41 protein-coding genes and 1 pseudogene are annotated in these 49,612 nt (G+C 69.7%); 15 read left to right on the forward strand and 27 right to left on the reverse strand.

The window, feature by feature from the left end:
• From D7V88_RS05390 to D7V88_RS05400, 3 genes and pseudogenes are all read left to right on the forward strand, one after another.
• A pseudogene (locus tag D7V88_RS05390) lies at positions 1-620 on the forward strand (molecular chaperone DnaJ); the annotation flags it as partial.
• Positions 621-635: 15 nt separating this feature from the next.
• Positions 636-2,480 carry a molecular chaperone DnaK gene (dnaK, locus tag D7V88_RS05395; protein WP_120539522.1) on the forward strand — a complete coding sequence of 615 codons (1,845 nt, stop codon included), beginning with the start codon at positions 636-638 and terminating at the stop codon, positions 2,478-2,480.
• A gap of 92 nt (positions 2,481-2,572) precedes the next feature.
• Positions 2,573-3,361 (forward strand): tetratricopeptide repeat protein, encoded by a 789-nt coding sequence (locus tag D7V88_RS05400; RefSeq protein ID WP_120539523.1) that lies wholly within the window; start codon positions 2,573-2,575, stop codon positions 3,359-3,361.
• On the opposite strand, the gene D7V88_RS05405 is transcribed toward D7V88_RS05400, so the two are convergent.
• From D7V88_RS05405 to D7V88_RS05430, 6 genes are all read right to left on the reverse strand, one after another.
• Positions 3,345-3,827 carry an FAS1-like dehydratase domain-containing protein gene (locus D7V88_RS05405; RefSeq protein ID WP_120539524.1) on the reverse strand — a complete coding sequence of 161 codons (483 nt, stop codon included), beginning with the start codon at positions 3,825-3,827 and terminating at the stop codon, positions 3,345-3,347. The two genes, D7V88_RS05400 and D7V88_RS05405, sit on opposite strands and share 17 nt — an antisense overlap.
• A gap of 2 nt (positions 3,828-3,829) precedes the next feature.
• Complete coding sequence (locus D7V88_RS05410; protein WP_120539525.1) at positions 3,830-4,225, reverse strand: MaoC family dehydratase; 396 nt, start codon at positions 4,223-4,225, stop codon at positions 3,830-3,832.
• Between the two features lie 124 nt (positions 4,226-4,349).
• Positions 4,350-10,070: a myxosortase-dependent M36 family metallopeptidase gene (locus D7V88_RS05415; RefSeq protein ID WP_120539526.1), complete on the reverse strand. Its 5,721-nt coding sequence runs from the start codon at positions 10,068-10,070 to the stop codon at positions 4,350-4,352.
• A 555-nt stretch (positions 10,071-10,625) separates the two neighbouring features.
• The gene (locus D7V88_RS05420) at positions 10,626-11,792 is read right to left on the reverse strand and encodes an SDR family oxidoreductase (protein WP_208726130.1); all 1,167 of its coding nucleotides are present in this window, start codon (positions 11,790-11,792) and stop codon (positions 10,626-10,628) included.
• Positions 11,793-11,818: 26 nt separating this feature from the next.
• The gene (coaE, locus tag D7V88_RS05425) at positions 11,819-12,415 is read right to left on the reverse strand and encodes a dephospho-CoA kinase (RefSeq protein ID WP_120539528.1); all 597 of its coding nucleotides are present in this window, start codon (positions 12,413-12,415) and stop codon (positions 11,819-11,821) included.
• Between the two features lie 3 nt (positions 12,416-12,418).
• The gene (locus D7V88_RS05430; protein WP_120539529.1) at positions 12,419-12,901 is read right to left on the reverse strand and encodes a hypothetical protein; all 483 of its coding nucleotides are present in this window, start codon (positions 12,899-12,901) and stop codon (positions 12,419-12,421) included.
• Positions 12,902-13,037: 136 nt separating this feature from the next.
• Between D7V88_RS05430 and D7V88_RS05435 the strand changes: the two genes are divergently transcribed.
• From D7V88_RS05435 to D7V88_RS05455, 5 genes are all read left to right on the forward strand, one after another.
• Positions 13,038-13,550, forward strand: a complete 513-nt coding sequence (locus tag D7V88_RS05435) for a multiheme c-type cytochrome (protein WP_120539530.1) — start codon at positions 13,038-13,040, stop codon at positions 13,548-13,550.
• 7 nt (positions 13,551-13,557) lie between these two features.
• On the forward strand, positions 13,558-14,178 hold the full coding sequence (gene yihA / locus D7V88_RS05440) for a ribosome biogenesis GTP-binding protein YihA/YsxC (RefSeq protein WP_120539531.1): 621 nt from the start codon (positions 13,558-13,560) through the stop codon (positions 14,176-14,178).
• 39 nt (positions 14,179-14,217) lie between these two features.
• Complete coding sequence (locus tag D7V88_RS05445) at positions 14,218-15,876, forward strand: DUF6178 family protein (protein ID WP_120539532.1); 1,659 nt, start codon at positions 14,218-14,220, stop codon at positions 15,874-15,876.
• Between the two features lie 244 nt (positions 15,877-16,120).
• Positions 16,121-17,404 carry an O-antigen ligase family protein gene (locus tag D7V88_RS05450; protein WP_120539558.1) on the forward strand — a complete coding sequence of 428 codons (1,284 nt, stop codon included), beginning with the start codon at positions 16,121-16,123 and terminating at the stop codon, positions 17,402-17,404.
• Positions 17,394-18,542 carry a glycosyltransferase gene (locus tag D7V88_RS05455; protein ID WP_120539533.1) on the forward strand — a complete coding sequence of 383 codons (1,149 nt, stop codon included), beginning with the start codon at positions 17,394-17,396 and terminating at the stop codon, positions 18,540-18,542. The genes D7V88_RS05450 and D7V88_RS05455 overlap by 11 nt, the downstream gene beginning before the upstream one ends.
• A 683-nt stretch (positions 18,543-19,225) precedes the next feature.
• On the opposite strand, the gene D7V88_RS05460 is transcribed toward D7V88_RS05455, so the two are convergent.
• Positions 19,226-19,444 carry a hypothetical protein gene (locus D7V88_RS05460; protein ID WP_120539534.1) on the reverse strand — a complete coding sequence of 73 codons (219 nt, stop codon included), beginning with the start codon at positions 19,442-19,444 and terminating at the stop codon, positions 19,226-19,228.
• A gap of 117 nt (positions 19,445-19,561) precedes the next feature.
• The gene (locus tag D7V88_RS05465; RefSeq protein ID WP_120539535.1) at positions 19,562-20,524 is read right to left on the reverse strand and encodes an ornithine cyclodeaminase family protein; all 963 of its coding nucleotides are present in this window, start codon (positions 20,522-20,524) and stop codon (positions 19,562-19,564) included.
• Positions 20,525-20,772: 248 nt separating this feature from the next.
• Between D7V88_RS05465 and D7V88_RS05470 the strand changes: the two genes are divergently transcribed.
• A complete protein-coding gene (locus D7V88_RS05470; RefSeq protein ID WP_120539536.1) occupies positions 20,773-23,685 on the forward strand; it encodes a serine/threonine-protein kinase in 2,913 nt (970 codons plus the stop codon).
• A gap of 78 nt (positions 23,686-23,763) precedes the next feature.
• On the opposite strand, the gene D7V88_RS05475 is transcribed toward D7V88_RS05470, so the two are convergent.
• The 4 genes from D7V88_RS05475 to D7V88_RS05490 all read right to left on the reverse strand — a co-directional run bounded on the left by D7V88_RS05475 (position 23,764) and on the right by D7V88_RS05490 (position 26,798).
• Positions 23,764-24,027: a hypothetical protein gene (locus D7V88_RS05475; protein ID WP_120539537.1), complete on the reverse strand. Its 264-nt coding sequence runs from the start codon at positions 24,025-24,027 to the stop codon at positions 23,764-23,766.
• Positions 24,028-24,187: 160 nt separating this feature from the next.
• Positions 24,188-24,892 carry a class I SAM-dependent methyltransferase gene (locus D7V88_RS05480; protein WP_120539559.1) on the reverse strand — a complete coding sequence of 235 codons (705 nt, stop codon included), beginning with the start codon at positions 24,890-24,892 and terminating at the stop codon, positions 24,188-24,190.
• Positions 24,893-25,044: 152 nt separating this feature from the next.
• A complete protein-coding gene (locus tag D7V88_RS05485) occupies positions 25,045-25,899 on the reverse strand; it encodes an AraC family transcriptional regulator (RefSeq protein ID WP_120539538.1) in 855 nt (284 codons plus the stop codon).
• Positions 25,899-26,798, reverse strand: a complete 900-nt coding sequence (locus tag D7V88_RS05490) for an NAD(P)/FAD-dependent oxidoreductase (protein ID WP_244237993.1) — start codon at positions 26,796-26,798, stop codon at positions 25,899-25,901. Before D7V88_RS05490 ends, D7V88_RS05485 begins: the two co-directional genes overlap by 1 nt.
• Before the next feature lie 342 nt (positions 26,799-27,140).
• Here D7V88_RS05490 and D7V88_RS05495 point away from each other — a divergent pair, with 342 nt between their 5' ends.
• A complete protein-coding gene (locus D7V88_RS05495) occupies positions 27,141-27,908 on the forward strand; it encodes an SDR family NAD(P)-dependent oxidoreductase (protein ID WP_120539540.1) in 768 nt (255 codons plus the stop codon).
• 110 nt (positions 27,909-28,018) lie between these two features.
• Here D7V88_RS05495 and D7V88_RS05500 read toward each other — a convergent pair whose 3' ends face one another.
• The 7 genes from D7V88_RS05500 to D7V88_RS05530 all read right to left on the reverse strand — a co-directional run bounded on the left by D7V88_RS05500 (position 28,019) and on the right by D7V88_RS05530 (position 35,428).
• Entirely contained in the window at positions 28,019-29,185 is a 1,167-nt protein-coding gene (locus tag D7V88_RS05500; protein ID WP_120539541.1) for a serine/threonine protein kinase, read from the reverse strand.
• A gap of 62 nt (positions 29,186-29,247) precedes the next feature.
• Positions 29,248-29,889: a hypothetical protein gene (locus D7V88_RS05505; RefSeq protein ID WP_120539542.1), complete on the reverse strand. Its 642-nt coding sequence runs from the start codon at positions 29,887-29,889 to the stop codon at positions 29,248-29,250.
• Between the two features lie 196 nt (positions 29,890-30,085).
• On the reverse strand, positions 30,086-31,573 hold the full coding sequence (locus D7V88_RS05510; RefSeq protein WP_244237994.1) for a hypothetical protein: 1,488 nt from the start codon (positions 31,571-31,573) through the stop codon (positions 30,086-30,088).
• Between the two features lie 181 nt (positions 31,574-31,754).
• Positions 31,755-32,855, reverse strand: coding sequence for a quinone-dependent dihydroorotate dehydrogenase (locus D7V88_RS05515; protein ID WP_120539544.1), 1,101 nt, complete (start codon positions 32,853-32,855; stop codon positions 31,755-31,757).
• A gap of 3 nt (positions 32,856-32,858) precedes the next feature.
• A complete protein-coding gene (gene add / locus D7V88_RS05520; protein WP_120539545.1) occupies positions 32,859-33,851 on the reverse strand; it encodes an adenosine deaminase in 993 nt (330 codons plus the stop codon).
• A gap of 36 nt (positions 33,852-33,887) precedes the next feature.
• Positions 33,888-34,589, reverse strand: coding sequence for a Smr/MutS family protein (locus tag D7V88_RS05525; RefSeq protein ID WP_120539546.1), 702 nt, complete (start codon positions 34,587-34,589; stop codon positions 33,888-33,890).
• Positions 34,590-34,612: 23 nt separating this feature from the next.
• The gene (locus D7V88_RS05530) at positions 34,613-35,428 is read right to left on the reverse strand and encodes a TerB family tellurite resistance protein (protein ID WP_244237995.1); all 816 of its coding nucleotides are present in this window, start codon (positions 35,426-35,428) and stop codon (positions 34,613-34,615) included.
• A gap of 78 nt (positions 35,429-35,506) precedes the next feature.
• On the opposite strand from D7V88_RS05530, the gene folD reads away from it, so the two are divergent.
• Positions 35,507-36,358 carry a bifunctional methylenetetrahydrofolate dehydrogenase/methenyltetrahydrofolate cyclohydrolase FolD gene (gene folD / locus D7V88_RS05535; protein ID WP_120539548.1) on the forward strand — a complete coding sequence of 284 codons (852 nt, stop codon included), beginning with the start codon at positions 35,507-35,509 and terminating at the stop codon, positions 36,356-36,358.
• 55 nt (positions 36,359-36,413) lie between these two features.
• Here the strand turns inward: folD and D7V88_RS42905 are convergent, their stop codons facing one another.
• Both D7V88_RS42905 and D7V88_RS05540 read right to left on the reverse strand, forming a co-directional pair.
• Positions 36,414-36,590: a hypothetical protein gene (locus D7V88_RS42905; protein WP_158625007.1), complete on the reverse strand. Its 177-nt coding sequence runs from the start codon at positions 36,588-36,590 to the stop codon at positions 36,414-36,416.
• A gap of 180 nt (positions 36,591-36,770) precedes the next feature.
• On the reverse strand, positions 36,771-37,082 hold the full coding sequence (locus tag D7V88_RS05540) for a hypothetical protein (protein WP_120539549.1): 312 nt from the start codon (positions 37,080-37,082) through the stop codon (positions 36,771-36,773).
• 162 nt (positions 37,083-37,244) lie between these two features.
• Between D7V88_RS05540 and D7V88_RS05545 the strand changes: the two genes are divergently transcribed.
• Complete coding sequence (locus D7V88_RS05545) at positions 37,245-38,180, forward strand: ADP-ribosylglycohydrolase family protein (RefSeq protein ID WP_120539550.1); 936 nt, start codon at positions 37,245-37,247, stop codon at positions 38,178-38,180.
• Between the two features lie 9 nt (positions 38,181-38,189).
• On the opposite strand, the gene D7V88_RS05550 is transcribed toward D7V88_RS05545, so the two are convergent.
• From D7V88_RS05550 to metF, 3 genes are read right to left on the reverse strand one after another with little or no spacing between them, the layout of a single operon-like run.
• Positions 38,190-39,245 (reverse strand): hypothetical protein, encoded by a 1,056-nt coding sequence (locus D7V88_RS05550; protein ID WP_208726132.1) that lies wholly within the window; start codon positions 39,243-39,245, stop codon positions 38,190-38,192.
• Positions 39,242-39,607 carry a hypothetical protein gene (locus D7V88_RS05555; protein WP_341870654.1) on the reverse strand — a complete coding sequence of 122 codons (366 nt, stop codon included), beginning with the start codon at positions 39,605-39,607 and terminating at the stop codon, positions 39,242-39,244. Before D7V88_RS05555 ends, D7V88_RS05550 begins: the two co-directional genes overlap by 4 nt.
• A gap of 53 nt (positions 39,608-39,660) precedes the next feature.
• The gene (gene metF / locus D7V88_RS05560; RefSeq protein WP_120539552.1) at positions 39,661-40,533 is read right to left on the reverse strand and encodes a methylenetetrahydrofolate reductase [NAD(P)H]; all 873 of its coding nucleotides are present in this window, start codon (positions 40,531-40,533) and stop codon (positions 39,661-39,663) included.
• Between the two features lie 97 nt (positions 40,534-40,630).
• On the opposite strand from metF, the gene gcvT reads away from it, so the two are divergent.
• From gcvT to gcvP, 3 genes are all read left to right on the forward strand, one after another.
• Positions 40,631-41,716 (forward strand): glycine cleavage system aminomethyltransferase GcvT, encoded by a 1,086-nt coding sequence (gene gcvT, locus D7V88_RS05565; RefSeq protein WP_120539553.1) that lies wholly within the window; start codon positions 40,631-40,633, stop codon positions 41,714-41,716.
• A 41-nt stretch (positions 41,717-41,757) separates the two neighbouring features.
• Positions 41,758-42,141, forward strand: a complete 384-nt coding sequence (gene gcvH, locus D7V88_RS05570) for a glycine cleavage system protein GcvH (RefSeq protein WP_120539554.1) — start codon at positions 41,758-41,760, stop codon at positions 42,139-42,141.
• A gap of 105 nt (positions 42,142-42,246) precedes the next feature.
• Positions 42,247-45,153: an aminomethyl-transferring glycine dehydrogenase gene (gene gcvP / locus D7V88_RS05575; RefSeq protein ID WP_120539555.1), complete on the forward strand. Its 2,907-nt coding sequence runs from the start codon at positions 42,247-42,249 to the stop codon at positions 45,151-45,153.
• A 74-nt stretch (positions 45,154-45,227) separates the two neighbouring features.
• Here gcvP and D7V88_RS05580 read toward each other — a convergent pair whose 3' ends face one another.
• The 3 genes from D7V88_RS05580 to D7V88_RS05590 form a co-directional block, all read right to left on the reverse strand.
• Positions 45,228-46,127, reverse strand: a complete 900-nt coding sequence (locus D7V88_RS05580; protein WP_120539556.1) for a cation diffusion facilitator family transporter — start codon at positions 46,125-46,127, stop codon at positions 45,228-45,230.
• A 77-nt stretch (positions 46,128-46,204) separates the two neighbouring features.
• Complete coding sequence (locus D7V88_RS05585) at positions 46,205-47,443, reverse strand: energy transducer TonB (RefSeq protein ID WP_120539557.1); 1,239 nt, start codon at positions 47,441-47,443, stop codon at positions 46,205-46,207.
• 119 nt (positions 47,444-47,562) lie between these two features.
• Positions 47,563-49,362: a SpoIID/LytB domain-containing protein gene (locus tag D7V88_RS05590; RefSeq protein ID WP_244237996.1), complete on the reverse strand. Its 1,800-nt coding sequence runs from the start codon at positions 49,360-49,362 to the stop codon at positions 47,563-47,565.
• Positions 49,363-49,612: the final 250 nt, after the last annotated feature.

Genomic DNA, 49,612 nt, shown 5'->3' on the forward strand with positions numbered 1-49,612 from the left:
CCCCCGCGGAGCCCGCCCCCGGGCCCGTTGACGCGGAATCGGAGGCCCGTCGCGCCGAGCGTCAGGCCCGGCTCGCGCGCCACCCGTACATGGCGCGCACCCACAAGCTCACGGAGCTCATCGCCCGGGGCAAGGCGGCCATCGTGAAGGGCGACTTCGAGCGGGCCTACCAGGACTTCAACCACGTGCTGGGCCTGGATCCGAAGAACCGCGAGGTCGCCTCGCTGCTCGTCGACGCGCGCCGCAAGCACGACCTGCACCGCGCGCAGACAGAAGTGGAGCGGGGCCAGGAGATGGAGATGCGCGGGGACTTCGCCGGGGCGCACGCGGCCTACAAGCTGGCCGTGTCGCTCAACGGGGACAACGCGGAGGCGGCCTTCCAGGCTGCTCGCGTGGGCCGCGAGCTGGCGCATGACGCCAACGAGGTGCGGGCGCTCGCGCAGCGCGCGGTGGAATTGAAGCCGAGCCGTGGGGATTACCAACTGCTGGTGGCGCATGTGCTGCTGGCGGCGGGGCAGAAGAAGCAGGCCAAGCATCACTACGAGGAGGTCGTGCGCCTGGATCCGGACAACGCGGAGGCCCGTGCGGCTCTCAAGAAGTTGCGTTGGACGTTCTCGTGAGGTGCATGCTTCCCCATGGCTGAGTCCGGACCGCTGATTGGCATCGACCTGGGGACGACGAACAGCCTCGTCGCGACCGTGCAGGACGGCCAGCCGCTCATCATCAAGAACCGCACCGGCGTGCCCCTCACCCCGTCCGTGGTGGCGGTGTCGAAGAACGGCAAGCGGCTGGTGGGTGGCATCGCCAAGCGACAGGCCATCACCAACCCGCAGGACACGGTGTCCGCGGCCAAGCGCCTCATCGGCCGCAAGTTCTCCTCGCACCCCGTGCAGGACGCGTTGCGCGCCCTGACGTATCAGGTGGTCTGCGGCGCCCACGACGACGTGCGCATCCGGCTGGCCGGCCGCGACCTGGCCGTGCCGGAGGTCAGCGCGATGATCCTGGCCGAGCTGAAGGCGGACGCGGAGGCGCACTTCGGCCGGCCCGTCACCCAGGCGGTCATCACCGTGCCGGCCTACTTCAACGACGGCCAGCGGCAGGCCACCAAGGACGCGGGCCGCATCGCCGGGTTGGAGGTGCTGCGCATCATCAACGAGCCCACGGCGGCGGCGCTGGCGTACGGCTTCGGGCGCACGGTGAACGGGAAGATCGCCGTGTTGGATCTGGGCGGCGGCACCTTCGACGTGTCGGTGCTGGAGATCAACAACGGCATCTTCGACGTGGTGGCCACAGGCGGCGACACCTTCCTGGGCGGCGAGGACTGGGACCACCGCATCATCGAATGGATGGTGTTCGGCTTCGCCAAGGAACACGGCATCGACCTGCGCAAGGACCGCATGGCGTTGCAGCGGCTGAAGGACGCCGCGGAGAAGGCCAAGGTGGAGCTGTCGTCGGTGAAGGAGACGCAGGTGCACCTGCCCTTCATCTGCACGCCGCCGGGCGGAGGCGCCGCGCTGCACCTTCAGTCCACGCTCACCCGCGAGAAGCTGGAGGACCTGACGGCGGACCTGGGCGAGCGCCTGGTGGGCATCACCTCAGAGGTGCTGGGCGAGGCGAAGGTGCGCCCCTCGGACCTCAAGGAGGTCATCCTCGTGGGGGGCATGTCGCGCATGCCCCGCATCGTGGAACAGGTGCGCCAGTACTTCCGCCGCGAGCCCTGCAAGGGCGTGCACGCCGAGGAGGTGGTGGCCCTGGGCGCCGCCATCCAGGCGCACGCGCTGGTGGCGCAGGAGGGAGAGCTGCTGCTCCTGGACGTCACGCCGCAGAGCATGGGCGTGGCCATCGCGGGCGGCTACGTGCGCCGGCTGATTCCGCGCAACACCACCGTGCCCACGTCCGCGACGGAGGTGTTCGCCACGTCCAAGGACTTCCAGCGCACGGTGAAGATCATGGTGCTCCAGGGTGAGCACGAACTGGCGCACCACAACGAACTGCTGGGCGAGTTCCTCCTCACCGGCCTGCGGGAAGCGCCGCGCGGTCAGGTGGAGATTGAAGTGACGTTCGACATCAACGCGGAAGGCATCGTGTCCGTGTCCGCGAGGGACCGTGACACCGGCCTGCGCCAGTCCATCACCGTCACCGCGTCCAGCGGCCTCACGGAGGATGAGCTGCGCCGCATCATGGACGAGCAGCGCGACTGGCTCGTCACCGCGCGAGCCTCGGAGGAGCTGAAGACCCGGCGCGTGGAGCTGGACATCCTGGCCCGCGACCTGGTGGACGCGCTCTCCCGCGTGCGGCTCCTGCCCGGTGCCGGAGGGCTGTCGCCCGACGTCGTCACCCGCGCCGAACAGGCCCTGGACCAGGCGCGGCAGGTGCGCGGCGGCGAGGACGTGGGCGCGCTCACGCGGGCCTGCGAGGCGCTCTCCCAGAGCCTGCCGCTCTTGCGCTCAGCGAGTCCTCGCGGGACGCCGGGAAGGTAGCCGCGCATGCCCGGCCTTCACGCCCCGCACCGGCGATGTCACCCCCTGCTCCAGGGCATGGAGCCGCGTCACGCTCCGCGACGGAGTCCCCCATGAACACGCTCCGGGCCAGGCAACTGGTCGAAGCCGGGTTGCTGTTGCGACTGAGTGGCGATACGCCGGGCGCGGAGAAGCTCTTCGTCCGGGCGCTGGAGCTGGATCCCGCCAACGCGCGCGCGCGCCAGTTGCTGACGCTGGGGGGCAGCGCTTCCGCTGCCCCGGCGAACGCGGCGGCGCCCGACCTGGAAGGGGACTGGGGGGCCTGGGCGGATGCCGCGAGCCCCGGCCCCGCGGAGCCGCTGCCGGAGTCGGTGAACCTCCCGGAGGGGACGGGGACGCCGGGCGACGCGTTGGATCTCATCGCGGAGGCTCACCGCACCCAGGAGTTCGGCCTCCCGGAGAGCTTCTCCGGGACGGGGCCGCTGCCCCAGGGCTCGGAGGTGGAGACCCTGCTGCAGGGCGCGGAGGATCTGCTGACGCTGGATGACCATTCCGGCGCGGTGGACCTCTTGCGTCGGGCCCAGTCGCTGGCGCCGGAGGACCCGCGCGTGGAGGCGCTGCGCGACCGCAGCGAGCGCATCCTGGTGGGCATGCTGGAGGCCCGCCTGGGGGACCTGAACCGCATGCCCCGCGTGCGGTTGCAGCCGGATGACATCATCTGGCTCAACCTGGATCACCGAGCGGGCTTCGTGCTCGCGCAGATCGACGGCGCGGTGAGCTTCGACGACCTCTTCGCGCTGTCCGGGATGTCGCGGCTGGACACCGCGCGCATCCTCGCGCAGTTGCTCGACGAGGGCATCATCGCCCCCGGCGAGTCGCCCGTGTCTACGCGGGGCGGATGACGGCCGTCCACACGCCGCGCACCATGGGGTCCCCGTACGCGTTGCGCGACTCGGTGGTGACGACGAGGAAGTCCATCCCGGCCTTGCGGTACAGCTCGCTGATGTGGCCGGTGGTGGTGAGCACGTCGCCCATCCGCAGCGCGCCCAGGAACTCCAGCTCCTGCTCGCCGTGCACCAGCCGCACGCGGTCCACGCCCAGCTCCGGATCCGCGATGGCGGCGCTGAAGGGGCGGATGGCGAACACCACCGCGAAGCTGGGAAAGGCGATGAGGTCGCCGTAGGGCCCCGCCTTCGCCGCGCCCTCGTCGTAGAGCAGGGGACTGACGTGGGCCGGCGGCGCTCCGAAGGTGCCCGCGGAGGGCACGGAGCCGCCCAGGATGAGGGAGAACTCGCGCGACTTCTCCCGGCCGATTTCGTAGGTGAAGGGGCCGTACGTACGGCCGATGAACTTCGGGTCCAGGGCCATGGCTATCCGAGCGAGGTTTCAACGACGGCGCCCCGGAGGACGGGCTCGCCGCGTTGGTTGGTGGCGGTGACTTCCGTGCTCAGCCGGCCATCCGCGATGGCGGTGACACGGCCCTGGAAGGTGACGGTGTCCTCGGGCAGTACCGGCCGGGAGAAGCGCACCCGGACGCGGCGCACGAGGCCCGGATCCCCCACGAAGACGGCCACGGCCTCCACGGCCCAGCCCAGCGTGCAGAGGCCCTGGAGGATGACGCCGTCGAAGCCGGCGAGCTTCCCCACCTCCGGGTCGATGTGGATGGGGTTGTAGTCCCCGGAAGCGCCCGCGTAATACACCGGCCGCAGCCGGTCGCACTGACGGACGTGCGTGAAGGTGTCTCCCACCTGGAACGTGCGTGCCATGAGGCGGGCAAGCCTACCGCCCCCCGCGCACGGGTGTCCGGTGGAAAGAAGAGAGGGGCGGCTCCCGTGTCGGGAACCGCCCCTCGTTCACTTCAGGGCTTCAGGAGTCCGAAGCCTGGGTGCCTTACGCCGACTTGCGACGGCGCAGCATGCCCATGGCCGCGAACAGCGCCATCAGCGGAGCCATCCCGCCCACGGAGCCGCCGGCGGACGAGCAACCGCCGCCGTCCTCTTCCTCGAACTTCGGCACGTTGACCTTCACTTCGGCGGTGCTGGTGGCACCGGCCGCGTCCGTCGCCGTCACGGTGAAGGTGTAGGTCTCCGCGGTGTTCTTCTTCGCCGGCGTGAAGCTGGCTTCGGCCGTGTTGGCACCCGTGAGGCTCGCCGAGGAGCCACCCGTCTGCGTCCAGGCGTACGTCAGCGTCTCGTTGTCCGGGTCGGTGGACGTCGAGGCGTCCAGCTTCACCAGCTCACCGCCACGCACACCCGAGATGACCCGGGCCTTGGCGACCGGCGCCTGGTTCACCTGCTTCACCGTCACCGTGTAGACGAACGGACCGGCCGCCGCGCCGTCCGCGTCCTTCGCCACCAGGCTGAAGGCCAGGGCCGTGTCGGCCTGGACCTGCGGCGCGGTGAACGTCAGCTTGGAGGTGCCGGCGCCCGTGGTGGCCACCGTGCTGCCGCCGACCTGGGTCCAGGTGAAGGTGAGCGCGTCACCGTCCGGATCCGTGATGCCGGAAGCGTCCAGCTCCACCGCGTCACCCTCGTTCACCGTGATGGTGGCCGGAGCCTCGCCCACCGGGTGACGGTTCGACTTGCGCACCGTGACGTTGACCAGGTCCGTGGAGGACTGGCCACCCGCCGTCACCGTGAGGCGGAAGGTGAGCTCCGTGGGGGCCGCCACGTCCGGCGCCGTGAAGCTCGCCGAAGCCGTGTCCGCACCCGTCAGGGTCACCGCCGGCTCGCCCGCGGTCTGCTCCCAGAGGTAGGACAGCGCGTCGCCGTCAACGTCCGCACCGGACCCGTTGAGCGTCGCCGAGGCGCGAGAGGCCACCTCGAAGTCCGCGCCGGCGTTGGCCGTCGGAGCGCGGTCCACGTTCTTCACCGTGACGTTGACCGTATCCGTGGCGGACTTGCCGGCCGCCGTCACCGTGAGCTTGAAGCTGAGCGTCGTGGTCCCGCTGACGTCCGGCGCCGTGAAGCTCGGCGCGGCCGTCGTGGCACCCGTCAGCGTCACTTCCGTGCCCGCCAACTGCTCCCACTGGTACGTCAGCGCGTCGCCGTCCGCATCGTCGCCGGAACCGGCCAGCGTGACTTCCGTGCGCTCATCCGCCGTGATGTCGACGCCCGCGTTGGCCGTCGGAGCGCGGTCCACGCCCTTCACCGTCACGATGACCGTGTCCGTGGAGGACTGGCCGTTCGCCGAGGCGGTGAGCGTGAAGGTGAGCGCCGTGCTGGTGGCGACGTCCGGGGCCGTGAAGGTCGGCTTGGCCGCCGAGGTGCTCGACAGGGTCACCGTCGGGCCCGCGGTCTGCGCCCAGAGCAGCGACACCGCGTCGCCGTCCGCATCCGTGCCCGCGCCATCCAGCGCGGCCTGGGTGCGCGTGTCCACCGTGAAGTCCGCGCCGGCGTTGGCCACCGGAGCGCGGTCCACGCTCTTCACCGTCACGGAGACGGCCTTCGACACCGTCGCGGTGCCGTCCGACACGCTCACCGTGAAGGTCAACTGCGTGTCCGCGGCCACGTCGGGGGCCGTGAAGGTGGCCTTGGCCGTCGCGGCACCGGCCAGCGTCACCTTGGGCGTGCCGCCCGTCTGCGTCCAGGCGAACGTCAGGTAGCCCTGGTCCACGCGATCCGCGTCGGTGGAGGCGGAGGCATCCAGCGTCACCCCGGTGTCACGCTCGTTCACCGTGGCCGGCGCGGTGATCGCGATGACCGGCGCCTGGTTCACGTCGATGATCTCGATCTCCACCGTCTTCGGGACGCTCGTCTTGCCGGTCCCGTCGGTGACGACGAGCTGGAAGGCGAGGGTGTCCGAGTAGTCCACGTCCGCCTTGAAGCTGGGCGTCGCGGTGTCCGCACCCGTCAGCGTCACGGGCGTGGCGCCGCCGGTCTGCGTCCAGGCGTAGGTGAGGGCGTCACCCGCGGCGGCGTCCGGGTCGAAGCTGCCCGTGCCGTTCAGGATGATGTTCGTGCGGGTGAAGACGCCCCCGACGATGGTGCCCTCGGCGACCGCCAGGGTGCCCGTCCGGGACGGACCCGGGTTGGCGACCGGGCGGAGGTTGCAGGCGCCCGCGGCGTCCGGCTGCCCCGCCTGCGACGGGAACACGGGCGTCGCGCCCGTGAACGTCACGTCATCCACGTCCAGGCCGTACGCGCCCACCGCCAGGTCCGCACCCACGCGGAAGCGGAAGCGGACGTTGTACAGCTCCAGGTCCGGGAAGAACGTGCCGAAGTTGATGCTCGCGGACGTGAAGGCCGGGAAGCCCGCGCTCGTCAGGCCCATGGCCGCGCGACCCTCGATGGGGTTGCCGCCGCCTTCGGAGATGTAGTGCGTGTAGCCCGGATCCGCGTCCACCACCGGGTACAGATCCCAGGGGTCGATCCAGTCGATGCCGTCGACCGTGAACTCCAGCACCGCGCCGTCGTAGGCCGCGGGCACGGCGGAGTAATCCTGCTCGAACGAGTGGCGGTACTTGTAGCTGATGGTGAAGTCTTCCGCCTGCGCCACCGTCATCCAGGGGCTGGTGAGGGTGAGCTCCGAGGCCACCTCCGGGTTGTAGCCGTGCGCGAAGCGGTTGGTCACCGTGCCGCCGAGGGTGAAGTCACCCGAGGACGACAGGTTCTCCGACAGCGTCCACGCCGACAGGCCGGACTCGAAGGACTCCGTGTTGCTGATCGACGGCACGTCGTCGTAGTTGACGCGGCCATCGAACGTCACCGTCTTCGCCGAGGCGGGGATCTCCGAGGAGTCGAAGACGATCTTCAGGCCCGCGCGGGCGTCGGCGTTGGACACCGCGCTGAGGTTCACCGGCAGGGACACGGTGGCCTGCGCGCCGCGCGACAGCGCGGGGACGGAGATCGTCGTGCCGTTCGGGAAGGCCAGGGTGGCCGTGGTGCTGGAGGTGCTGACCGCGCCCGTGAAGGCGCTCAGTCCGCCGCCGCCCACGTTGCGCACGGTGACCTTGAGGCTGCCCTGCTCGCCGACGTCGAGGACGCCGTCATGGTCGCAGCCCGTCACGCTGTCATCCAGCTTGATGCTGGTGATCTCGATGTTGCCACCCGAGGCGAAGCTCTCCACCACGCCGATGTGGTCGGAGGAGTTGCGGTCCGGCGCCTTGGCACCGAAGCCCGCGCCGCGCTTGGCGAACGCCGCCACGAAGCGGCTGTAGTCCGCCGGATCCGACGCCAGGGCCACGGCCCACAGCGCGTCACGCGCCTCGAGGTACGTGGGCGCGTTCGGGGTCGCCTTGTAGGCGGCGACCAGGTAGCGCTTCATGCGGTCCTGGGCCTCCTGGAAGGGGTGTGCGTTCAGGAGGCTGGCGTAGCTCTCCCACAGCATGGTCGCCCACACTTCACCGCTGTTGTGGACCTGGCTGTTGGAGGCGCCCGTCGCCGCGCCCGCGATCTGGGCGGCCGGCAGCGGCTCCCAGTTGGCGATGTGCTTGAACGTCAGGCTGTTCTTGGCGAAGTCCGTCGAATAGGGGATGCGACGGATGCCGAAGTAGTAGCCGTTGTTCCGGCCACCGCTGGAGGTGTAGCCGGCGTTGGTGTAGACGCCCTGGAAGTTGGCGTTGCCCGGCTTGGTCCGGTCGCTCTCACGCACCTGCATGATCTGCGCGTGGAAGTCGCCCCAGCCCTCGCCCATCGCGCGGCCCTGGTTGTTGACGAGGCCCGCCGCGTTACCGATGAGGCGGTTGCTGATGTAGTGGCCCCACTCGTGGGCGATGATTCCGTTGTCGAGCGTACCGTCGCGATCCAGGTCCGCCGAGCGGCGCATCCGCACCGTGACGGGCCCGGTCTGCAGCTCGGCCCGCCACGCGGTCGCGGCGGCCTGGGTGATGGACAGCGTGGGGATGGTCACGGCGGCGTTCGTGCCGCCCAGGCCCGGAGCCTCGCCCGCCGCGTTGTTCGCGACGACCGTGGCGATGGCGCCCGCGTTCTGCGCGTTCAGCGCCTTGGCGGAGAAGTCGCAGGCTCCGCGGTCGATGAGGGCGATCTTCCCCTGGAAGGCGTTCGCCTCGAAGGGGGCGCAGCCGTTGGTGGCGGCCGAGGCGACGTCACCCGTCACCTCGAACACCTGCTTGCCGAACGACGCCGAACCGGAGTCGTAGATGCCTGCGAGCGCCGCCGGGGCCGTCACGCTCAGCTCGGGCACGCCGTTGAACACGTACATCTGCATGCGCGGCGACGCACCGTCGGCCGGCGTGCTCATGTTCGCGTTGTTGCGGCCGCCGTAGTCCTGGCCCTGGGCCTGGATGGGGTCGCCTTCAACGCCGCCACGGCCGAAGTTGAACGACTGGGCGTTGCCAGCGGCCTCGTCGAAGCCGGCGTCGTAGAACCAGTCGTGAAGGAAGTTGTTCACGTAGAACAGGTTCACCACCGCCGCCTTGATCTGCGTCGGGCTGGAGTTGGGCGCCTTGGTCTGGTCGAAGACGTGGCCGAAGGTGTTGGCCGCCGTCGTCTCCGCGCGCAGGTCCGCGCTGCCGGGCGTGAAGCCGTCCGGCCCCACGAGGTCCGCGTACGCGTCCACGTTGTTGCCGAGCGTCTGCGACGCATTGGCCGGCAGCCACGGGTCGTTCTTGGTGAACGGCGAGTTGGCGATGGTGATGTCGTGCTGCGGGCGGTTCAGGGGGATCTGGAAACCGTCGCGCAGGCCCGTGGGGTGCGGGGTCGCGTCGTTGCCCTGGGGACCGTCCTCCGGGATGTACGGCGAGGTGACGTCCGCCCAGACCTTGTAGGTGAAGGGCGTGCCCGCGACGTCCGCGGTCAGGTCGTTGCGGAAGAGCACCTTGCCGGTGGTCGCCGACACGACGTAGGCGAAGTACTGGCTGGAGCGCGCCGCCTTCGGGCCGGCGTTGACCTCCACGTACCAGGCGGGCTCGAGCGTGTCGGCCAGCGTGTAGAACACCTGACGGGCACGGGCCGGGATGGTCAGGTCCTGCGCCAGCGACGCCTTCGCGGACGGGGCCAGTTCGAAGAAGATGTACTCGCCCTGCGAGCCGGTGTTGACGAACGAGGTGGCCTGCGTGCCGGAGCCCGTCAGGTCCTTGAACGCACCGGAGATGGCGTCCGCGGCGCCCAGGCGGAACGACGAAGCGCTGCGGGCCTTCAGGCGCGCGTTGAGCGTCAGGTCGGACGGGGCCAGGTAGCCGCTGACGGCCACCAGGCGCATGTCCTGCGCCATGATGACCTTGATCTCGTTGCGGAAGACCGGGATGCCGCCCACCGTCTGGTTGAAGGTGGCGATGATCGGGCCGGTGCCCGTGTTGTGCACCGCGCGCAGCGTGGCGCCGGAGACGTCATCCCGCGACAGGCGGTAGTTGTCCGCCACCGTCTGCAGGTGCGCGCGCGCCGCGCTCTCCGCCGTCATGCCATTGCGGATGACGGACTTGGACTGCGCGCCATCCTGCGCCGCCCACGCGAACGTGGGAACGCCGAGCCGCTGCTCGGTCTGCTCGACGCGAAGCCCGCGCGATACCGCCGTGTCGGGGTCCACGGCGAGCTGGCGCGACTCCTTCTGCTCCAGGAACGCGTCGAAGTTCGACCGCTCCTTGGCCCACGCGCTGGTACCCGCGATGGGCACCAGCAGCAGGCTGGTCAAAAGCTTTTCCCTGAGACGCATGCGCCTTCCTTCTTGGGGGTGATGAACTGCCGGACGAGGGGACTGCGAGAGACGACGACGGTGGAGTGGAGCGCGCCGGGGACGGCGGGCCCCCTACGGCTGATGGACCGTGGGTGGACAGCCCAATAGAGAACGCATCCCAACGTCCGGGGTCGCACGGAGGCGACAGCGGGACGCGATGCGGGAAGTCAGGGCGGAGAGCAAGAGCGCGGAGGGCGCGATGCGCTCCTCGGGGCCGGACAGGCGGAACGCCACACCCGCGTCTGGGGTGGCTGATGCGGATTCCGTGTCAACGATTCCTGGCAAAAGCTGCTCTCCAACTCACTGTTCCGAACGCGGTGCTGTTCACCGGATCGGATTCAAGTGGGAGCGCATGCTAACCAGGACACTGGATCGTTGAAAAGAGGGGGGGCCCCTCAACTTTGCGTTAGCAACCCAGTAACAATTGTCAGTCTGGAATAAGCCGCGCCCGAGGGAGAAATCCCCCAGCGGCCGGGCGGGCGCGGTACCGGGAGCAACGCCGCGCCGTCCCTTGCTTCCGGCGCGAATCCCTGCTCATCGGCGCGTGCGGGGCGCGGGGCTGCTGTCCTCGACGGAGGGCAGGGGCGCGTTGTCGAGCGGATCATCCACCTCCGCGCCCTCGCGCCGCTGCTTGTATTGGTCACGCACGTAGGCGACGAGTTGATCCAGATAGGTGGAGAGCGGCGGGCAGCGCACGCCGGTGCCGTCGAGCAGCTCCAGCGTGTTGTGGCAGTTGTAGATGGCCAGGTGGTTCACGTAGCTGATGGCCGCGCGCTGGGGCCGGGCCAGCTTCTCCAACAAGGGCAGCCGCAGCATCACGTCCGCGGCGCGCGCGGACAGGTTGAAGCGCGGCAGCTTCTTGTGGGACTTCTCCGCGATGAGCTCGTACACGCGCCGCGCGCTCATCGGGTTGGGGTCCACCAGGTGGAACGTGCGGCCCTTGGCGCGCTCATCCCGCGCCAGCCGCCACACCGCCTCCACCACGAAGTCCACCGGCACCACGTTGAGGGGGGCGACGCCGTTGCCCGGCAGGGGCAGCGGCACCACCAGCGGCGACGTGACGAGCAGGATGCCCAGGTAGTAGGGGCCCTCGAAGCGATCAATCTCTCCCGTGCGCGAGTCGCCCACCACGCTGGAGGGCCGGAAGATGGTGACGGGGAGGGTGGCGGCCGCGCGCTGCACCAGCCGCTCCGCCTGGAACTTCGTCTCCTCATAGGCGTTGCGGAAGGACTGGCCGCGATCCAGCTCGTCCTCGGCGATGACGCCCACCCGGTCGCCGGACACGTAGCAGGTGGAGAAGTGGCTGAAGCGCGACAGGTTCTCGCAGTCGCGCGCCAGCTCCAGCAGGTTGCGGGTGCCATCCACGTTCACCCGCCACGCGGTCTCCTTGGGCACGCCCAGTTGGGACACCGCCGCCAGGTGGAAGATGTCCGTCACCCGTTCGCACAGGCGCTGGTATTCCTCACCAGACAGGCCCAGGTGCATGTCCACCGCGTCGCCGGTGAGCAGCTCCACCTTCGCGCCCTGCACCTTCGCCGCGGTCGCCTGGGCCTCCTTGAAGGCCTTGGGCTGCACCAGCGCGTAGATGTGGCCCTTCGGGTCCTCGCGCGCGATGTGCTCCACCAGCCGCTTGCCGATGAAGCCCGGGTAGCCGGTGATGAAGTAGGTGCCTGCGGGACTCTTCCTGGGCGTGGCGCTCATTCGCGGCGCAGCATACCCGCCCGGTGTCAGTCGTGGGCGAGCATCGCCCGCCACACCGCTTCCACCTGGGGACGGGTGGACTCCGGGGCACCACTGTTGTCGATGACCCACGTGGCGTGCGCGCGCTTGTCGTCCAGGGAAAGCTGCGCGGACAGCCGCGCCTCCGCCGCCTGCGCGTCCAGCCCGTCGCGCGCCATCAGCCGCGCCTTCTGCACGTCCCGGGGCACCCACACCACGGCCACGCCCTCCATCGCGGTGTGCAGCCCCGTCTCGATGAGGAGCGGGACGTCATACACGGCGTGGGTGATGCCCTCCGCCTCCAGCGCCTGGAGCTTCGTGAGGAACGCGGCGCGCACCTGGGGGTGCACGATGGCGTTGAGGGCGGCGCGTTCAGCGGGGTCCGCGAAGATGTGGGTCGCAAGCTTCACCCGGTCCAGGCGGCCGTCCGGGCCCAGCACGCCGGGGAAGCGCTCGGAGATGCGCTGGAGGCCGGGCGTGCCGGGCTCCACCACCTCCCGGGCGATGACGTCCGCGTCCAGCACGCGCGCGCCCAATTCGCGCAGCATCCGGCTCACGGTGCTCTTGCCGGAGGCGATGCCGCCCGTCAGGCCGAAGACGTGCACGGGTTACTTCGCGGCCTTGGGCGTGGTGAAGACGAAGGACTGCACCGTCTTGCCGTCCTCGTTGAAGAAGATGGCCACGCCCAGCTTCACGTAGAGGAAGTAGGTGCGGAAGTCGTCGGTGAGCTTGCGCAGGTAGCAGGGCGTGGCGGGCGCCGACCCTCCGGGGCAGGCGGGGCCGTAGCTGTTCTCGATGGTGTCCTTCTCGATGACGGGCGCGGGGAACACGTCGATGCGCTCCACCATCTGGGTGGCCGGGTCCACCTTGAACTGGGCCTGGGTGGTGCCCTTGATGGCCTCCTTGGCGAAGTAGGCCAGGATCTCCTTCCCGTCCTGGGACATGGTCCGGGACGGTTCACCGAACTTCTTCACGATGTCCTCCTTCTTGGAGGACCCGGGTTCGATGCCCTGCCACGGCTTGGCGGAAGCAGGCAGGGAGACGGCGATGGCTGCGACAACGACAAGGACGAAACTGACGGGGGTCCGCATCTCGACTCCTCCCTAGCGGATCAGGCAGGCGCGCCTCAAGGTCCGTTCCCTAGAAGCAACGCGCGTGTCCACCCGGCATTCAATCACGAATGAGACGCCTTGCCCCCTCCGGAGGGCTCTGCTACGTGCTCAGGCCATGCGTTCTCGTGCCATCCGGGTCTTTTCCGCCCTCCTGCTCGCCGCTTCAGGCGGTCTTGCCGGGGCTGCGGACTTCACGGGTCCCGATAGCTGCAAGGGGTGTCACCCGGAGGCCTACGACGCGTGGATGAAGTCCAAGCACGCCCGGGCCACGGACACGTTGGCGGACGCGCAGAAGAAGGACGCCCGCTGCCTGTCCTGCCATGCGCCGGACCAGGCGACGCAGACGCTGACGGCCGTCACCTGCGAGACGTGTCACGGGGGAGGGCAGTACTACTCTCCGTCCTACGTGATGAAGGACCCGGAGCTGGCGCGGCTGGTGGGGTTGGTGGACCCCTCCGAGAAGCAGTGCCGCACCTGCCATGACGCTTCGTCTCCCTCCCTGCGCCCGTTTGATTTCAAGGAAGCGCTGAAGGCCATCGACCACTGGTCCGCCGAACGTGCCCGCAAGCAGCAGACCCGCGCGGACGCGGCCCCCTCCACGCCGGCACCCGCCACGGCGAAGAAGTGACTTCTTCTTGATCAAGATCCTCGACTCCCGCTTCGTCACCACCGCCGTGGAATTGAAGGGCCTGCCCACGGACCATGCCGCGGAGGTCGCCTTCGTCGGCCGCTCCAACGTGGGCAAGTCGTCCATGATCAACGCCCTGACGAACCGGCGCAAGCTGGTGCGCGTGTCCAACACGCCCGGGCGCACCCGCACGCTCAACTTCTTCGACGTGGACCTGGACCGCGACGGCCAGCGCCACACGGTGCGGCTGGCGGACCTGCCCGGCTACGGCTTCGCCAAGGCGAGCAAGACGGACAAGGCCCAGTGGCAGGAGATGATCACCTCCTACCTGAAGCACCGTCACCGGCTGGAGGTGGTGGTGAGCATCATCGACGCGGAGGTGGGGCCGTCTCCGGAGGACCTGCGCACGCTCGACTACCTCCAGGAGCACAACCGCCGCATCCTCGTGGTGGCCACGAAGATCGACCGGCTGACGAAGGCCCAGCGCAAGCCCCGGCTCAGCGCCCTGTGCACGCAACTGGAGCTGCCCCGCGAGGCGTTGATTCCGTTCTCCTCCACCGAAAAGCTGGGCGTGGAAGAGGTGTGGGGCACGCTGCTGGACACCTTCGGCAAGGCCACCCGCGTCTGAGTCTCCCGGGTCCGGGCACGCTGTGGTAGCACCCCCGGCGTGTCCCAGAACAAGACGAACGGTGGTGCTTCGCCCCTCGCTCCCCGCGAGGTGCGTCAGCGGTTGATGCAGCTCTCCCCCCGCAAGCGCGTGGAGGCCCTCTTCGACGCGGAGGACACGGCCGCGCTGGTGCGCTCGCTGCCCGCGGAAGACCTGTACGTCACCATCCAGGAAGTCGGCCTCGCGGACGCCACGGAGCTGGTGCAACTGGCGTCCCCGGCGCAGTTCCGCACCTTCGTGGACCTGGGCGGGTGGGTGAAGGACTCGGTGGATCCCCACGCGGTGCTGACGTGGCTGCGCGCCGCGCGCGGAGATGAACCCGAAGACTTCATGCGCAAGCTGCACGCGGTGGATCTGGAGGTGGTGGAGACCCTCCTCAAGGAATTCACCACCGTGTACGACCTGGAGGAGGACCCGGACGCCAACCCCCAGGGCATGGCGGTGGAGACGCCCGAGGGCCGCTACCTCGTCGAAATCAAGCTCGAGGGCGTGGAGATGTCCGCGATGCGCGCCATCGTCAACGACCTCATCGCGGAGAACCCCTTCGAATCCGTGCGCCTCTTCGAAGCGGTGCGCTGGGAGATTCCCTCCGAGCTGGAGGAGACGGCCTTCCAGTTCCGCCGCGCGCGCCTGGCCGACCTGGGCTTCCCCTCGCTGGAGGACGCCCTGGCGCTCTTCAGCCGCGTGGACGTGCCGCCGCGCCCCACGGGAAATGCGGCCCCCGCGCTCACCGCCACTGGCGGGCACCTGGACTACGTGGACGCGGCCTTCCGCGACCTGTCCGACGTGGAGCGGATGAACGCGGAGGATGAGCTGCGTGAAGTGGCCAACGCGGTGCTCGTCGCGGAGCTGGGCGACCCCGGGGACCTGGACGCCGTGCGCCGCGTGGGTGAATGGGTTCGCGACTACCTGTCGCTGGGCCTGGAGCACCTGACGGGCGGGGACCCGGCCCGGTCGCCGGACGCGCTGCGCGACACGCCCCTGCGCCGTGTCTTCCAGGTGGGCTTCACGCTGACGCTCCAGCTCAAGTACCGCGCGGATCGGCTCTTCAAGCAGGAGTTCATGAAGCTGGACGACGTGCCGCTGGTGCTGCCGGAAGAGGCCGCGGCCCTGGAGGCCCTGCGCCGCAAGCGTCCCCGCCGCGCGCTTCGCGTGCCGGGTGCGGAAGCCGTGCCGTTCCGGTCGCTGCGGGAGGTGGCCGGTTCGGAGGTGCTGCTGGCGCGCGCCGAAGGCCAGGTGGCCGCGCTGGGCGCGCTCCTGGGCGGCGCGGAGGCCCCGGCGCACACCGTGCTGGCGCGCTTCGGCGTGTCGCTGGACGTGCTGGGCGTGGAGCGGCTCTGGGCGGCGGGCGTCGCCATGGCCGTCCTGGAGGAGCGCGTGGACGTGCGGCCCGTGCCGCTGGGGCGCACGGTGGAGCTGGGGCAGCGCCTGTTCGAAGGCACCCCGGAAGCGCCTCGCCTGCGCCCGAGCGCGGTGGAGCGCGCGCTGGCCGCGCTGGGCCCGGTGGTGCCGGAGGGTGCCCGGGAGGAATTGCGTCGGGTGGTGAACGTCACGCTGACGCGCCTGCTGTCGGAGCTGGGGACGCCCTGGCTTCGCGAGGGGCGGCTGGACCTGATCGCCTCCGCGGTGCTTCCGATGGAGAGCGCGCCGGTCCCGTAGCTTTTTCAGCCTTGCCCGGCCCATCTGTCCGGGGCGATCTCGCAACCGCCCGTAGATACGGGCTTCTGCCGCCCCCGGTCCCTGGCACGCCTGCTGCTTTGCCCATTGCCCGCTAGCGCACGGCTAGCACGCGGCCAGCACCTTGCTGGCCGCGTGCGCGTGGACCGCTAGCCAACGGCTTTCCAAGAGGGCCAGGGGCACGCGTGTGACGGGACGAGCGACCGACAGCGAAGGGGTGGAGTTCATGGGACCGGGCGCACAGGGACAGCGTCGCGACGTGCTGGCTTTCTTCCTGCTCGTGGGGTTCGCGGCGGTGATGTACGCGGTGCCGGGTGAGTGGATCCCCGCGCTGGCGCCGCTGCGGTTGGCGCTGCTGACGTCGGGCCTCGCGGCCGGACTGATGGTGATGCGGCGGCTGGGCAAGGCGGAGCCCGTCTATTTCGATGGCGCGCGGGGCATCGCGCTGCTGGCGTTCTCGTCGCTGGCGTTCTGTTCGGTGGCGTGGTCCGTCAATCCGGACGTGACGCGCTTCCAGGGCGTGGAGCTCTTGAAGCTCACGGCCATCTACCTGACGCTCGTGAACGTCATCACCACGCCCAAGCGGCTGGCTGCCATGTGCGCGGCCATGGTGGTGGGCGCCATCGTGACGTCCATTGGCGTCATCAACTGGTACATCGTCGGTGAGAACATGGTGGAGGGCTTCCGTTCGCGCTGGGTCGGCGTGTACGCGGACCCCAACCACATGGCCATGAACATGGTCGTCGTGGTGCCGCTCGCGGTGGCGTTCCTCGCGCGCAAGAGCACCCCGTGGTTCTTCCGCGCCCTCTGCGGCCTGGCCGCGGTGCTGTCGGTGGTGGCCATCGTGCTGTCGCACTCGCGCGGTGGTTTCATCGGCCTGTCGGTGGCGATGGCGCTGTGGGCCATCCGTGAGAAGCGCCGCATGCAGGCCATCGTGCTGGGCTCCATCTTCGTGCTGGGCCTGGTGGTGTTCGCGCCCAAGAGCTTCTGGCAGCGCAACGAGACGGTGGCGACGTTCCACGAGGACGCATCCGCCATGGGCCGTGTGTACGCGTGGCAGGTGGCCAGCCGCATGAGCCTGGACAAGCCCCTCTTGGGCGTGGGCGCGGGCGGCTTCCGCTACGCGTGGTTCGAATACGCGCCGCCGGAGGCGCACCGCGCCTATGTGGCGCACAACATCTTCCTCGACGTCATCGGGGAACTGGGCTGGATTGGCCTGCTCTTCTTCCTGGTGTTCGCGGGAGGCTCGGTGGGCGGCGCGGCGGCGGCGTCCTCGGATTCGGAGATGGGGTGGCTCGCGCGAGCGCTGTTCGCGTCGGTGGTGGGCTACCTCATCTGTGACTTGTTCTCGGGCTACATCCTGTCCGCGCATTGCTACGTGCTCTTCGGCCTGGCCGCGAGCGCGCACCGCATCGCGCAGGCACGGGAGCGAGCTTTGGCGGTGGGGAGGCAGCCGGCCCTGAATCAGACGCCGGCGGCCACGTGGGAGGGGTCTGGGCATGCGGCGTGAGGAAGCACGGATGGGGCGGGAGCCCCTCCGACTGGTGCAGTTCACCCGGTCGTTCCACATTGGTGGCACCGAAGTGCAGGTGCTGGAGTTGCTGCGCGGCTTGCCGTCCAGCTACCGGTTGCAGGTGTCGGTGTTGGAGGACGCCGGGCCGCTCATCGGTTCGGTGTGGAAGCTGGGACATGCGCCCGAGGTGTTCTCCCTCAAGGGGACGCTCGCGCAGCCCAACACGCTCGTTCAAATCTACCGGCTGTCACGCTGGCTGAAGAAGCACCGCGTGCACCTGGTGCACGTGCACGACTTCTACTCCAGCATCATCGCGGTGCCGGCGGCGAAGCTGGCGGGCGCGAAGGTCATCGTCGGCCGGCTGGATCTGTCCCACTGGCAGGGCAAGGCCCGCCGCCTGCTGCACGCGCAGGTGACGCGCATGGCGGACCACGTCATCGCCAACGCGGAGGCCATCCGCACGCTGCTCGTGGAAGAAGAGGGGCTGCCCCGAAGCCGCGTCTCCGTCATCCACAACGGCCTGGACCTGGTCCGCTTCGACGCGCGTGCCAAGGAAGGCATCAAGGACCCGCTGCCCGAAACGCACGGCATCCCCACCGTCATCCACGTGGCCAACATGAGCCACCCGGTGAAGCGGCAGGAGGACGTGCTCCTCGCGCTTGCCATGCTGCGTCATGAGGGCACGCGGCTGAACGCCTGGTTCGTGGGAGACGGCCCGCGTCGGCCTGGACTGGAGAAGATGGCGCAGGAATTGGGGGTGGCGGACGGGGTGCACTTCCTCAGGCACCGCACGGACGTTCCGGCCCTCTATGGCCAGGCCACCTTCGGCGTCCTGTGCTCCACGGCGGAGGGCATGTCCAACGCGGTGATGGAGGGCATGGCCGCCGGCCTGCCCATGGTCGTCACGAAGGTGGGCGGCAATCCGGACCTCATCGTGGACGGCGAGCGGGGGCTCCTGGTGGACCCGGAGCGGCCCGCCCAGCTCGCCCAGGCCTTCCGGCGGCTCTTGGCCAACCCCCAGGAGGCCCGGAAGATGGGCAAGGCCGCCCGGGGCTTCGTCGCCCGCGAACTGTCCCTGGAGAAGATGGTGCGCCAGCACGACGCCCTGTACCGCCAGGTCGCACACATGCCCTGAGCCTGGAACCGGCCCTCCAGGGCCGGGAAATGTCAGACCGATCCGGATAATCCGAGCCCGTCCTCAAGCAATTGGGGGCGGGCGCGTTCGTATGGAGGAAGGGTGCTCCCGACGGGGGTCGCACCTTGTGTGTTTTGGTTATAGATGGGAATAGCTCGTTTTTCGTGGAGATTGATGGAAAGTCTGTGGTAATGGCGCCACAGACGTTGCCAGCAGCAAGCGGCGTGACCACCCTGGTGGGCGTCGGATCAGGCGGGGCAGGAATCGCCGCTGACGTGAAGGGGTTTTGAAGGAAGCGGACGTCGAGCGCGGGGCCCGGAAGCACGGGACGCGGGGCGGACGCGGAACATGAAGGTGGCGCGGGGTGGGCCCAAGGCCCTCATCCGTATCCGCCGCGACTTTACGAGGCCCTGCCTGTCGGCACGCGGCCCGGGGCGCTCGCCGGTAAAACTCCAAGGTGCCGGCGAGCGCTCTCTTTTTTGTCCCCGTGAAAACACGCCCGGCGCCCTGACAGGTCGCACGCAGCGGTCGGATCCATCAGGTGGGATGTGTCAGTGGCCCGGCTCCGCGGCCCGCGAGGACCTCTGCCGAGGTGCCAGCGGGCGCTCCGCCTGACGGCCGTGACTCGGGAAGGCAGGGGACCCGCCTTCCGTGCACGTCCGCCGTCGCGTGCTTCGCGACGGCTACTTCAGGTTTCCAATCACCTGCAGGGTGGTGTCGCCCTTGAACAGATTGGAGACGAAGCTGACGGTCTCCTGCTGCTTCTGGAGCATGAGCTGGGCTTTGGCGCGTTTGAGGTCGTCGCCGGTGAGGCCCTGGAGCATTCGCTGCTCCACCGGGCTCAGGCTCTGGTGGGTCTTCAACGCGTCTATCGTCGCCGAGGCTGGAATCTTCAAGCTCATGCAAACCACCTGTTCTGGGCCGCCCGGCAGGGGACACCGCCGGGCGGAGAAGCGCGTGTAGGAGATTATCGCGAAATCCGGCGGGAGTTGCCCCCCTCCCGAAAAATCAGGTGTGGGTCAGGCGTCCCCGACGAGGTCGAAAAGCTGCCCGACGCCCCTGGCCCGGGCCACGTCGTAGAGCGCGCGGGCCAGGGCCACGTCCTGGACGGCGAGGCCGGTGGAGTCGAAGACGGTGACTTCGTTCCCCGTCCGCCCCGGCTTGCGGCCCGCGACGACCTCACCCAGGGTGCCGGCGAGCTGCTCCTCCTTGAGGAGGCCGTCATGCAGGGGCACGTTGACCTCACCGGAGTGGAGCGCCTGCTCCGCGTCGTCGATGAAGACGCGCCCTTCGACGAGCAGGCGCGGATCCAGCTCCTGCTTGCCGGGGGCATCCGCGCCCATGGCGTTGATGTGGGCTCCAGGCTGGACCCATTCGCGGCGGACCACGGGGGCGCGGGCGGGCGTGGCGGAGCAGACGATGTCCGCGCCGGAGGCCTCCTGGAGGCTCACGACCCGGCCGCCCTTCTCCTTCTGGAGGGCCTGGGCGGCGGCGTCGGACACGTCCGCCATGAGCAGCTCCAGGTTCCCGAAGAGGGCGCGGTGCGCGTCGATGAGGACCCGCGCCTGCACGCCACAGCCCACGAGGCCCAGCGTGCGGGGCTGCTTCTTCGCCAGGTACTTGGACGCGATGCCGCCCGCGGCGCCGGTGCGCCACGCGGTGAGCAGGGTGCCGTCCAGGATGGCCAGCGGTGACGCGGTGTCCGGGTCGCTGAGGATGTAGACGGCGCGCACGGTTGGCAGGCCGTGCTTCTGGGGATTGCGGGGATGGGCGTTGACCCACTTCACGCCCGCGGCTCCGTCCAGGAACGCCGGCATGGCGCGGAAGTCGCCGTCGTACTTCGGCAGGGACAGGTACACCTTGGGGGGCATGAGCGCGTCGCCACGGCCATGGGCCAGGAAGGCGCGCTCCACGGCTTCCAGTCCGAGTTCGACGGTGTAGAGGCCGCGCAGCTCTTTCGCACTGAGGAGGAGGGTGGGCATGGCGCCGCTATACCCAACCGCGAGCGCCCGCGCACGCGCGACGTCGACCGCCCCCGACGGGCCGACACTTCGCGACGTGGGGACGGGGCGATGCCACCTGGGGCGCGGATGGCTGCGATTGGCCTGCTTCGCAATCACTGCTCGCGAAGCCCCTATGTCATTGGGGTTCTCTTGGACGCCTGCCCGGACGCTGACCGTCCTGGCGGGGAAAGCGGGAAAAGACCGGATGGCACTAGGATGCCCGGCCGATGACCACCTCACGGCACCTCCCGAACACCGGGCCGTCCTCCCCACCGAACACCGGCCGCCCCACGGGCGATGGCGGAGGCCTGTCGGAGCGACCGCTGCATGCGACGCGGGTGGGGCGCTACGTGCTGCTCGCGCGGCTGGGGCGCGGCGGCATGGGCGAGGTGTTCGAAGCGTTCGATCCAGAGCTTCGGCGCACCGTCGCCATCAAGCTGCTGCACGAGCGCCGCCTCCCCGATGAGGAAGAGGACGCCCGCGCGCTGCGGCTGGTGCGCGAGGCGCAGGCCATGGCGCGCCTGTCGCATCCGAACGTGCTCACCGTGCACGACGTGGGGACGCACGACGGCCGGGTGTTCATCGCGATGGCCCGCGTGGAAGGCGGCACGTTGCGGCAGTGGTTGCGGGAAGGGCCGCACTCGCGACACCAGGTGTTGTCCGTGTGCCGGGCCATGGGTCGGGGGCTCGCGGCGGCGCACGCGGCGGGGCTGGTCCACCGCGACTTCAAGCCGGACAACGTGCTGCTCGGGCGCGAGGGTGGCGTCTGGGTGACGGACTTCGGCATCGCGTCGGATGCGAACGCGGAGGCCGGGCCCGGCGTGCCGGTGACGGCGCTGCTCGAAGGTCCCACCGATGCGCGGCTCACGGCGACCGGCGCGCTGGTGGGGACGCCCGCGTACATGGCCCCGGAGCAGTACGCGGGGCGGGGGCCGGACGCGCGCGCGGATCAGTTCAGCTATTGCGTGTCCGTCTACGAGGCCCTCACCGGCCAGCGCCCCTTCGAGGAGGGGACGCTGCGGCGCATGGCGGTGACGCTGCTGGATTCGCAGCGCGCGCCCCAGGGCGCCGTGACGCCCCGGGTGGAACTGGAGCCGCCCGCGCATCCGTCCCTTCCGGGCTGGGTGCACCGCGTGCTCGCGCAGGGGCTGGCGGTGGCGCCCGAGCAGCGCTTCGCGACGATGGAGGCCCTGCTGGAGGCGCTGGAGCGCGACCCGGAGGCCGGGCGACGGAAGCTCGCGGGCCGGTCGCTGGCGGTGGCGGCCGGGCTGATGCTGGGGGTGGGGGTGGCGTGGGTGCGTCCCACGCCGTGCAGTGGGGCGCCCGCGCTGTTCGCCCAGGTGTGGGGCCCCTCGCAGAAGGCGGCGGTGGCGGAGGCCTTCGAGCGCAGCGGCGCGACGGACGCGGAGGGCGCCTTCGACCGGGTGTCGGGGGCCATGGATGCGTACGCGACGCAGTGGAGCCGGATGCACCGGCAGGCGTGCGAGGCCACGCGCGTGACGGGGGAACAGCCGGAGGCGCATCTGGCGCTGCGCATGGCGTGCCTGGACCGGCGTCTGCGGTCGGTGGATGCGCTGGGCACGGAGCTGGCGCACGCGGACGCGGCGCTGGTGCAGCGCAGCGCGGAGGCGGTGGACGCGCTCCGGGGCGTGTCCGGGTGCGCGAACGTGGAGGCGCTCTCCGCGGCGGTACCCCCGCCGGAGGACGCGGCGGCGCGGGCTCGCGTGGAGGCGGTGCGCAAGGAGGTGACGCACGCGCAGGCGCTGCTCGACGCGGGCCGGTACGCGCAGGCGCTGCCCGTGGCCAGGGCGGCGGTCGACGCGGCGCGCGCCACGCACTACCGCCCGCTGGAGGCCGAAGCGCTGCACGTGCTGGGCTGGGCCCACCACCGCATGAGCCAGTCGCGTGAGGCGATGGCCACGTGGCATGACGCCATGGCCGCCGCCACCGCAGGCCGCCACGACGAGGTGGCGCTCCAGGTGGCCACGGAGCTGGTGCTCGGGTTGAGCGAGGCCCCCGAGTGGTTCCCGGAGGCGCACCTGTGGAGCGCGCAGGCGCACGCGCTGATTGAACGGCTGGGGTCCGCGCCCGACCTGGAAGGGCGTCTGGCCAACCACGAGGGCATCCTCGCGCTGAGCGAGGGCTCGCTCGACGCGGCGGCGGAGCACTACGCGCGGGCCCTGGCGCTGCGGGAGCGGACGCTGGGCACGCGTCACGTGGACACCGCGAAGGTCTACAACAACCTGGGCATGGTGCTGCTGCGGCAGGCAAAGCAGGCGGAGGCCACGGCCCTGTACCAGAAGGCGCTCGCCATCTACGAGGAGCGGCTGGGCCCCACGCACCCGCTGCTCGCGGGCACGCTCACCAACCTGGGCTTCGCGGAACAGGAGGCGGGACACCTGCCGCAGGCGCTCCAGTGGTTGCAGCGCGCGTACACGCTGCGTCAGCAGACGCTGGGGCCGCTCAATTCACAGACACTGCTGTTGCTCCACGACCTTGCGCTCGTACAGGAGTCGTTGGGCGCGCCGGACCGGGCGCTCGCGCTGCATCGGGAGGCACTGGAGGGCATGCGGCAGGGGTTCGGCGCGGAGAGCCGGGAGGCCATCGATTCGCTCAAGGCCCTGGCGGGCGCGGAGGAGCGGCTGGAGCGGGACGCGGATGCGCTCGCGCACTTCCAGGAGGGACTGGTGCTCCAGCGCAAGGTGCTGCCGCCGGAGGAGTTCGCGGTGGACACGCTGGGCGAGGACGTGGGGCGGCTGCTCGTGGCGCAGGGCCGGCCGAAGGAGGCGGTGCCCCTGTTGCGCGAGGCGCTGGAGTCGAAGGCGCGGTCGCTGGGAGCGGAGCACGCGCGGACGATTCACAGCCGCACGGCGCTGGGGCTGGCGTACCTCCAACTGGGGCAGGGCGAGGCCGCGCGCGAGCTGCTGGAGATGTCGGAGCGGGTGCTGGCCCCGCTGGGCTGGAATCCAACGGACGCGGCGATGACGCACTTCGCGCTCGCGCAGGCGCTCTGGAGTCAGCCGGCGGAACAGGCGCGGGCGCTGACGTTGGCGCGGAAGGCGGTCGGAGGCTTCACGCAGGGCGGAGCCATGACCCGGCGCGAGCTGGCGCAGGTGAAGCAGTGGCTCGCGAGCCGGTAGGGGAGGGGCTTGCGCGAAACAGTGAGGCACCTCGGGCAGGGCCACGAGGTGCCTCGGGACGGCTTCACCCAGACGTCTTCAGTGCAGGCACTTCCGGGTCGAGGGATCGCACTCGTAACCGGTGTTGCAGTACAGGAGTTCGCAGCACGGCTGCTTGAAGCCACCACAGCCCGGGAGAATCTCGGCGGAGGTGTCAGCGGACACGGCTTCCGCCGCGGACCCCTGGGCCCCGGTCGAGACGCCTTCCGTCTGCTCGACGTCCGTCGTCTCCGCTCCACCACAGGCCATGGCCAGGGCCAGACCCATCACAGCGAAAGCACTCTTCACGACACGCGGCAGCATGGGGAACTCCTATCGGTGAGAACTGCGCCTGACTGAATATCGGAAGTCAGGATGTGATTGCAATTCGATGCCTGGAGTTGCCTTGGACTGCCTCAACGTGTCCTGTTCGCTTGCTCATGATGGGTTCGCATGGTGCGTGATTATTTCAACCGTCAAGTAATCAAGGCGCTGCGCGCACCAGGAAGGCCTTGAACTGGAGCGAGGCGAAGAGCTGGCGCGGCTCTGTCAGTCCGGCCCCGCGCAGCAATGCGAAGAACTCTTCATCGGACGCGGGAATCTCAAGACTCGCCATCTCCTTGCGCCGTCGCGCGAGCTTTTCGGGAGAGACTCCAGACACGCGCAACTGCTCTTCCTCCGCGGCCAGGAGGACCGGGTCGTTCCCAACGGACTCTCCGATGATGAAGGGCGCCCCGGGCTTGAGCCGACGCACCACTTCACGCAGGAGTTCCAGGCGGGTTTCCGCTCCCGCCACGTGATGGAGGACTCCCACCATCTGGGCCCCGTCGAAAGGGGCGCCGGTGGGCAGGTCGCGAAGCGCCCCTTCGTGCAATCGCATCCGCTCGCCCATTCCCGTGCTGCTCAATCGCTCACGGGCCACGGCGAGCATGTGCGGTGACGTGTCCGTCCCGGTGAAGCGCCACGTGGGCCTTCCATACCGGGCATAGGGCAGCAGCTCCTGCGCGGTGCCCACTCCCACGCAGAGGATCGAGGCGGACTCGTTCCCCCCCAACACGGAGGTCATCGTCGCCGCGATGAGCTCCTGCATGGCGTGGTATCCGGGCAGCGAGGTCGCCGTGCCCGCGTCGTAGCGGGCCGCGTGCTCCGGGCCGAAATGATGCTCATGATGAGGCGCGTGTGAGTGCATGGGAACTCCGTCGGGCCGGGGGAGGAGGTGCGGCGCGTTGATGGGAAGATACGCTTCGGTTTCTTCGCCGCCAGGGCGGCCCTTCACGTCGAATCGGCGGCGCTTCCGGTGTCGTGGCGGCGTCCAGGTGACGCCCGCCGCGACATGGCTCTTCAGGCTGCTTCGCCCGCGCGCCGCCACCGCGCGGGTGTCTGTCCATGCACGCGGCGGAACTGGCGGATGAAGTGCGTGACGTCCGCGTAGCCCACCTGCCGCGCGATGGTGTCCATGGGGGCGTCGGTGCCACGGAGGCGGCGGCGGGCTTCGGCCATCCGCTGCGCGAGGATCCACTCGCCCACGGTGCGCCCCGTCTCACCGCGCACCGTGGTGGCCACGTGCGCCGGCGTGCGTGCCACGGCTCGCGCGACGTCGGACAGCGACAGGGGCTTGAGCGCGCTCTTCTCCACGAAGGCGAGTGCCTGGCGCGCGAGGCTGGAGCCTTCGGTGCCCGAGCGGAGGGTGGAGGCGCTGGCACGCACGAGCTCCACGAGCACCAGACGCAGGAGCGACGCGAGCGCCTCCTCCCGTCCCTCTTCGCTCCCCTCGCATTCCTCCTCGAGCACCTGCATCCACTGTTCGAGGCGGCGGTGCTGCGCCGGAGTGGGCCGCAGCACCGGGTGGCACCCGCCGCGCACCTGGGAGAAGAGGCGCGTGGAGGGGTCCGCCTGCTCGGGCCAGAAGGTCAGGGCCCAGCCCGTGGCCTGCTCGAAGTGCGCCTCCGCGTGTGAATCTCCCGGTGGGATGAGGTGCACGTCCCCCGGCCGCAACTCCAGCGCGCCCGCGTGCCGCACCCGCGAACGACCCCCGGTGAGCAGGACGACCACGGCATAGGGGTGGACGCGCTTGCCGCCCGGACGCGCCCTGCCGTGGAGCCCCTGGTGCGCGTGGCGCTCGATGCGGGAGACGAAGAGGGGAGCGCGGCCCTGCTGGAAGGCCACGAGGGCCGGGGGCCCGGGCGTCTGGCTCATCACGGGTGTGGGGGCTCCGCGTGGATGTTGAGGCCGTGCACCATGGTCCACCCCGTCAGCGCGCCCTGATACGCCGCCCCCATGGCGGTCTGCACGGGCGTCGTCACGTCCCCCGCGGCGAAGAGGCCCGGGATGGACGTCTCGCATTGAGGACTGACGCGAACATAACCCGCGTCATCGAGCGCGAGGCCGAGCGTCCGCACGAGCGGTGGCAGGTGCTGCTTCGGCTTGAGGAAGAGCGCGTCGAGCGGCACCACCGTCCCGTCCATGCGCTGGGCACCTCGCAGGACGCCGTCCGCTTCCACGAGGAGGCGCTCCAGCGGCCCCGTCTCCAGCCGCACGCCCGCCATGGTCAGTCGCTCCCTCGCTTCGGGAGGGAGCGCGAAGGTGCCACGGGTGAAGGCGGTGACGTTCCGGGTCCAGCCGGTGAGCATGATGGCGAAATCGACGAGGGGGACGGAGTCGAGCAGCACGCCCCAGGCCTTCCCACGGATCTCCCAGCCATGGCAGTGGGGGCACTGGAAGGCGCTGTGGCCCCAGGCTTCGCGCATGCCGGGCAGCGCGGGGGGCTCATCCACGGCGCCCAGGGCGAGCAGGACGCGCCGCGCGCGCACCTGCGTGCCGCCTTCGAGCCGCACGTGGAAGCCGTTCTCGCCGCCCAGGGGCGTCACGGTCACCACCTGCTCCTCGCGGAAGGTGATGTCGTAGGGGGCGAGCTGCTCACGCCCGATGCGACGGAACTCCTCGGGCGGCGTGCCGTCACGGGTGACGAAGCCGTGGATGTGCGTGGCCGCTGCATTCCGCCGGGCCCCCGCGTCGCACAGCCACACCCGCTTGCACGCTCGCCCCAGCACGAGCGCCGCGCTCAGGCCCGCGGGCCCGCCGCCCGCTATCAGCACGTCGACTGCTTCTGTCTCTCGCTGTTCCATGCAGGAAGGCTAAAGACGGGCCGTCGGCGTCCCCATGGCGGCGCGTGGGAAAAAATCGGCGTCTCTTTCGGGAGCACCCTCGGCCGTGCCATGTCCCGAGCGTCTTGCCCGCCGGGCCCATGGCCTTCTTGAAGCCACTGAACGGCCCCACCGCCCCTCCGGAGGATTGACTCCGACCCTGACTCGCTCAACGTCGACAATTGCGTGTTTCAGTTCCCCGACTGATTGCCATCAACGATCCCCTCGTGTTCTCGCGTGCGGACCCGCGAGAACACGAGCACCCTCCCGAACCCAGGAAGGAGGCATCCCGCCATGGCACGTATCTTCATCACCGGATCGACTGACGGCCTTGGCCGTGCCGCCGCCCGCACGCTCATGAACGAAGGCCACCAGGTCGTGTTGCATGCACGCAGCCAGGAGCGCGCATCCTCCCTCTCGGACCTGGCTTCGAATGCCGCGGGCGTCGTCATCGGGGATCTCAGCAGCGCGGTCGAGACACGTGCCCTCGCTGTCCAGGTCAACGGACTCGGTCGCATGGACGCCGTCATCCACAATGCTGGCGTCTATCTTGAGCCGGTACGGGGAATGACACCCGAAGGGCACGCACGGATCCTGGCTGTGAACGTTCTTGCGCCCTATCTGCTCACCGCCTTGATGGAACGTCCGGATCGCCTGATCTATCTCAGCAGTGGGATGCACCACGGAGGCAGCGGCTCGCTCCGCGACCTCGACTGGACGGAGCGGAGCTGGAATGCCATCCAGGCCTATTCCGAAAGCAAGCTCCACGTCACCGCGCTCGCCCTCGCGGTCGCGCGCCACTGGCCGGATGTGAAGAGCAACGCTGTTGACCCCGGCTGGGTCCCCACCAGGATGGGGGGCGCCGGGGCTCCCGATGACCTCGAAATGGGGCACCTCACCCAGACCTGGCTCGCCGTCAGCGGTGCTCCGGCGGCGACAGTCAGCGGCGGGTATTGGCATCACCGGAAACAGCAGACGCCGGCCGCGGAGGCACTCGATCCTGGCTTCCAGGATCAGCTCATTGACAGACTCGCGGACCTCACGGGCACCGCGCTCTTCTGAGTGCCAGGGGGCTCAACGCTTCGGGGGCACTGCTCAGCCAGGAGAAGTCGTCCCCGCTGGCCAGGAACTCGCTGAAGGATGCGGCGATGGGCCACACGCCCGTCCCTGAGTCAGCTCAGCCACCAGGCCGCCACCGCTGCCGCGAGCAGGCTGCCCGTCACGCCAAGGGCCATCCACTTGCGCGAGGGCTGTTCCGGCGGCCGCACCGGGAAGACCCGGGGCCCCACGAACTGGGTCGGTGATTCCGATCTCAGCGGGGGGGCCGCGCGCTCCACGGGCCGCGTGGGCAGGGCTTCCGTGCGCATCACCTCCGTGGCCGGAGGTGGAGCGGGCGCCTCCGGCACGGGCCCGGGTGGGGCCCGCCGTGGCTTGGGCGGCATGGGGACGGGCGGCTCCATCAGCCGGGAAGGGAAGTGCGGGGGCTCGCCCAACGTGGCCAGCTCCGCGCGCAGCGCCTTGGCCACTTCGGTTGCTTCCGTGGGCCTCGCCCGGCGGTCCTTCGCGAGCAGCGTCTCCACCAGCGACACCAGTGACGCAGGAATACCGGGACGCATCGGCGTGAGCGGTGGGGGCGCGTCGTACAGGACCGACTCCATCACCGCCCGACCCCGCTGGATGGGAAATGGCCGCCGCCCCGCCAGCAGCTCGTAAAGACAAACACCCAGCGAATACAGGTCCGCCCGCGCATCCAGCGGCTCGTCGCGGATCTGCTCCGGGGACATGTACGCCAGCTTCCCCATCACCACGCCCGACGTTGTCTGCGTGCCCTCGGACGTCTTCACGATGCCGAAGTCCGCGATCTTCACCGTGCCGGTGAAGGACAGCAGCAGGTTGTCTGGCGACACGTCGCGGTGGATGAGCTCCATCCACTTGCCCGACTCCGGATTGACGAAGCGGTGCACGTACGCAAGCCCATCACACGCCTGTGCGATGGCATCCAGCACTGGCGCCAGTGGCAACAGCTCCGGCCGGCTCGCCGCGTGGATGTGCGCCAGGCTGGAGCCCGCCACGTACTCCATGGACAGGTAGACCTGGTCGTCGATGACGCCCGTCTCCAACACCCGCACCACGTTGAGGTGATGCAGGCCCGCGGCCACCTCCGCCTCCCGCAACAGACGGCGGCGGAAGCGGATGTCGGCCGCGTGCTCGGAGTGGATGCGTTTGAGGACGACCGGGGCGTCCCAGCCCTCGCGCTCCGCGAGCGAGACGCGCCCCATGCCGCCTTCGCCAATCTCCCGCAGGATGCGGTACGGCCCCAGCCGCTGGACGTCATTCATTCCGGGGCAAGCCTACCGCCACTGACGCCAGGGCCGCTGGGGGAAGACCGCTGTTGCTCGCGTCAGCCGTTGGACGCCACCCGGGAGCTGTCCTGGGGCGGGACCGCGTCTTCCTCGGCGCCTTCGCGCGCCTGGGCGCCCTTCGAGTGCGTCGAGCCCGACTTCCGGCTGCTCTCACCCGTGGAGATCCGACCGCCGCGCGCCGCATCCGCGGGCACCTCCGTGGGCGGCTCGGCCTGCATCGTCTTCATCAGCTCCGCCACGGCCCGGGCGATCTTGGAACCCCACTCCGAACCCATCGGCTTCGGTGCTGCCTCTTCCGTCTTCTCGGGGGGCATCTCGCAGCTCACGCAAACGGCTCCGGAGTGTCCGCCGCCGCCGCCCCTCACGCTGGAGCCCGACGCCAACGGCTGGGCCCCCGTGTGCTCGGGGCGCGGACCGCCTTCGAAGTGGTCCGGCATCACCTGCGAGGCGCTGTCGGGCTTGAACGCGGACAGGGTCGCGTTCGAGCTGCCACGCCCGCCGACGGAGATGCTCTGGCCCGAGGCCCCCAGGGCGCGGTCGGAGGCGGCGTTGGGACGGTCGAAGAGGTCCGGCTTCACCGGCTCCAGCCGCCCCTGCGCGGGCGGGGCCACCGGAGGATCCAACCGCGGAGGGGACTGCACGGACGGCGTGGCACTCGACAGCGGGCGGAGGATCTTCACGGAGCACCTCGGACGGCGGATTTCCCTCCCCCATCATCGTCGGGGGAGTGTTCAGAGTTTCCCCTGTCTCCCAGGAAATCAAACTTCCGCGTCCTACCTCCCACGGCGGCCTGCGTCAGGGCCCGCCGGGGAGGTGGGGCGCGCGGATCCGGATCAGGGTTTCCCCCAAGACGGTCGCGCGCGGATCCGCTCGGGCCTACCGGGCTTCGGGGGCCAGCGCAGGGCAGGTGACGTTGGCGGGCATGGCCCACAGCGCGTTGCCCGGGGGCCCACCGTTGGCGACGAAGAAGATCCGATCCCCGATGCGGCGGAATGACTGGGGACTGGAGCCTCCATCCGGATGGATGTCCGCGACGCGGCCCGTGTTGGCGACCGTTCCGTCCGTCACCCAGGGCTCCTGGCCGTCGTTGGGGCCTGCCTTGCCGAAGAGGAGGGTGCCGCTGCCGGTATTGAAGAGGGGCGACCAGTTCTCATCCGACGTGCTCAGTCCGTCGCTCAGCCACAGCGTCCCCGCCGCCGTGCCATCCGTCACCCAGAGGTCCACCTTGCGAGGCGCAGGCCCCGTCGAGCCGATGGCGACCGACAGGTAGAGCTTGCTGCCCGCCGTCGTCGCGATCTGAAGGTACGGCTGCGCACCGGACTCTCCCCCGAAGGGGTTGGGCAGGGTCGTCACTGTCGCCTTGCCTCCGCCCGACAAGGACACGCGCGCCAACCTCAACCGGTCATCCGCCGTGCCGTAGGAGACGTAGGCGTGGGAGCCGAGGACGCCGAGCAGGCTCGCGACGTGGCCGAACGTCTCCAGCCGCACGGTGCCCGCCGCCGTGCCGTCCGACTTCCAGATCTCCGTGTTGCCCGCATCCCGCAGCGCGAACACGATGCCGCCAGTCGTGCCCCGGACGTCGCTCACCAGGGGCTCGCCCGCGTCCAGTGCCTTGATGACGTAGGTGCCCGTCGCCGTGCCGTCGGTCCGCCACAGCCGCGTGCCATTCACCGCGTCCTGGAGGAAGAACAACTGCACGCCTCCCGCAATCACGGTGCTTGCCTGGAGCGTGGTCTGCGTCCCGAAGTCCACCACGCGGACCGTCCCGGCGGCCGTGCCATCCGACCTCCACGACTCCAACCGTCGCCCGCCCGCGGGCGTCGTCACCGGCACGGTGCGGAAGAAGCCCAGCGCGCCGCCCAGCGCGGCGAAGCTCGACAGTTGCGAACCCTCACTCCCCGGGGTGAGGTCCACGACGAGCCGCGTGCCCGCCTCCGTGCCGTCGGTGACCCACGGCTCCCGCCCCAGCACCGCATCGCCGACGATGAAGAAGAGCTGCGAGCCCACGGCGGTGAAGCCGCTCAGCTCCCGGTAGCCGGTGGTGCCCTGGGCGGGGAACTCCTTCACCGGGACGGTGCCCGCGGTCGTCCCGTCGCTCTTCCACAACGTGGCCTGTCCGCCGACGACATCCGTCGCGAAGTAGAGCGTGCCCTGGAAGTTCGACAGGCCGTAGGGACTGGGACGCCAGGGCGGCGGAGGCGGGGTGCCCGGCGCGATGACGTCCTTCACCTTCACCGCCACCCCGGGGGCGCACGCCTGGGCCTGGACTGTAGAATCCCGAGGGGCCGCCTCCGCCTCCGCGTCGGGTTCCACTCCGCCACAGCCCACCAGCCCCACTCCGACCACGGCCCACCACGCCTTCATGCGCATGTCCGCTCCTTGGCTCTTCGCGAAAGCCGACGGACGTTGGGGAGCCTGGGGGTGGACGGACACCCGTCCTCAAGGGCATGTGGGTGATGCCTGCGCGACATTGAAGCCCGCCACCGGAGTGCACCTACAGTCCGGTGGCAGAGGTCGCAGGACAGCGTTTCCCGGCGCGGCGCGGCTAGGGGGTAGCCGCGACAGGCGCGCCCGGATGGGCGTCCACGCCAATCACATCGCGCACGGTGGCGAAGCCGTCGCGGGACAGCAGCGCACCCAGGTCCCCCAGGATGCGGCCCACCATGCCCGGGCCTTCGTAGATGAAACCCGTGTACACCTGCACCACGGTGGCGCCCGCGCGCAGCTTCTCGTAGACGTCCTGGGCGGTGAACACGCCGCCCACGCCGATGAGGGGCAGGGTGCCCCGGCTGCGCTGGTACGCGCGGCGGATGACGGCGTTGGACAGCTCGCGCACGGGGGCGCCGGAGAGCCCTCCGGCCTCCTTCGAGTGCTTGTGTTCGAAGGGGCGGGTGATGGTGGTGTTGGTTGCGATGAGGCCCGACAGCCCCCGCTCCAGCGCCACGTCCACCACCTCGTCCACGGCCTCCGGGGTGAGGTCCGGGGCGATCTTCAGGAACAGCGGCGTGCCCGGCGCCACCTGTCCCATCCGCTCCTGCACCGCGCGCAGGAGCGCGGACAACTGCTCCGGCTCCTGGAGCGTGCGCAGGCCCGGCGTGTTGGGCGAGGACGCGTTGACGACGACGTAGTCCCCCAGCGGCGCGAGCGCGTCCACGCACGCCACGTAGTCATCCACCGCGCGCTCCAGCGGCGTGTCCTTGTTCTTGCCGATGTTCACGCCCAGCGGGCCGGGCTTCCACGCGCGGCCCGTCAGGTGCGACGCGGCGGTGGCCGCGCCGTGGTTGTTGAAGCCCATGCGGTTGATGACCGCGCGGTGCTCCGGCAGGCGGAACAGGCGCGGCTTCGGGTTGCCGGGCTGGGGCTTCGGCGTGACGGTGCCAATCTCCACGGCGGAGAAGCCGCAGGCGAAGAGCCCGTCCACGGCCTCCGCGTCCTTGTCCAGCCCGGCGGCGAGCGCCACCGGATGGGCGAAGCGCAGCCCGGCCAGCTCCACGGACAGGTCCATGGGCGCCTGGCGCAGGGTGCGCTCGCGCATCGACTGGCAGAGGGACGGCATGCGCCCCAGGGCCGCGAGCCCCGACATCCCCAGCCGGTGGGCGGGCTCCGGGGGCAGCGTGAAGAGCAGCGAGCGCGTGAAGCCGTACATGCGTCAGGCCGGAATGAAGGACGCCTCGCGTGCCCACGCGAGTGCCTGGTCCACCTGCTCGGTGGTGAGCAGGTTGTTGGACTCGACGATCTCAATCTCCCGCCGCATGTCCGTCTCCAGCAGGTAGGGGCCGTCCGTGTTGATGGTGAACTTCACCTTGCGGTCCCAGAACGTCTGCATGATGTGCTTGAGCTCGGCCAGGTCCGCCACCGCCTTGGTGTGGATGTTGGACGTGGGGCACAGCTCCAGCGTGATGTTGTTCTCACGCAGGACCTTCATGGCGGACTCGTCGTAGGCGGCGCGGATGCCATGGCCGATGCGGTTCGGCTTGAGCTTCTCCACCGCCGCCATCAGGCCCTCGGAGCCCGTGCCGGCCGTCTCGCCGGTGTGCACGGTGCACTTGAGGCCGCCCTTGCGCGCGCGGGCGTACAGGTCCTCGTACTCCGCGAGCGCGGGCTTGTGCTCCATGGCGTCGCGCTCCGTGCCGGCCAGGTCGATGCCGTACACGCCGCGCGAGCGGTACTTGATGGCCTTCTCCACGATGATGCTGTTGAGCTTGTGGTCGAACTCGCGGGCCAGGCAGAAGATGAAGCCCACCTTCACGCCGTACTCCAGCACCGCGCGGTCCATGCCCCGCAGCGCCGCGTGGATGATGTGGTCCAGGTCCAGTTCGGAGGACAGGTTGCGCTTCATCGGGTTGAAGCGCAGTTCAATCTGCGTGACGCGGCTGCCCCGGTACTCCTTGCCAATCACCTCGTAGACGGAGCGCTCGATGGCGCTGGGAGAGGATTGGATCTTCTCCGTCCAGGTGTGGAGGATCTTCAGGTAGTCGTCGAGGCTGCCCACCTTGCCCGGACGGGAGGTGATGAGCTCCACGAAGTCGAAGTAGTTTTTGACCGGGAGCTTGAAGCCCTGCTGGTGGGCAATGGACCACAGGATGTGCGGGGCTACCGCGCCACCCACGTGGATATGAAGGTCGATGAGGTCGCGAACCATGGCGGCATGTATGCACAGCCACGGCCACGCGTAAAGCTATCGGCGCAGCAGCACGTACACCGCGCCCGTCCCGCCGTCCTGCGGGCGTGCGCTGGCGTACGCCAGCACCATCCGCTCCATCCGCTTCTGCGACAGCCACACCTTCATGCCCTCCTTCAACACGGGCACCTGGTCCTTGGAGTTCAAACCGCGCCCGTGGACGATGAGGACGCAGCGCTTCTTGGAGCGCTGGCTGTCGGACAGGAAGCGCTCCACGGCGCTCCGGGCCTCGGCGGCCGTCTTGCCGTGCAGGTCCAGGGTGTCCTGCACGGAGAAGTCGCCCCGGCGCAGCGAGCGCAGCAGGTTGCGGTCGACGCCGGGAGCCGCGCCCTCGATGAACTCGTTCGAGTCCGCGACGTCGAAGCCGCCTTCGCCGGCGACGAGCTCCGACAGTTGGGCCAGGGCCTCCGCGTTGTCGTCGATGAGCTCCGGCAGGCGCGGGTTCGTCTTGGGGGCTTCTCCCCGGTTGGTGATCTGGTGCACGCCGTCCATGGCGGAGAAGAAGAGGCCGACATCGTCGTCCTCCGGCCGGGCCTTGGCGGCCTTCACCGGCTTCGCGACGACCTTCTTCTTCGCGGCGGCTTCGGCGGCGGCCTTCTGCTGTTCCTGCTTCTCCTGGTCCTGGAGCGTCTTGATGGCGGACTTGAAGGGGTTGTTCTGGAAGGCCGCTTCCTTCTTCTTCGGGGGCTGCTTGCTCATGGGATTCCCTGTTTCTAACCCGGCTACAGGTCGCGCAGCTTCCGGATCGTCTCGTAGGCGTCGCGGACTTCCTGGAACCGGCGGGCGGCCTTTTCGGCGGCCTTGGGGCCCAGTTGGGTGAACTTGTCGGGGTGGTGGGCGGCGGCGAGCTTGCGGAAGGCGGCCTTCACCTCCGCGTTGGTGGCGTCCGGCTTGAGGCCCAGGGCGACGAAGTGGGGGGTGTCATCGCCCAGGTGCTGGCGGGCCAGGGCCTGGATCTGCTCGTCGGGGATGCCCAGGCCGTCCGCCGTGCGGCGCAGGACCTCCGTCTCCGAGCGCTGCATGTGACCGTCCGCGAGCGCCATCTCGTAGAGCGCGTCCAGGAGACGCAGCCGCTCGTCCGCCGGGAGGGCTTCCTGGCAGGCCTTGAGCGCGGCGGGCGCCTTGAGCGAGGCGGGCTTGGCGATGAACGCCTTCAGGTACCGGCCCACCGCCTGGATGGTGTGGGGGTCGGCGTGGAGGACCTCCTCGAAGTAGCGGCGGATCTCCCGGACCTCCTCGCGGCGCAGCTCGCCGTCCGCGCGGGCCACGTCCATGAAGAGGGCGACGATTTCACGGTCGAGCGGATCCTCCGGTGGGGCTTCGACGGCGCGGTGCTCCCCGGGCATGGGGCCGTCCCCCCGGGGGGCGGGGCGCTTGGAGGCGGCCGGGAAGTCGGAGAAGTCGGAGAACAGCTCCGGGTTGGACGGCGGAGGGGCGTTCTGCTCGTCGAAATAATGGCCGACGGCGAAGCCCGCGATGAGGGCGAGCACGATGGCCAGGGGCCCGCCAATGAGGAGGCCGACCACGAGTCCAACCATCGCCCCGAGAACTTTTCCTGCGCCCATGGCTTCGCTTCGCTCCCTTGAATCCACCCAGTTTTGCATAAGGTGCGTCGCATGACGGCCCAGTTGATCGACGGCAAGGCAGTGGCGGCGCGCGTGCGGGCGGAAATCAAGGAGGAGGTGACGCGCCTGAAGGCGGAGCGCGGCATCACCCCCGGGCTCGCGGTGGTGCGTGTAGGTGAGGATCCCGCCTCGAAAGTCTACGTGACGGGAAAGAAGAAGGCCGCCGAGGAGGTGGGCTTCAACTCCTGGGAGCACCACCCGGACGAGACCATCACCCAGGAGGAGCTCCTGGCGCTGGTGCACCGGCTCAACGAGGACCCGGCGGTGCACGGCATCCTGGTGCAACTGCCCCTGCCCAAGCACCTGGACGCGGACGCCATCATCTCCGCGGTGAAGCCGGAGAAGGACGCGGACGGCTTCCACCCGCTGAACGCGGGCAACCTGCTCCTGGGGCGGCCGGCGACGCGCGCGTGTACGCCCTGGGGCGTGATGCGGCTGTTGGAGGAGGTCGGGTGCAACCCGGCGGGCAAGCGGGCGGTGGTGGTGGGCCGCAGCAACATCGTGGGCAAGCCCCAGGCGCTGATGCTGCTCCAGAAGGACGCGACGGTGACGGTGTGTCACCGCAAGAGCGACCTGCCGGCGGAGGTGGCCCAGGCGGACATCCTGGTGGTGGCCGTGGGCGTGCCGGAGCTGGTGAAGGGCGCGTGGATCAAGCCCGGCGCGGTCGTCATCGACGTGGGCATGAACCGCAAGGCGGACGGCAAGCTGGTGGGCGACGTGGAGTTCGCCGCGGCGGCCGAGCGCGCGTCGTTCATCACCCCGGTGCCCGGCGGCGTGGGCCCGATGACCATCGCCATGCTGATGAAGAACACGCTGGAAGCGGCGCAGCGCGCCGGGAAGTAGGGCGCGCCGTGGACCTCCCTGCCCGGTGTGGGCAGGGATGCTGGAACACGAGAGGCTATTCCGGGCAGATGATGGGGCCCCGGTGGTTCTTGCAGACATCGCGAGGGATGCACCAGCCATCCGGCGTGGAGTAGGCATACATCTGGATGCCGCTGTTGCACCGGACCCTGTCGCTGGAGACGCGACACCATCCGATGTCGACGCTTTCGTCACAGCTATCGGGCGGGGCCATGGCTTGGATTCGTCCGTCTGATGTTGAAGATTCAGCCTGCGGTGTCTCCGCCGCGCCGGGTCCGCATGCAAGGAAAAGCATTCCCGCGCCAAACATCATTCCCACGGACTTCATCAGTGTCTGCCTTCGCATGGGCCTGCCTCCGTATGAGTTCAAGGAATGTCCAACAATCCCACCCGACTACCAGTTGGGGCAGATGATGGGGCCCCGGTGGTTCTTGCAGATATCGCGCTCGATGCACCAGCCGTCCGGCGTGGAGTAGGCATACATCTGGAACCCATCCGCGCACTGCACCCGGTTGCTGCGCACGAGGCACCAGTCCAGATCGACGCTCGGGTCACAACTGGTGGGCGGCGCCATGGCGCGAACCTCCTGATCGGAAGTCGCGGCTTCGGCCGGCGCTGGCTGCGCCGCTTCGGGGCCGCAAGCCAGCAACAGCATTCCCGCGCCAGACACCATTCCCATCCACTGCATCCGCGTCTGCCTTCTCATGAGGGGGCCTTCCTGGAGAAAGGAAACTGCAAACGAAGTGTAGCCTGTATTTCCATTCCGCCGCGAGGCATGCGGGCAGGCCGTCTCGGGCGAGCGTGAGATTGGAAAATTCGCGGTCAGGAGCGGTTTGCGAGGGGCGTCCCCTGGATTAAAGAGGTTGGAATGACGAGCCGCGAAGAACACCTGTCGGGAGGGCTGTATGGCCTGCTCATTGGTGATGCCCTGGGCGTCCCGTATGAGTTTCACGGTCCTGAAAGGATTCCACCGCCGGAGACCATTGAGTACACACCGCCCCCGGGGTTCGACCGTGCGCACGATGGCGTACCGCCCGGCACCTGGTCGGATGATGGCGCCCATGCACTGTGCCTGCTGGATTCGCTGACGCACCAGAAGCGGCTCGACTGCGAGGACCTGGGTCGGCGTCTGGTGAACTGGTACGACTGCGGCTACCTCGCCGTGGACGGGCATGTGTTCGACGTGGGCATCCAGACCCGCAACGCGCTGGGAAGGCTCCGGGGTGGCTCCCCCGCGCTGCTCTCCGGGCCGGATGGAGAGCGGGACAACGGCAATGGCTCACTGATGCGCGTGCTGCCCCTGGCGCTGTGGCACCGGGGCACGGATGCGGCGCTGGCCTCGGATGCGATGGCGCAGTCGCGCGTCACGCATGGGCACCTGCGCTCGCAGGTGTGCTGCGCGGTGTACTGCCTCTGGGCGCGGCGGATCTTGGAAGGCGCGGCGGACCCGTGGACGGAGGCCGTGGCCACCTTTCGCGCGCTGTACACGGAGGAGTTCCCCGCGCGGGCGGAGCTGGACGCGCACGTCCGCCCGGAGGACCTGACGCCGGGGAAGGGGAGTGGCTACGTGGTGGACTGCCTGCGCTCCGCCCGGGACTGCGTGGCGCAGGGCCGCACCTTCGAGGAGGTCGTCAAGGCCGCCATCCGGCTGGGCCACGACACGGACACCACGGCGGCGGTGGCGGGTGGCATCGCGGGCCTCCAGTACGGCCTGAAGGGGATTCCGCACCGCTGGCGTTCGATGCTGCGCGGCGAGGAGCTGGTGGAGCCGCTCCTCGCCCGGCTGCTGAAGTCCGCTCCCTGACGGCGAACCTCAGTCCGGGAAGATCTCCAACACGTCCTTCAGCATCGCGGCGCCCGTGCCCCGGGCGCCCTGCTCCGCGTTGATGATCGTGTTCACTCCGTGGAGGTCGCTGCGGAACACCGCGCCCATCTCCATCGCGCCCAGCCGGGACAGGGGATGGGCCGCGTCCACGACGGTGGGGCGCACGCTCCACTCCCACCGGCCAGCACCCAGCGGCTCCGCGCGCGCCAGCAGCAGCACCTGGCCGCCCTTCGCCCGCGCCGCGTCCTGTTCCGCGCGCGTCACGCCACGCATCCCCGTCACCGACACGTCCTTCAGCGTCGTGGGCACGCGCATCACCGCGTTGGCCAGGATGACCAGCTTGCTCGCCGTGTCCCAGCCGTCCACGTCCAGCGACGGATCCGGCTCCGCGATGCCCAGCGCCTGCGCTTCCTCCAGCGCCGCCTCGTACGTCCGGCCCTCCGCCATCCGGCTCAGGAGCAACTGGCTGGTGCAGTTGAGCACGCCTTCGAACCGGCCCAGCTTCCCCAGGGCCAGGTCCCTCATGCCCATCGTCACCAGCGGCATCGCCGCACCCGCCGCGCCACTGAACCGCAAGGGAGGCCGGCCCGGTGACTCCAGGTCGCTCAGCGCCGCCAGCTCCTGGTAGCCCAGCACCAGCGGCCCCTTGCTCGCGAGCACCGCTGGAATGCCCCGCATCAGCGCGTCCCGCGTGATGTCCAGCCCGGGCTGCCCGTCCTTCAAGCTCGTGGGCGTGGCCTCCAGGAGCAGGTCCGCCTTCACCTCGCGCACCAGCGCCTGCCCGGTCATCCCCGGACGGCCCACCACCGGCAGTGACGCCACCGAACACTTCGCCCGCTTCGCCGCCAGCACCGCCGCCACGTCCAACCCGTGCGGCGACACCGCGGCCCCGCCGGAGTCCGCCATCCCCACCGGGACCAGCTCCAGCCGGTAGCGCTCCATCAGCAGCGACGCGCGCGACTGGAGGATCTCCAGCAGGGGCACGCCCACGTGTCCCACGCCCGTCAGAAGGAAGCGCACCGTGCGCACGGCGCGGGGGTTCATGGCTCGAAGGCCTCGCGCACTCCGTCCCGGCGCAGCGTGAAGAGCATCCACGCCGCCACCGGCACCCCCACGAAACACCCGGGCGTCAGCGCGTACATGGCGCAGATGGCGCCCACCATGGCGAGCCCATACCCCTTGAGGTTCATCGCGCTCCAGGCACCCCAGATGGCCAGCGCCCCGCAGACCACGCCGACCACGATGGCCAGCGTGAAGCCCAGCGTGAACTCCAGCACTGCGGGCGGCTGGCCCGGCTCGGAGAAGGGGGAGGCCACCTTGAGCGCCGCGAGCACCGCCGCCAGCAGGCTGAAGGTGACGTGCAGCACGCCCACGATGAGCTGGAAGAACGCCGGGAAGCGCACCATCAGGAACACCCTCTGGCGCGGATCCCCCGGTGCCAACTGTGGTCCCGGGCCGCTCATGAGCGGGCCCTCAGCGCGCTGACGATCATCCGCGTCGCGGGGGACTTGTTGAGCGTGTAGAAGTGGATGCCCGGCACGCCGCGCGCCAGCAGCTCCATGCACTGCACCGTGGCGTGCGCGACGCCCAACTGCACCACCGCGTCCGGCTGATCCTTCACGCGCTCCATCTGCAACGCCAGTCGCATGGGCACCGTGGCGCCGCACATGCGCGTGAAGCGCTGGACCTGCTCATAGTTGGTGATGGGCATGATGCCGGGGACGATGGGGACGTTGATGCCCGCCCGTCGCGCCCGCTCCACGAAGTCGAAATAGAAGGCGTTGTCGAAGAAGAGCTGCGTCACCACGAAGTCCATCCCCGCATCCACCTTCGCCTTCAGGTGCTTGAGGTCGTCCTCGCGTGAAGCCGTCTCCACGTGGCCCTCCGGATAGCACGCACCCCCCAGGCAGAAGTTGAAATCCTCTTCTCGGACGAATCGCACCAGCTCCTCCGCGTAGCGGAAGCCGCCCGGCACCGGTTCATAGGTCTGCTGCCCCTGCGGCGGATCCCCGCGCAACAGGAGCAGGTTCTCGATGCGCGCCGCGTCGAGCCGGCGCAGCACGTCACGAAGCTCGTCCCGGTCGTGGCCCACGCACGTCAGGTGCGCCATGGCCTCGATGCCGGTGTGCTTCTTGATGTGCGTCACCAGGTCCACCGTCCTGTCCCGGGTGCTGCCGCCCGCCCCGTACGTCACCGACACGAACCCCGGATTCAACGGCGCCAGCTCCTCCACCGTGCGCAGGAGCGAGGCCACGCCCGCGTCCGTCTTGGGAGGAAAAAACTCGAACGAGAAGCACGGCTGGGAGGGATTGAGGCAGTTGCGGATCTTCATGTCCGGAGCAGTTTAGACCCTTCCGCGTCGGCCTTGATCGGAGAAGGTGCGTCGCTATAGTCCGCGCCGTTTCGCCACCCCTGCCATGGAGAAGTCAATGACCCGGCGCACGCCCCTCAACGAGGCCCATCGAAAGCTGGGGGCCCGGATGGTCGACTTCGTCGGTTGGGACATGCCGGTGCAGTACAGCTCCGTCATCGCCGAGCACGAGGCCGTGCGCACCGCCGTCGGCCTCTTCGACGTGTCCCACATGGGCGAGGTGGAGTTCCGGGGCCCCGGCGCGCTGGAGACGGTGAACCGGCTCATCTCCAACGACCTCTCGCGCATCCAGGACGGTCAGGCCGTCTACGCGGGCCTGCTCAACGACCTGGGCGGTTTCGTGGACGACGTCGTCGCCTACCGCTTCAGCCCGGAGCACATCCTCATCTGCGTCAACTCCAGCAACCGCGAGAAGGACTTCGCCTGGATGAAGGCGAGAGCGGAGGGCGTGACGCCGGTGGACCGGGGGGATGACTTCGCGCAGATCGCCATCCAGGGCCCCAAGGCCTTCGGGCTCGTGCAGCGGCTGACGAAGGCGGACCTGTCCAAGGTCGGCACCTACCGCTTCACCGAAGGGGAGGTCGCGGGCGTGAAGTCCATCATCTCCCGCACGGGCTACACCGGCGAGGACGGCTTCGAGCTGTACTGCGCCACCGACGACGCGGTGAGGCTCTGGGACGCGCTCCTGGAGGCCGGCCAGCCGGACGGGGTGAAGGCCTGCGGCCTGGGCGCGCGCGACTCGCTGCGCACGGAGATGAAGTACGCGCTGTACGGCAACGACATCGACGATGCCCACACCGCCCTGGAAGCGGGCCTGGGGTGGATCGTCAAGCTGGACAAGCCGGGCGGCTTCATCGGCAAGGACGCGCTCGTCGCGCAGAAGGCCGCCGGCGTGCAGCGCAAGCTCGTGGGCTTCGAACTCACGGGCGCGGGCATCCCCCGCCACGGCTACCCCATCCTCAAGGACGGCGCCCGCGTGGGCGAAGTCACCAGCGGCACGCAGGGCCCCACGGTGAAGAAGCCCATCGGCATGGGCTACGTGCCCGCCGTGCTGGCCACCGAGGGCTCCACCTTCGACGTGGAGATCCGCGGCCGGGCCGTGCCCGCGGTCGTCGTGAAGACCCCCTTCCTGAAGAAGTCCTGATTCCCTTCCATCCCTCCGCACCTTCGCGAGGAGCAACCTCCATGTCCGATTCCATCCCGCAGAACCTGAAGTACACGAAGGAACACGAGTGGGCCCGCATCGAGGGCAAGACCGTGGTCGTGGGCGTCACCGCGCACGCGCAGGAAGCGCTGGGCGACGTGGTCTACGTGGAACTGCCGAAGCTCGGCACCCAACTGGTGGAGGGCAAGCAGTTTGGCGTCATCGAATCCACCAAGGCCGTGTCGGACCTGTACGCGCCCCTGAGCGGCACCGTGGTGAAGGTGAACGACGAGCTCACCGGCAACCCGTCCATCATCAACACCGACCCGTACGGCGCGGGGTGGATCGCGGAGATCGAGCCCTCGGATGCCGAGCAGGTAGGCAAGCTCCTGGACGCCGCCGCGTACGGCGCGCTCCTGAAGTAGTCCTCCGCGCAAGAACTGGCGCGTCCCGGTTGTTAGAGACGCTCCACGAGGCTCCGACCCGCTCGGACGCCGACCCCTTCCGCACCTCCAGCGAGCCCTTCCGACATGTCCTTGAACTGGAAGTACCAGGAGTCCTTCGCCGGCCGGCACATCGGTCCGGAGGCCCCCGAAGTGAAGCAGATGCTGTCCACGCTGGGTGTGGACTCGCTCGATGCGTTCATCGAGCGCACCGTGCCGCCGGCCATCCGCTCCCAGGAGCCGCTGCGGCTGCCCGCGGGCCGGGGGGAGATGGAGGTCCTGGCGCAGCTTGAGACCCTCGCCGCGAAGAACCAGGTGTTCCGGTCCTTCATCGGCATGGGCTACCACGACACCCACGTCCCCAACGTCATCCTGCGCAACATCTTCCAGAACCCGGGCTGGTACACCCAGTACACGCCCTACCAGGCGGAGATCGCCCAGGGCCGGCTGGAGGCGCTGCTCAACTTCCAGACGATGGTGACGGACCTCACCGGCATGGAGGTGGCCAACGCCTCGCTGCTCGATGAAGGCACCGCCGCGGCGGAGGCCATGGGCCTCGCGCTGCACTCGGTGAAGGGCGACATCCAGGGCGCGGCGTTCTTCGTGTCCGACGCCTGCCATCCCCAGACGCTGGACGTGGTGCGCACGCGCGCGCTGCCGCTGGGCGTGGAGGTCGTCGTGGGCGACCACCGCACGGTGGACCTGTCCGCGAAGAAGTTCTTCGGCGCGCTGGTGCAGTACCCGGCCACCGACGGCGTGGTGCATGACTACCGCGCCTTCGCCGAGAAGGTGCACGGGGTGGGCGGCCTGCTCATCGTCGCGGCGGACCTGTTGAGCCTCACGCTGCTCACGCCGCCGGGCGAGTTCGGCGCGGACGTGGCGGTGGGCACCGCGCAGCGCTTCGGCGTGCCGCTGGGCTACGGCGGCCCGCACGCCGCCTTCTTCGCCACGAAGAACGCCTACACCCGCGTGATGCCGGGCCGCCTCATCGGCGTGTCCGAGGATTCGCAGGGCCTGCCCGCGCTGCGCATGGCGCTGCAGACGCGCGAGCAGCACATCCGCCGTGAGAAGGCGACGAGCAACATCTGCACCGCGCAGGTGCTGCTGGCGGTGATGGCCGGCATGTACGCCGTCTACCACGGGCCGGACGGCCTCAAGGCCATCGCGGAGCGCGTGCACGGGCTCACGACGGTGCTCGCGCGGGGCCTTGCGAAGCTGGGCTTCAAGCCGCGCCACGAGCAGTTCTTCGACACGCTGCGCGTGGAGCTGACCACGGCGCAGGTGCGCGGCGTGCTGGCCGCCGCCGAGGGCGCGAAGATGAACTTCCGCCGCATCGACGACAAGACGCTGGGCCTGGCGCTGGACGAGACGACGCGCGCCAAGGACGTGGAGGACATCCTCACGGCCTTCATCCAGGGCGCGAACAAGTCCGCGCAGCCGGTGGTGCTGGAGGACGTGGCCGCCAACCTGGAGAGCCCGCTCGTCCCCGAGGTGCGCCGCACGAGCGCGTTCCTCACGCACCCCATCTTCAACCGCTACCACTCCGAGACGGAGATGCTGCGGTACGTGCGGCGGCTGGAGGCGAAGGACCTGTCGCTCACGCACTCCATGATTCCGCTGGGAAGCTGCACCATGAAGCTCAACGCCACCGCGGAGATGATCCCGGTGACGTGGCCCCAGTTCAGCAAGCTGCACCCGTTCGCGCCCACCTCGCAGGCGGCCGGCTACAAGGTCATCTTCGAGCAGTTGGAGCACGCGCTGTCGCAGGTGACGGGCTTCGCCGGATGCTCGCTCCAGCCCAACGCGGGCAGCCAGGGTGAGTACGCGGGTCTGCTCGTCATCCGCGCGTACCACCAGGCGCGTGGGCAGGGGCACCGCGACGTGTGCCTCATCCCGTCCTCCGCGCACGGCACCAACCCGGCCTCCGCGGTGATGGCCGGCTACCAGGTCGTCGTCACCAAGTGCGACGAGAACGGCAACATCGACCTTGTGGACCTGAAGCTCCGCGCGGACGAGTACAAGGACCGGCTGGCCGCGCTGATGGTGACGTACCCGTCCACGCACGGCGTGTTCGAGGAGGAGATCCGCGAGATCTGCGCGATCATCCACGAGCGCGGCGGTCAGGTGTACATGGACGGCGCCAACCTCAACGCGCAGGTGGGCCTCACCGCGCCGGGCCACATTGGCGCGGACGTGTGCCACATCAACCTGCACAAGACGTTCTGCATCCCGCACGGCGGCGGCGGACCGGGCATGGGCCCCATCTGCGTGGCCAGCCACCTGGTGAAGTTCCTGCCCGGACACCCGGTCATCCCGACGGGCGGGGCGGACGCCATCGGCGCCATCTCCGCGGCGCCGTGGGGCAGCGCCAGCATCCTGCTCATCTCCTGGATGTACGTGCAGATGATGGGCGGCGAGGGCCTCACGGAGGCGACGAAGCTGGCCATCCTCAACGCCAACTACATCGCCGAGCGCCTCCAGCCGCACTACCCGGTGCTCTACCGCGGCAAGCGCGGCCGGGTGGCCCACGAGTGCATCCTGGACCTGCGTCCGCTCAAGAAGACCGCGGGCGTGGAGGTGGAGGATGTCGCCAAGCGCCTCATGGACTACGGCTTCCACGCGCCCACCGTGTCGTTCCCGGTGGCGGGCACGCTGATGATTGAACCCACGGAGAGCGAGTCCAAGGCGGAGCTGGACCGCTTCTGCGACGCGATGATCGCCATCCGCCAGGAGATCCGCGACGTGGAGGAGGGCCGTTCGCCCAAGGACAACAACGTCCTCAAGAACGCGCCGCACACCGCGCGCACGCTCACCGCGCCGGAGTGGAACCGCCCCTACACCCGCGAGCAGGCCGTGTTCCCCACGCCGTGGGTTCGCGACAACAAGTTCTGGCCGTCCGTGGGGCGCCTCAACAACGTGCTCGGGGACCGGAAGCTCGTGTGCTCGTGCCCGCCCATTGAGGACTACGCGTCGCCAGAGCAGAAGGTCGCCTAGGCGCTCAGGGCGTCTGTCACGCTGTCAGCACCGGGCCGTCTTCCTGAATCCATGGGAAGGCGGCCCTCGTGTTTTCAGCGGTGCCCGGCGGGCTCCACGTGCACGACGACGTCCACCACCTGCGGGTAGGCGCCGTGCAGTGTCTGCTCCACCTGGTCCGCGACCTCATGGGCCTGCGCGGTGGTGAGCTGGGGGTCCACTTCAATCTTCAGGTCCACGTAGACGCTCTCCTCCATGCCCCGGCTGCGCACGTTGCGGCACGAGCGCACGCCGGACACCGCCAGCGTGTGCTGGGACACCTGCGCGGGGTCCAGGCGCGCCGTGTCGGAGAGGATGCCCACCGCCTGCCGGACGATGCCGTAGGCCACCCACGCGACGAAGACCATCACGCCCAGCGCGATGAGGCCGTCCGCGCGCGGAAAGCCCAGCGCCACGAGGCCAATGGAGACGAGCACCGCGATGCTTACGAACACGTCCGACAGCGTGTGCTTCGCGTCCGCGAGCAGGAGCGCGCTCTTGTACTTCTCTCCGTAGTGCCGCTCCACGCGCGTGACGACGAGGTTGATGATGAGCGTGAAGACCATCACCCCCGCCATCGTCGCCGTCACCGTCGGGTGCTTGTCGTGCAGGAGCGAATCGAACGCCATGCGCCCCAGCTCCAGCATGCCCACGCCAATCATCGCGCCGATGCCCAGCGACGCGAGCGCTTCGAACTTGCCGTGGCCGTAGGGGTGGTCCGCGTCCGCCGGCTGGGAGGCCACGCCCATCGCCACCAGCCCCAGCACGTTGGAGCCGCCGTCGATGAACGAGTGCAACCCGTCCGCCGTCACCGACGCGGAGTGGGCCATCAACCCGAAGACGAGCTTGGCGACGGCCACCACCCAGTTGGCCACGAGGATGGCCAGCAGGACGAAGCGGACCTTGCGGTTGCGGTCCTGGAGCGCGGCGGTTCGGTCGACGAGGGTGGCTTCCACGGCGGGGCAGGGTAGTGCCCCCGCTTGCCGGGTGCGAGGCCCTGGTGGGTCCGGGTGCCCGACGTCGGACGCTGCGGCTACTGCCGGAAGAGCCGCATCCGCGGGCCGCCGCCCATTTCCAGGAAGAAGCCGAACTGGAAGCGCACCGTCGCGTCCTGGGTCAACAGGCCGGAGGGCGGGTTGGGGAAGGGCTGGGCGCGCTTGAAGGACGCCACCGCCTCCATGTCCAGGAAGTCCAGGCCGCTGCTCTTCTCCACCTGGATGTCCTTCACCGCGCCGCGCTCGTCCAGGGTGATGCTGAGCAGCGTCTGCCGGTCGCGCCCGGAGTAGATGTTGCCCGTCGGGTCGCGCACGCGAAGCTGCTCGTTGGGGTTCCAGTGCATCCCCACGCTCTGCTTCACGCGGTTGAAGAAGCTCGCGTACTTCCACTCGCGCGTGTTGAGGAAGGTGCCGTCGCCTTCCTCCTGGTCGCGGAGCATGTCGTTGGGCGCCGCGCCCACCACCCGGTCCATCGCGGCCTGCGACGGCATCAGCGTGGCCAGCCCCGGCGAACCGGTGCGGCCGGTGGAGCCGTCCTCTTCGTTGGTGTCGCCCTGGCCGGGCTGGATGCGCAGGCGCTTCGCGTTGCCCGGGGTGGAGTGGCTCTCCGACTGGTTCTTCACCGCCATGCCCGGGCCCTGCTCGCGCGGATCCGTCTTCATGGCGATCTCCTGCTTGCGGCGCGTCTCCGGCATCTCGAAGGAGGGCTTCTGGCCGCCCTGCGTCTGCGGCTTGTCGTCCGCGCCCTGGCCGTTGTTGCCCGACACGCGCGGCGGCTGCACCTGATCCTGCTGTGCGCCCTCCTGCTTCTGGGGCGCCGTCCGCTGGGGCATGGCGTTGCGGTAGTTGGCCGTCTGGTCCTTGGCGCGCGTCTCCTTCTGGACGGTGTTGTTGCTCTCCGCCAGGTACTTCGCGTCCGGGGACACCTGATCATTTCCCGGCGCCACGTCCACCACCTGGCCCTGGGGCTTCGTCTCCTCCGGCTTCTTCTCTTCCCTGGGCTCGCGCTTCTCGGTGGGGCGGGGCTTCACCTGGGGGGACGTGGGGCCCCGGTTCTTCGCCCACTGGTCCGACGTGAGGGGGCGCACCGCCACCGACGTGGGCCGGGGCGTGGGGCGCTTCTCACCGGCCAGGTTCGTCTGGAGGAGGGACGCCAGGAGCACGAACCCCACGATGGCGGCCTGCCCCAGCAGCGCCAGGACGGCCGCCACCAGATAGCGCCACGGCGCGCGCTGCTTGCGCCGCTCCCGCCAGTCTGTCGAGGAACCCTTGCCCACGGCCTGATGATAAACCTCCGGACCGCCTCTTCAGTCCCGAACGTGCGGCCCACAACACCAGAAGCCTCGAAGAGATTCGCGTTCCCGGCATTGGATGCGCACGAATTGTCCTCTTCGCCTCAGTAGATGGGGGCGACCTCCGCGCCGTTGAAGTAGTAGCGCAGGATCTCCGGATAGCGCTGCCCGGCTTCCGCCCGGCCAATGGCGCCTGTCTGACACATGCCCACGCCGTGGCCCCAGCCGCCGCCCCGGAACAGCCACCCGGTGAGGCGGCCCTCGGCGTCCCGCTCGGCTTCCACCGTGGCCATGGTGCTGTTGAGCATCCCGAAGAGCCGCCGGATGTTCAGCTCTCCCCGGACCTGCGTGGCGCCCTTCAGCCCGGCGAGGGTGAGCAGCTTCGCCCGGCCGGAGACCCCGCGCTCGGACAGGCTCAAGGCCTGGATGGGCCCCACGCCCAGCTTCTCCGTGAGCGCGTCCACCTGCGCTTGCGTGAAGCGCTTCTCCCACCGGAACTTCGTCGGCTGGGCGAAGCTGGACAGCCGGCATGCGGCGGGCACGTCCGGAGCGGCCAGCCACGCCTTGAGGGAGGACGGCCTGGGCACGTCCGGCGCGGCTTCCAGCAGGTCGGGCCGGCCGCGCAGGCTGGGGTCCGGCGGGCCTCCCCAGACGACGTCGTTGTCCTCGGAGTGGCCGCCGCACACGGCGCTGTAGACGGAGTCCACCAGCCGCCCGTCCTTGCTGAAGAGCGCCTCGCCCCGGGTGGCCTCCACCGCGGCGGTGGTGCTGGCCGCTTCTCCGGTGCGGCCCCGGTACACCGCGCAGTGCTGCTCCGAGCACAGCAGGTACGGATCCGCCAGGTGCTTGATGCCCACCTTCGCCAGCACCTCGCCCCGCGCGGTGACGGCCTGGGCCTTGAGCGCCTCCGGGTGCGCGCGCGCGAAGATTTCCGACGGCACCAGACCCTTGAGCAGATCCTCCAGCGGCACCACGTTCACCACCGCGAGCTTGCCAGCGCGGTCCACGGCGAACTGGATCGCGCCCCGGAAGCTGCGGTCCTCGAAAGCGTGGAAGTCGTAGCCCACGCCGTACTCCACCTGCCGCACGTCGAAGCCGCTGCCGTCCGGCGTCTCCGCGTCCAGCCGGTCCTGCGCGAGGCCCACCACCGCGTCGTTCTCATCCTTCACCTCGAGGATGGCGCTCGACGGCTTGCGGACCTCCTCGAAGAGGGTGGTGCGCAGGCCGTAGCGGCGCAGCAGCTCCGCCTGCTTCTCCTGGGCGGCCTGGGGCGTGAGGGCCTCGTCGCTCAGGAGCAGGTAGCGCCGGTTGTCGATGACCTTCCCCGCGATGCCGTACACCGAGCCCAGCGTGTGCGTGCGCACCGCGAGCCCCCGGGCGCGCCACGTCTCCTGCGCCTCGGTCAGGCCCGCCTTGTCCGCGAACCGGAACTCGCCCAGTTGCAGCCGCGCGCTCCACTGCGCGGGTTCGCCCTGCGTCACCCGCACCGTCCACCGGGAGCCCGCGGGCGCATCCAGCATCTTGTCGTCCGGTCCGCCGAAGCGCAGGCGCATCCGGCCGCGCGGTGAGAACGTCACCGCGTCGCGGCCCTCCATCAGCTTGATGGGCAGGTGGGGTTCGCCGTTGCGGAAGTCCAGGCGCTTCAGGTCCTGCGGCCCGGGCAGCCCGGAGGTGAGCGGATCCGGCAGGGAGCCCCCCGTCGCCAGCGACACGCCCGCGTCGGCGGTGGTCGAGGGCGCGGTGGGCTTCGTGTTCGAGGAGACCTCCGGTGCGCCCAGCCCTTGTGTCGCGGGAGCGGGGGCGGGCGCCGACGTGGCGCAGGAGGCGAGCAGCAGGGCGGTCAGAAGGAGGACGGCTTTGGACACGGCGGGCGGCACCGTAGCCGCCGCGCGGTCAGGCGTCACGGTCCTCCCTTCCACTGCGGCGCGTCTCACCCTGGATGACCGGCAGTGAATAGAACGCCCGACGCCATGCGTTGCCCCTGTTCATGCGAATTCACGGAGGCAACGGCTTGACGAAGCGAAACCCCCTGGCGACCTCCCTGGCTGCCTGCACCCTGCTCTTGAGTATGAGCGCTTGTGGCGGCAGCTCGGGCGGGTCGTCCAACCCGGCAGGCTCCACCCAGCCCCCCGCGTCCACCGCCAACGCCCCCAC

It is taken from the genome of Corallococcus terminator (assembly GCF_003611635.1).
GTDB classification, from domain to species: Bacteria; Myxococcota; Myxococcia; order Myxococcales; family Myxococcaceae; genus Corallococcus; species Corallococcus terminator.

Coding starts and splice junctions, on each gene's coding strand:
- dnaK (WP_120539522.1), top strand. CDS start 636: ATGGCTGAGTCCGGACCGCTGATTGGCATCGACCTGGGGACGACGAAC.
- D7V88_RS05400 (WP_120539523.1), top strand. CDS start 2,573: ATGAACACGCTCCGGGCCAGGCAACTGGTCGAAGCCGGGTTGCTGTTG.
- D7V88_RS05405 (WP_120539524.1), bottom strand. CDS start 3,827: ATGGCCCTGGACCCGAAGTTCATCGGCCGTACGTACGGCCCCTTCACC.
- D7V88_RS05410 (WP_120539525.1), bottom strand. CDS start 4,225: ATGGCACGCACGTTCCAGGTGGGAGACACCTTCACGCACGTCCGTCAG.
- D7V88_RS05415 (WP_120539526.1), bottom strand. CDS start 10,070: ATGCGTCTCAGGGAAAAGCTTTTGACCAGCCTGCTGCTGGTGCCCATC.
- D7V88_RS05420 (WP_208726130.1), bottom strand. CDS start 11,792: ATGAGCGCCACGCCCAGGAAGAGTCCCGCAGGCACCTACTTCATCACC.
- D7V88_RS05430 (WP_120539529.1), bottom strand. CDS start 12,901: ATGCGGACCCCCGTCAGTTTCGTCCTTGTCGTTGTCGCAGCCATCGCC.
- D7V88_RS05435 (WP_120539530.1), top strand. CDS start 13,038: ATGCGTTCTCGTGCCATCCGGGTCTTTTCCGCCCTCCTGCTCGCCGCT.
- D7V88_RS05450 (WP_120539558.1), top strand. CDS start 16,121: ATGGGACCGGGCGCACAGGGACAGCGTCGCGACGTGCTGGCTTTCTTC.
- D7V88_RS05455 (WP_120539533.1), top strand. CDS start 17,394: ATGCGGCGTGAGGAAGCACGGATGGGGCGGGAGCCCCTCCGACTGGTG.
- D7V88_RS05460 (WP_120539534.1), bottom strand. CDS start 19,444: ATGAGCTTGAAGATTCCAGCCTCGGCGACGATAGACGCGTTGAAGACC.
- D7V88_RS05465 (WP_120539535.1), bottom strand. CDS start 20,524: ATGCCCACCCTCCTCCTCAGTGCGAAAGAGCTGCGCGGCCTCTACACC.
- D7V88_RS05470 (WP_120539536.1), top strand. CDS start 20,773: ATGACCACCTCACGGCACCTCCCGAACACCGGGCCGTCCTCCCCACCG.
- D7V88_RS05475 (WP_120539537.1), bottom strand. CDS start 24,027: ATGCTGCCGCGTGTCGTGAAGAGTGCTTTCGCTGTGATGGGTCTGGCC.
- D7V88_RS05480 (WP_120539559.1), bottom strand. CDS start 24,892: ATGCACTCACACGCGCCTCATCATGAGCATCATTTCGGCCCGGAGCAC.
- D7V88_RS05485 (WP_120539538.1), bottom strand. CDS start 25,899: ATGAGCCAGACGCCCGGGCCCCCGGCCCTCGTGGCCTTCCAGCAGGGC.
- D7V88_RS05495 (WP_120539540.1), top strand. CDS start 27,141: ATGGCACGTATCTTCATCACCGGATCGACTGACGGCCTTGGCCGTGCC.
- D7V88_RS05500 (WP_120539541.1), bottom strand. CDS start 29,185: ATGAATGACGTCCAGCGGCTGGGGCCGTACCGCATCCTGCGGGAGATT.
- D7V88_RS05510 (WP_244237994.1), bottom strand. CDS start 31,573: ATGAAGGCGTGGTGGGCCGTGGTCGGAGTGGGGCTGGTGGGCTGTGGC.
- D7V88_RS05515 (WP_120539544.1), bottom strand. CDS start 32,855: ATGTACGGCTTCACGCGCTCGCTGCTCTTCACGCTGCCCCCGGAGCCC.
- add (WP_120539545.1), bottom strand. CDS start 33,851: ATGGTTCGCGACCTCATCGACCTTCATATCCACGTGGGTGGCGCGGTA.
- D7V88_RS05525 (WP_120539546.1), bottom strand. CDS start 34,589: ATGAGCAAGCAGCCCCCGAAGAAGAAGGAAGCGGCCTTCCAGAACAAC.
- D7V88_RS05530 (WP_244237995.1), bottom strand. CDS start 35,428: ATGGTTGGACTCGTGGTCGGCCTCCTCATTGGCGGGCCCCTGGCCATC.
- folD (WP_120539548.1), top strand. CDS start 35,507: ATGACGGCCCAGTTGATCGACGGCAAGGCAGTGGCGGCGCGCGTGCGG.
- D7V88_RS42905 (WP_158625007.1), bottom strand. CDS start 36,590: ATGGCCCCGCCCGATAGCTGTGACGAAAGCGTCGACATCGGATGGTGT.
- D7V88_RS05540 (WP_120539549.1), bottom strand. CDS start 37,082: ATGAGAAGGCAGACGCGGATGCAGTGGATGGGAATGGTGTCTGGCGCG.
- D7V88_RS05545 (WP_120539550.1), top strand. CDS start 37,245: ATGACGAGCCGCGAAGAACACCTGTCGGGAGGGCTGTATGGCCTGCTC.
- D7V88_RS05550 (WP_208726132.1), bottom strand. CDS start 39,245: ATGAACCCCCGCGCCGTGCGCACGGTGCGCTTCCTTCTGACGGGCGTG.
- D7V88_RS05555 (WP_341870654.1), bottom strand. CDS start 39,607: ATGGTGCGCTTCCCGGCGTTCTTCCAGCTCATCGTGGGCGTGCTGCAC.
- metF (WP_120539552.1), bottom strand. CDS start 40,533: ATGAAGATCCGCAACTGCCTCAATCCCTCCCAGCCGTGCTTCTCGTTC.
- gcvT (WP_120539553.1), top strand. CDS start 40,631: ATGACCCGGCGCACGCCCCTCAACGAGGCCCATCGAAAGCTGGGGGCC.
- gcvH (WP_120539554.1), top strand. CDS start 41,758: ATGTCCGATTCCATCCCGCAGAACCTGAAGTACACGAAGGAACACGAG.
- gcvP (WP_120539555.1), top strand. CDS start 42,247: ATGTCCTTGAACTGGAAGTACCAGGAGTCCTTCGCCGGCCGGCACATC.